The organism is Pseudomonas sp. LM13, from assembly GCF_041381355.1.
Classification (GTDB): domain Bacteria; phylum Pseudomonadota; class Gammaproteobacteria; order Pseudomonadales; family Pseudomonadaceae; genus Stutzerimonas; species Stutzerimonas frequens.
The window spans coordinates 113,670-168,749 of the sequence record NZ_JACBXH010000003.1; the positions used below are offsets into that span (position 1 = coordinate 113,670).

Genomic DNA, 55,080 nt, shown 5'->3' on the forward strand with positions numbered 1-55,080 from the left:
TTGCTGGCCGAGGTGATGAAGTCCCGCGAAGGCTGGCACCTGTTCCTCTACCCCTTCGCCGGGCGCCATGTGCACCTGGGTCTGGCCAGTCTGCTGGCCTGGCGCATGGGCCAGCGTCAACCGCTGACCTTCTCCATCGCGGTCAACGACTATGGCTTCGAACTGCTTTCGGCCACCGAGGTGGACTGGCTGCACTGGCTGACGCCGGAGCTTTTCAGCGAAAACGACCTGCTGCACGACGTGCTCGCCAGCCTCAATGCCAGTGAGCTGGCGCGCCGCCGTTTTCGCGAGATCGCGCGCATCGCCGGGCTGGTGTTCTCCGGCTACCCGGGTGCGAAGAAGAGCGCGCGTCAGCTGCAGGCCTCCAGCGGCCTGTTCTTCGATGTGTTCCGCCAGTACGATCCGGGCAATCTGCTGCTGACCCAGGCCGAGGAAGAGGTGCTGCGCCAGGAGCTGGAAGTCGAGCGCTTGCAGCAGACGTTGCAACGCCTGCAACAGCGCCGTCTGGACGTCCACCAGGTCAGGCGCGCGACCCCGCTGGCCTTTCCGCTGATGGTCGAGCGCTTTCGCGAAAGCATGACTTCGGAGAAGCTCGCCGACCGCATCCGTCGCATGGTGGCGGAGCTGGACAAGGCCGCCGGTCCCGGTGGCTACCAGCCCGAGCCACAATCGACGATCACCGTCGAGCGCGACGCCCCGCGCGCCAGCAAGCCGCGCGCACGCAAGGACGGCACGCCGCGCACGAGGAAGGCCAAACCCGCCTGATGAACCAAAGCACAGGACGAACCAACGGATCATGAACGCCTACCAGCCCATCGAACTGGCCGGCGCCACGCTCTGGCTGCTGGCGGAAAAGGCGATCTACTGGCCCGCACAGCAGGCCCTGTTGGTGGCCGACATCCATTTTGGCAAGGCCGCAGCCTATCGTCGCCTCGGCCAGCCTGTGCCGCATGGCACTACCGATGCCAACCTGCACCAGCTGGACGGCCTGCTGGCCCGATACTGCTGCCGCCAGCTGATCTTTCTCGGTGACTTCCTGCACGCCCCCGAATCCCACGCGCCGGCCACGCTTGCGCGCCTGGCCGAATGGCGCTCGCGCCATCCCCAGCTGGCCATCACACTGGTGCGCGGCAACCACGACCGCCGTGCAGGAGACCCGCCGGCCCAGCTCGGCATCGACGTAGTGAACGAGCCGCTGCTGCTCGGCCCGTACGCGCTGCAGCACGAACCGCAGCCGCACCCCAGCCACCACGTGCTGGCCGGCCACGTTCACCCTGCCTTCCCGCTACAGGGTCGCGGGCGCCAGCGCCTGCGCCTGCCCTGCTTCTGCATCGGCGAACGGCTCAGCCTGCTGCCAGCCTTCGGCAGCTTCACCGGCACGATGACGGTGGCAACCGAAGACAACTGGCGAATCTATGTGGTGGGAGATGGGGAGGTATGGCCGGTGGCGCGCCAGGTCCCGGTCAGGCCTGGGAGATACCGGTGATGGTGATGCCGTAGCGTTCGGCAAGGCGTGTGGCGGGGGTGTCCTCCAGATCAGGATCGTGTTCATGCTCGATCTCCTGATCCGGATAGAGCTCTTCCGCCTTGCGCGTCACCAGTTCGACCGCGTCGTCGATGTCCGGCTGGTGTTCGGAGTCGATCTTCAGCATCGAAGTGTTGCCGTCTTTGTTGTACGCAATGATCCAGGTCGTCATGGTATGCCCCTCGCCTTAAAGAAACCCGTGTGAACGTTATAACGCCCATTTTGGTTTTTGTAAGTTTTTAGACCCATCCGGCGTCGGCAGTTCGGTCCCTCACTTCAAAGTTAGCAGCTTTAATTGAAATGCCAGGAACAACCATGCGGACGCCCGGTCATCTGTATTCAAACACCAAGGAGTCGGGAACATGAACGCCTCGCCTCTGCGCGTTACCGAACCGTCCGAAGAGCATTTGGTGATGCTTGCTGCGCCAGCACGCCGAGCCGCTGCCCGCGCTGGATGATCCACGCTTCGCCGATAGCTTCGAACGCTTCGCCGACGCGCGGGTCGTGCTGATCGGTGAAGCCAGCCACGGCACCTCCGAGTTCTACCGCGCCCGCGCCGCGATCACCCAGCGCCTGATCGAGCGCCATGGTTTTTCCATCGTCGCGGTCGAGGCGGATTGGCCCGATGCCGCGCGAATCGACTGCTACTGTCGCCAGCGTGAATCGGTCGCCTGGACAGAGGATGCCTTCAAACGTTTCCCGACCTGGATGTGGCGCAACCGCGAAGTCGAGGCTTTTGTCCACTGGCTGCGCGAGCACAATGCGGCGCTGGATGCGTCACGGCGCGTCGAATTTCGCGGCCTGGATGTATACAGCCTCGGCAGCTCGATCCGCGAGGTACTGCGTTACCTCGACCATACCGACTCTGAAGCTGCGGCAGATGCACGCCAGCGCTATGGCTGCCTGAGCCCCTGGCAGGAAGACCCGGCCATCTATGGCCGCAACGTCATGCTCGGTCAGCCAACCTGCGAAAACGCGGTGATCGAGCAGTTGCAGGCCTTGCTCGCCCAGCGCCTCGAGTACATCGGCCAGGATGGCGAACGGTTCTTCAATGCCGAACGCAACGCACGGGTGGTACTGGCCGCGGAGAGCTACTACCGGGCCATGTACCGCGGCTCTACGGAATCCTGGAACCTGCGCGACCGGCATATGTTCGACACGCTGCGGGCCCTGCTCGACCATCGCGGGGCAAACGCGAAAGCGGTCATCTGGGCGCACAACTCGCATATTGGCAATGCAGCGGCGACGTCGATGGGCTGGGGTGGCGAGTTCAACATCGGCGAGCTTTGCCGCACCGCCTTCGGGCGCGATGCCGTGCTGATCGGCATGGCGACCGATCGCGGCGAGGTGGCCGCTGCGGACAACTGGGACGAGCCGATGCGGATCAAGCAGGTCATCCCGTCGCGGCCGGACAGCTGGGAGCAGCTCTTTCTGCGCGCCGGCGTGCCGGCCTCACTGACCGACTGGCGCGATGATCGCGACGAACTGCGCGAAGCGCTCAGCCACCCGCGGCTGGAGCGCGCGATCGGTGTCATCTACCGGCCGCTGACCGAGCGCCAGAGCCACTACTTCCGAGCCATTCTCGCCGAGCAGTTCGATGCGTTGATCTGGCTTGAACAGACGCAGGCGGTAACGCCCATCGGCCCGCAGGACATCGATGCGAGCGTCGTACCGGATACTTACCCGTTCGGCGAGTGAGACGTCGTCGCAGCGCCGGAGCGTTGCGACGACGTCACACAAGAAGGGGACAGTCGACCGGCTTATGCCACCGGCGCTGGCGGTGGCTGATCCGGCACGGTGGGTTCGCCGGGCTCGGACGGCTGGGTGGGAACGCCCGGCTCCTCCGGATCACCCGGAACACCGGCGGCGCGCCAGCCATCGGTTTCGGCGGCGTGGAAATAGCGATTCGATCGAGCGTCCATAACGTCCTCCACTGCATTAACCCGCAGCTGCGGGCTGGTCTGTAGTAGAGGTCGGGGCAGGCACTTTCTATCCGACCTTCCGTCGGGCCGCCGACCTGCCCCAGCGGGTTACCACATCAGGTCGTCAGGCACCTGATAAGCGGCGTAGGGATCGTCGGCATCCGGCTCTTCAGTGCGGATGTTGAGCTGCACCACGCGCTGCGGGTCGCGCTCCTGAATCTTCAGCGCCGCCTCGCGCGGAATGACCTCGTAGCCGCCGCCGTGGCGCACGATGGCCAGCGAGCCGCTGGCCAGCTTGTCACGCATTAGCTTGTTGACCGACAGGCGCTTGACCTTCTTGTCGTCGACGAAGTTGTAGTAATCCTCGGTGGTCAGCTTCGGCAGGCGGCTGGTCTCGATCAACTGCTTGATCTGCGCTGCACGGGCCTTCTGCTCGGCCTTCTGCTGCTGCTGGCGGTTGAGCTCCTGATCGCGGGCGAGCTTCTCGGCCTGGGCCTTCAGCGCCGCTTCGCGCTGCGAATCGTCCTTCTCGACCTGGCCCTTTTTCTCCAGGCGCTGCTGCTTCTGCTTCTGCTTGACGGCCTGCTTGGCCTGCTTTTCGTTGACCAGCCCGGCTTTGAGCAGCTGATCACGGAGGGAAAGACTCATGTTTCGGCTCGTCTCGTCGTGAATTCAAGTGGGACGCAGGTGGACGCGTCAGCCGTCCACCGAGCGGCATTGTGGTGGATGTGAAAATCCACATCCAGCCTGGAAAGTGCGGTTAGCCGCAGGACGGCGATCGTTCGGCCTTCTTCGCTTCACCCCAGAGCCCATCGAGCTCTTCGAGATCGCAGCTCTCGATGGGCCGTCCCGCTTCGCGCAAGGCCTGTTCGATGAAGCGGAAGCGCCGCTCGAACTTGCCGTTGGCCGCGCGCAGGGCGTTCTCCGGATCGACCTTGAGATGGCGGGCCAGGTTGACCACCACGAACAGCAAATCGCCCAGCTCCTCGGCGATGGCCTGCGGGTCGTTCTCGCTCATCGCCTCCAGCACTTCGCCGAGCTCCTCGCGCACCTTGTCCACCACCGGCAGTGCCTCGGGCCAGTCGAAACCAACCTGGGCGGCACGCTTCTGCAGCTTGGCGGCCCGACTGAGCGCCGGCAGCGCGCTCGGGACATCGTCAAGTAACGACAGCTGTTCAGGCGCGGCAGCTTTCTCGGCACGCTCCTCGGCCTTGATCTCCTCCCAGCGCTGCTTGATCGCCGCCTCATCGAGCCGCGGCAGTTCCGGCGAACCGTACAGGTCACCATCGGGGAAGACGTGCGGGTGACGGCGCACCAGCTTGCGGGTGATGGCGTCGACCACCGTGGCGAAGTCGAAGCGCCCCTCCTCCCGTGCCAGCTGGCTGTAGTAGACGACCTGAAACAGCAGATCACCCAACTCGCCTGGCAGATGGTCGAAGTCGCCACTCTGGATGGCGTCGGCAACCTCGTAAGCCTCTTCCAGCGTGTGCGGGACGATGCTCGCGTAGTTCTGCTGCAGATCCCAGGGGCAGCCATGCTGCGGATCGCGCAGCCGGGCCATCAGGTGCAGCAGATCGTTGAGTTGGTACATAGGATTCCTCAAGCCGGGCTATCGCAGCGGCGTTCCGGTGGATGTAAAAAGCGACATCCACCCTACGGATGTCAGGCCGATTGTAGGGTGGATCGGGGCGCGTAGCTGACGCTTCACCCATCCACCGTGGCGCGACCGGCAACACCGCCGGCCTCGCGCCTTACGTGGCCCGCTGGCGCTTGGCCTCGATGATGTTCGGCAGCTGCGAAATGCGGCTGAGCAGGCGACCCAGGGCGTTCAGCCCGGGAATCTCGATGGTCAGCGTCATCTGCGCGGTGCTGTCTTCCTTGTTCGAACGGGTGTTCATCGACAGCACGTTGATGCGCTCGTTGAGCAGCATCTGCGAGATGTCGCGCAACAGCCCGGCGCGGTCGTAGGCGCGGATCATGATCTCTACCGGATAGGTCTTCTCCGGCACCGGGCCCCAGCTGACCTGGATGATCCGTTCCGGCTCACGCCCGGCCAGCTGCAGCACCGATGGGCAGTCCTGGCGATGGATGCTGACGCCGCGACCCTGGGTGATGTAACCGACAATCGGGTCGCCCGGCAGCGGCTGGCAGCAGCCGGCCATCTGCGTCAGCAGGTTGCCGACGCCCTGGATCTGCACATCGCCGCGCTTGCCTGGCTTGTGCGGTGCGGAACGCCGCGGGATCAGTTCCAGCTGGTCGTAACCGCGCTCCGGCTCGACCAGTTGCTGCGCCATGTTGATCAGATGGGCCAGGCGCAGGTCGCCGGCGCCCAGCGCGGCGAACATGTCCTCGGCGTTCTTCAGGTTGGCCTTCTCGGCCAGCTTGTCGAAATCCACCGGGGGCAGATCCAGCCGTCCCAGTTCACGCTCCAGCAGCGCCTTGCCGGCCGCGACGTTCTGGTCGCGTGCCTGCAGCTTGAACCAGTGAACGATCTTCGCCCGCGAGCGCGAGGTGGTGATGTAGCCCAGGTTGGGGTTCAGCCAGTCGCGGCTCGGCGAGCCGTGCTTGCTGGTGATGATTTCCACCTGCTCGCCGGTCTGCAGACTGTAGTTGAGCGGCACGATGCGCCCGTTGACCTTCGCCCCGCGGCAGTTGTGGCCGATCTCGGTGTGCACGCGGTAGGCGAAGTCCAGTGGCGTGGCGCCCTTGGGCAGGTCGATGGCATGGCCATCCGGGGTGAATACATAGACGCGGTCGGGCTCGATGTCGACGCGCAGCTGGTCGGCCAGCCCGCCGATGTCGCCCAGTTCTTCGTGCCATTCGAGCACCTGACGCAGCCAGGCGATCTTCTCCTCGTAGTGGTCCGAACCGGAATTGACGTCTGTGCCCTTGTAGCGCCAGTGCGCGCAAACCCCCAGCTCGGCCTCCTCGTGCATGGCGTGGGTGCGAATCTGCACCTCCAGCACCTTGCCCTCGGGGCCGATCACCGCGGTATGCAGCGAGCGGTAGCCGTTCTCCTTCGGGTTGGCGATGTAGTCGTCGAATTCCTTCGGAATGTGTCGCCACAGGGTGTGCACGATACCCAGCGCGGTGTAGCAGTCGCGCACTTCCGGAACCAGCACGCGAACGGCGCGAACGTCGTAAATCTGGCTGAACTGCAGGCCCTTCTTCTGCATTTTTCGCCAGATGGAATAGATGTGCTTGGCGCGCCCGTCGATTTCCGGCTGGATGCCGGCCGCGGTCAGTTCGTCCTTGAGCTGCTGGACGACGTTGGTGATGTACTGCTCGCGATCGAGCCGACGCTCGTGCAGCAGCTGGGCGATCTGCTTGTACTGCTCGGGCTCGAGGTAGCGGAAGGACAGGTCCTCCAGCTCCCACTTGATGTGGCCGATGCCCAGACGATGGGCCAGCGGCGCATAGATGTCGAAGACCTCGCGGGCGACGCGCTGGCGCTTCTCGTCGTCAGCCAGCTTGACCGCGCGGATGGCGCAGGTGCGTTCGGCCAGCTTGATCAGCGCGACGCGAACGTCGTCGACCATGGCCACCAGCATCTTGCGCAGGTTCTCCACCTGCGCCTGGGAGCCCAGCACCAGCGATTCGCGGGGATTGAGACTGGCGCTGATCGCTGCCATGCGCAGCACGCCTTCGATGAGCTTGGCCACCACCGGGCCGAAGCGCTGATGCACGTCGGCCAGCTTGATCTTGCCTTCGCGCACGCCACGGTAGATCACCGCGGCCACCAGGCTGTCCTGGTCGAGCTTCAGATCGGCGAGAATCTCGGCGATCTCGAGGCCGATCTGGTAACTGGAGGTCCCCTCGCTCCAGAGATTCTGCGCCGCGTTGGCCTGTTGTTCCGCCTCGCGAGCGAACTCGCAGGCTTCCTTCAGGGCCGCGCGGTCGAGTGCCGGGTCCATGCCCAGCACATGATCGAGCCAGCCATCCAGGTTGATACTACCGTCCGTATTGATCGGCTGAAGCGCTCTGACCTGTACCATCTAAACCTTCCCTTCTGCGCACCTACTGCGCCATGAACGCCGGCATTCTGCGTGCCGGTCGATTGAACCACAGGCCTGTTGCCTGCCAAGAATGCATCACCGCGGTGCGTCGGGCCCCTCGAACAGTGCCATGGCCTCGACGTGGGCCGTCTGCGGGAACATGTCCAGCACACCTGCACGCTTGAGTCGGTAGCCCTGGCTGGCCAGCTCACGTGCGTCGCGCGCCAGGGTGGCAGGATTGCATGAAACATAGACCACGCGCTGCGCCCTCAGCATCGACATTTGTCGAACGATTTCCAGCGCGCCATCGCGCGGTGGATCGAGCAGCACCGCAGCGAAACCGCCGTCCGCCCAGGGGGCATCGGCAAGCGGCTTCGACAAGTCGGCACGATAAAAGTGCGCCGTCTCGATGCCGTTGTACCGGGCGTTTTCCCGCGCACGCGCGACCATCGCCTCGACACCTTCGACGCCCACCACCCGAGCGCCGATGCGCGCCAACGGCAGGCTGAAGTTGCCCAGCCCACAGAACAGATCCAGCACTGCTTCGTCCTTGCCAGCGCCCAGCCATTCCAGCGCCTGAGCCACCATCGCATCGTTGACCGACACGTTGACCTGGACGAAATCCCCCGGCCGCCAGGCCAGTTCCAGATCCCAGGCATCCAGCCGGTAACCCAGCTTCGCCGCGGGATCATCCGGCTCCGGCTCACCTTCGCCCTGCCACCAGAGCTGCGCTGCGTTGGCACTAGCGAAGCTGCGCAGACGTGCCACGTCTGCTTCGGGCAGGTCGGCGGTGTGACGAATCAGCACCGCCTCGGCCGTACCACTGAAGAGTTCGACATGACCGATCGCCTGCGGCTTACCCAGATCACGTAGCGCTGCCAGCAATGCCGGCAGCAGCGACTGCAAGGGCTGTACCAGAACAGGGCATTCACGGATGGAGATGACGTCCTGGCTGGCGCTGGCGCGGAAACCGATATCGAGCTGCTTGCTCTTGACGTTCCAGCGCACCGCCAGCCGCGCCCGGCGACGATACCCGAAGGCTGGGCCCACCAGCGGCTCGGCCCATGCTTCTGGCTGCAAGTCGGCCAACCGCGTGAGCTGCTCGGCAAGCGTGCGCTGCTTCAGGGCAAGCTGATCGGTAAAGGGCGAATGCTGCAGGTTGCAACCGCCACACAGACGGGCATGTGGACAGGGCTCGACCTGACGCTGCGCACTGGCCTGAAGCACACGCTCGCAGCGCGCCTCGACGATCTGACTGCGCGCAGCCAGCACGCGCGCCTCGACCTCTTCGCCGGGCAACGCGCCCTCGACGAACCAGGTGCGTCCCTCGATGAAGGCGATACCGCGTCCGTCATTGGCCAGCCGCTCGATACTCAGCCGTTGCTTCTTGCCGACCGGTACCTGAGGCCTGCGCTCGCCGCCACTGGGTTGAAAGCGCAGAGCGCCGCTACGTTTGGCCATCAGTTGGAACCTGCACTACGGGAAGGCCGGCCGGCCAGCCGATCAATTCGGTGCGTCATATACGCCGGTCGACAGATAGCGGTCGCCGCGGTCACAGACGATCGCCACGATCACCGCGTTCTCCAGTTCCTGCGAAAGCCTCAGCGCTGCCGCTACGGAACCGCCGGACGATACGCCACAGAAGATGCCCTCTTCGCGGGCCAGGCGGCGCATGACCTGCTCGGCCTCGGCTTGGGACATGTCGATGACGCGGTCGACCCGTTCGGCCTGATAGATCTTCGGCAGATACTCCTGCGGCCAGCGGCGGATACCGGGGATGGCTGCGCCCTCCATCGGCTGCAGGCCGACGATCTGCACTGCCGGATTCTGTTCCTTGAGGTAGCGCGACACGCCCATGATGGTGCCTGTGGTGCCCATGGAGCTGACGAAGTGCGTGATGCTGCCCTGGGTCTGCTGCCAGATCTCGGGGCCGGTGCTGGTGTAGTGGGCCTCGGGATTGTCGCCATTGGCGAACTGGTCGAGCACCTTGCCGTGGCCTTCGGCCTGCATTTGCAGCGCCAGGTCGCGAGCACCTTCCATGCCCTGCTCCTTGGACACCAGAATCAGCTCGGCACCGTAGGCGGTCATCGCCGCCTTGCGCTCGGCGCTGGAGTTGTCCGGCATGATCAGGATCATCCGATAGCCCTTGATCGCGGCCGCCATGGCGAGCGCGATACCGGTGTTGCCGGAGGTCGCCTCGATCAGCGTATCGCCCGGCTGGATATCACCGCGCAGCTCCGCGCGGTTGATCATCGACAGTGCCGGGCGGTCCTTGACCGAGCCGGCCGGGTTGTTGCCCTCGAGCTTGACCAGGATGGTGTTGCTGGTCTTACCCGGCATCCGCTGCAGGCGAACCAGCGGGGTGTTGCCGATGCAGTCGGCAATGGTCGGATAGTGTGTAGTCATGGCGTCGCACGGCATCTGAGAAGGTCGACATGATACCGGCATCGTTCGACGACGGGCAGCCGTGATTGTCTGCGCCAAATTGCGAAAGGCCGCGGAACGCGGCTAGGGGCGAGCGAGAATCTTCGGCGCCGCCTCGACGATCTGTCGCGAAAGATGCTCCATTCGCGGCGATTGCACCTTCCAGGTATGCCAGTACAGGGCGATTTCCAAGGGCTCGTCGGCCGCCAGATCGACCACCTCGCCGGATTGCAGCGCATCATGCAGCAACAGTTCGGGCACCATGCCGTAGCCCAGGCCGTAGCGAATCGCGCTGAAATGCGGCTCCGCGCCAGGTACGTAATGGCAGGGATAGGCGCCCTCGGGGAGGCCGAAGCGGCGCAGCAGAAAGGAAGACTGCAGGGTGTCCTTGCGCGTGTAGGCGACCACCGGCGCCTTGCGCGCGGCGTTGCGGTTGAGTCCGTTGGCGAAGTGCTTCTGCCGGAATTCGCTCGACGCCACCAGTCGGTAGCGCATGCGGCCCAGCGCGCTGGCCGTGCAGCCTCGCATCGGCTTGGGCTCGGTACTGATGCAGCCGATCGCCAGGCCAGTCTCCAGCAGGCTGTAGGTGTGGTCCTGGTCCTCGACAGTGAGATCGAGCAGCACCCGCTCGCGGATCAGCACCTCGGCCAGCGCCGGAAAGAACCAGGTACCCAGGCTGTCGGCATTGAGCGCCGCGACCACCACCAGCGGTGCATCGCTGCGCTCGGCCAGATCGGCCAGCAGATCCGCCTCCAGCAGCGTGGCGCGCTTGAGGTATTGCAGCAGGCGCTGTCCGGTTTCGGTGGGACGGCAGGGCCGACTGCGTACCACCAGGGCGCTGCCCAGCGCACTCTCCAGCGCACGCACGCGCTGCGAAATGGCCGGTGGCGTCAGGTGCAGACGCTGCGCAGCCTGCTCGAAGCTGCCGGTGCGAATGACGGCACGGAAGGCTTCGGTCTGCTTCGGATCGAGATTCATGACGGCACCGATAAAGAAAATGTTTGCATGGCCTAAAAATACTTAGCAAAGAAAATTAAAGCGACGCTTGCCCCATAATCGCGCACCTCGAGCTGCAGCGCGCGTTGGCGGTGCAGCGAGTCTGTCCGGAGTATGCCGTGGAACTGCTGCACACCATCTATCTGATCGCGATCACCGCCGAAGCCATGTCCGGGGCCATCATGGGCATGCGCCGCGGTATGGACCTGTTCGGCATCTGCCTGCTCGGCACCGTGACCGCGCTCGGGGGCGGCACGGCACGTGACGTGCTGCTCGGCCATTACCCGGTTGGCTGGATCGCCCACCCCGAGTACCTCACGTTCACCATCGGTGCAGCGATCGTTACCGGCTTTATCGCCCGTCACCTGCATCACCTGCGCATGGTCTTCCTGCTGGTGGACGGCCTGGGGCTGGTGGCATTCACCGTGATCGGCTGCGACGTCGCGATGGGCATGGGCGCACACCCGTCCATCGTCGTGCTGGCTGGCGTCATCACCGGCATCTTCGGCGGGCTGATGCGCGACGTGCTGTGCAACCAGGTGCCGATGGTCCTGCAGCGCGAGCTTTACGCCACAGTGGCACTGTTCACCGGCGTCTTCTACGTCGGCATGCTCTGGCTGGAGATCAACACCACCCTGGCCACCCTGGCGGCGCTGGGCAGCGGCTTCCTGTTCCGTGTGTTGGCGATGACCTTCCACTGGAAGCTGCCGGACTTCAATGGCAAGGAAATTCGCGGCCTGGACTGACCACCCGCTGCCACGCGACATCAGGGCTTGATGTCGCGTGCAGATTCCACCGGTCCGAGCCGCTACACTAGCGCGCTGGCAAACCGGGATCGGTGAACGGACTGTGCTGAAAGACCTTGGAATTCGTGGCCGCGTACTGATGCTGACGCTGCTGCCCAGCACCCTGCTGGCGGTGGTGCTCGGCGCCTACTTCACCTGGATGCAGCTGTCGGAGATGCGCCACCAGCTCGATGAGCGCGGCCAGCTGATCGCCGAGCAACTGGCCCCCCTGGCCGCACCGGCCATGAACCTTGGTTATGACAAACGCCTGCAGCGCATCCTGACCCAGGTGTTGGACCAGGCCGATGTCCGCGCGGTTACCATTCTCGATCCGGAGCGTACCCAGCGCGTGCATGCCGGGCCGCGAATGCTGACCCCCCCTCCCCCAGGCGATCCAGAAGGCCTCACCCGCGTCAGCAGCATGGATCACACGCGCATCCTCATGCCGATCCTCAGCCGCCACCTGAACCTTGCCGACGAAGCCCGCGGCCCGGACGAGAAACTCATCGGCTGGCTCGAGCTGGAACTGTCGCACCACAACACCCTGCTGCGCGGCTATCGCAGCCTGCTGACCAGCCTGTTTCTGGTCGGCGCGGGGCTGATCATCACCGCACTGCTGGCATTGCGCATGAGTCGCGCCATCAGCCTGCCGTTGCAACGGGTCAAGGCCGCCGTCGCCCAGCTCAAGGACGGCCACCTGGAAACGCGCCTGCCACCCCTGGGCAGCCATGAAATGGACGAGCTGGCGTCCGGCATCAACCGCATGGCCGAGGCCCTGCTCAGCGCCCGCGAGGAACTGCAGCAGAGCATCGACCAGGCCACCGAAGACGTGCAGCAGAACCTGGAGACCATCGAGATCCAGAACATCGAGCTGGATCTGGCGCGCAAGGAGGCACTGGAGGCCAGCCGTATCAAGTCCGAATTCCTCGCCAACATGAGCCATGAGATCCGCACCCCGCTCAACGGCATCCTCGGCTTCACCCAGCTGTTGCAGAAGAGCGACCTGACGCCGCGCCAGCAGGACTACCTGGGCACCATCGAGAAGTCCGCCGACAGCCTGCTCGGGATCATCAACGAGATCCTCGACTTCTCGAAGATCGAGGCCGGCAAGCTGGTGCTCGACAGCATCCCCTTCAACCTGCGCGACCTGATCGAGGACACCCTGACCATCCTCGCCCCGTCTGCGCACACCAAGCAGCTCGAGCTGGTCAGCCTGGTTTACCGGGACACCCCACTGTCGCTGATCGGCGATCCGCTGCGCCTCAAGCAGGTGCTGACCAACCTGATCAGCAATGCGATCAAGTTCACCAACGACGGCACCATCGCCGTGCGCGCCATGGTCGAGGATGACAATGCCGAGCGGGCGCAGCTGCGTATCAGCGTGCAGGACACCGGTATCGGCCTGACCGACCAGGATCTGCGCGCGCTGTTCCAGGCGTTCAGCCAGGCGGACAATTCCATTTCTCGCCAGCCCGGCGGTACCGGCCTGGGCCTGGTGATCTCCAAACGCCTGATCGAACAGATGGGTGGCGAGATCGGCGTCGACAGCATCCCCGATGAAGGCTCTGAGTTCTGGATAAGCCTCAGCCTGCCGAAGGCGCGCGACGATGTCGAAGACCTGCCTCATCCTGCCCTGCAGGGGCGCCGGGTCGCGCTGCTGGAGCAACACCCGCTGGCCCGCCAGGCATTGCAGCACCAGTTGGAAAGCCTCGGCCTGGAGGTGCATGCCTTCGATACGCTGGACCAGATGCAGGAAGCCATCGCCGCTCAGCGTCAGGGTAGTCAGCTGATCGATCTGGCAGTGCTGGGTGTCACCGCTCGGGAAATCCGGCCCGAGGTCCTCGGTCGCCGACTGGCAGAGATCGAGACGCTCGGTTGCAAGTGCGTAGTGCTGTGCCCGACCACCGAGCAGTCCGTGTTCCACGACGCCCTGCCCGAAGCTCACAGCTACACCCAGCTGCAGGGCAAGCCGACCTGCACGCGTAAATTGCAGCGCGTGCTCGTCGAGCTGGTACGTCCGCACCAGGCATATGCCGAACCCAGCGCCCCGGCGGTCGGCCGCCCGGCACGTGTGCTGTGCGTGGACGACAATCCCGCCAACCTGCTGCTGGTGAAAACCCTGCTCGGCGACATGGGGGCCGACGTGGTCGCCGTGGACAACGGCCTCGCCGCTCTGGAGTCGGTCAAGCAAAGCGCCTTCGATCTGGTGCTGATGGACGTTCAGATGCCGGGCATGGATGGCCGCCAGACCACCGAGGCCATACGCCACTGGGAGCACACCAGTGGCAACACGCCGTTGCCGATCATCGCCCTCACCGCTCACGCCCTGGCGAACGAAAAACGTTCCCTGTTGCAGAGTGGCCTCGATGACTACCTGACCAAGCCCATCAGCGACCGCCAGCTCGCGCAGGTGGTGCTCAAGTGGACCGGCCTGGCGCTGCGCAGCCAGCCGCAGCGCCAGGCTGAACCGTCGACGCAGCCACAGCCGGAACCGCTGCCGGAGCCGCCGCCGGCCCTCAAGGTTCTCGACGAAGAAGAAGGCCTGCGCCTGGCGGCCGGCAAGGCCGACCTCGCCGCGGACATGCTCGGCATGCTGCTGCAGTCGCTGGAGTCCGATCGGCGCACCATCCGTGAAGCGCGCCAGGCCGGTGATCGCCAGGCGCTGATCGAGCGCGTGCACCGCCTGCATGGCGCGACTCGCTATTGTGGCGTACCGCAACTGCGCAACGCCTGCCAGCAGAGCGAAACGCTGCTCAAGCAGAACCATCCGGACAGCGAAGCCGCGCTGGATGAACTGGACGCGGCCATCGCCCGACTCGAGCAGGAAGCAGAAGCTGCCAGTTGACCCGAACGGGCCGGGCCGCTGCCCCGCCCCTGTTTATCAGGAATCTAAATGACCGACCGTCCCGTCACCGATGTTTTCACCCACGCCGAACTCGACTGGGACGAAAATGGCTTGCCGCAGTCACGCCTGTACGGCGATGTGTATTTCTCGCGAGCCAGCGGGCTTGCCGAAACCGAACACGTGTTTCTTGTACAGAACGATCTTGCACGACGCTTCGCCGCGCTGCAGGCCGGCGAGCGTCTGGTGGTCGGCGAGACAGGCTTCGGCACCGGCCTCAATTTCCTTTGCGCCTGGCAGCTGTTCGAACGCACCGCCGATCCACAGGCGCGCCTGCACTTCGTCAGTGTCGAAAAACACCCGCTAACCTGTGATGACATGCAGCGCGCCCTGTCGCTCTGGCCGGAGCTGCGGGCACAGACCGAACAGCTGCTGTCGCAGTACGTCGCGTTGCACCCCGGGTATCAGCGCCTGGTCCTGGCCGGCGGCCGGGTCATACTGACCCTGCTCATCGGCGATGTCGCCGACTGCCTGCCGAACCTCGATGCCCGAGTGGATGCCTGGTTCCTCGACGGTTTCGCACCGGCGAAGAATCCGCAGATGTGGCAGCCAGCCTTGTTTGCCGAGCTGGCCAGGCTATCGGCACCCGGGGCGACCCTGGGTACCTTCACCAGCGCCGGTTTCGTTCGCCGCGGGCTGATGGAGGCCGGCTTCGACATGCAGCGCGTGCCCGGCCATGGGCACAAGCGCGAGATCTTGCGCGGGCGCTTCCTCGCCACCAACACGCCGGCAACCGACAAGCCCTGGTTCGCCCGGCCCGGATTCGCCTCGAGCGAGCGCCGGGCGGTGGTTGTCGGTGCCGGGCTGGCCGGCTGCGCCACGGCCGCATCGCTGGCCGCGCGCGGCTGGCAGGTCAGCGTGCTCGAACGCCATGCCGATGCTGCGCAGGAAGGCTCCGGCAATCCACAGGGCGTCCTGTACCTCAAGCTGTCCGCCCATGGCACGGCCCTGTCGCGGCTGGTGGTCAGCGGTTTCGGCTATACCCGTCGGTTGCTGGAGAACCTGCACGGAGGCCACGACTGGCAGCCTTGCGGCGTGCTGCAGCTGGTCTACGACGAAAAGGAACGTGAGCGCCAGGCCGAACTGACGCAGGCCTTTCCGGCCGATCTAGTCCGCGCACTGTCAAAGGCCGAAGCCGAGGCGCTGGCCGGTGTCGAGCTGCCCGAAGGGGGACTGTTCTATCCGCAGGCGGGCTGGGCCAATCCGCCTGCGCTGTGCCACTGGTTGCTGCAACGGCCCGGCATCGAGTTGCTGCGCCACCATGAAGTTCTGGATCTGCGGCGCGTTGGTCGATCCTGGCAGGCCTGGAGTGGGGAAACGTTGCTTGCCGAGGCGCCGGTAATGGTGCTCGCAGGTGCGGCCGAGGTTGCGCGCTTCGGCCAGAGCGCCTGGTTGCCGCTCAAGCGCATACGCGGCCAGATATCCTGCCTGCCGGCGACCTCACAGAGCGAGGCGCTACGCACCGTGCTCTGCGCCAAGGGCTACGTCGCACCGCCACGTGACGGCATGCACACCCTGGGCGCCAGCTTCAACTTCCAGGAGACCGACGCTGCGCCCAGTGTTGCCGAACACCAGGCGAACCTGGAAATGCTCGAACAGATCTCGGCCGACCTCTACACACGCCTGGAGGCCGATCCACAACGCACCGAATCGCTGCAGGGGCGCGTCGGGTTCCGTTGCACCAGCCCCGATTATCTGCCGATCATCGGTCCAATGGCCGACTCGCAAGCCTTTGCCGAAGCCTATGCAGGACTGGCCAGAAATGCACGGGCGAATCAGAACGCGCCCTGCCCCTGGCTGGACGGTCTCTATGTCAATACCGCCCACGGCTCGCGAGGAATGATCAGCGCGCCAGTCTCTGGCGAATTGCTGGCCGCCTGGCTGGATGACGAGCCGCTGCCGTTACCACGGGCTGTGACGGAAGCCTGCCATCCCAACCGCTTCCTGTTGCGCAAGCTGATTCGCGGCACCTGACCTCACCTGGCAGCGCAAGCCGTCATCCGAGCGGGTGACGGCTTGCATCGAAGCGCGCACCGAAAGATACTCCCCCCACTATACAAAGCAACCGGCGTAGGTCCCATGAAAACCCTGTCTCTGCTCGCTCTCGGCTTGTTTTCCCTCAGCGCTCAAGCGGCCCCTGCGGCCGATCCGGAGCAACTGCGCGTCGAGGCCGTCGGCCTGATCGCCCCGTTCCAGCAACAGCTGCTCGGCACCGTCAAACAGGCGATGGCCGATGGGGGTCCGGCGCAGGCGGTCGAAGCCTGTCAGTCCCTCGCGCCGAGCATTGCCGCCCAGCACAGCCAGGCGCCCTGGACCGTCGGCCGCACCGCCCTCAAATTGCGCAATCCGGACAACGCACCGGATGCCTGGGAGCGCCGCGTGCTGGAGCAGTTCGCCCAGCGCGCCGCTGCCGGTGAACCCGTTCAACAGCTCAGCCATGGCGAAGTGATTGCCGGCGAGTATCGCTACATGCAGGCAATCGGCACCGCCGAGGCCTGCCTGGGTTGCCATGGCGAGAACATCAAGCCGGAACTGTTGCAGCTGCTCGATAAGCACTACCCGCAGGACCAGGCGCGCGGCTTCCGCGAAGGCGACCTGCGTGGCGCATTCACCCTGAGCCGTGCCCTGGCGCCCTGATAGGCTTTACACTCCACGGCGGTCGCGCACCGCCAGCGCCCGCCGTTCATTGTGGGGAACGCTCGTCAAAGCGGACGTACCAACGATGACAATGGACGCTCACGATGGAGTATTCATGCAGCCAGATACGGCCCCCCACATGTCCCCGCCCCCGAGCACTTGCGCCTGATGGACGTACTGCTGCTCGAAGCGCTGGGCATCGGCCTGGTACTCGGGCTGCTGCTTGGCCTTACCGGAGCCGGCGGATCGCTCGTCGCCCTGCCACTGCTGCTCAGTCTGCACCTGCCGCTACGCGATGCCATCGGCGTCAGCCTCGGTGCCGTGGCCATGTCGGCGCTCATCGGCGCGATCCCCCGGGCGCGGCTCGGTCAGGTCGCCTGGCGCCCGGTGGTGTTGCTGGCGGCCTGCGGCTTGCCGGGCAATGCCGCCGGCCAGTGGCTGGGGCAGTTCATTCCCGAACGTGCCCTGATCATCGGCTTCTGCCTCCTGGTGCTCTGGTCGGCCTGGCGGATGTGGCGCGGCGCCAGCCTGCCGGCCAAGGAAAACGTCGAGAATCGCTATTCGGCGCTGCTCGGCATTGGCCTGGGAGTTGGCCTGTTGTCGGGGCTGATGGGTGTCGGTGGAGGCTTTCTCATCGTCCCGGCATTGCTCTGGTTCACCTCGTTGTCACTGCTCAGCGCCATGGCCACGTCGATGGCGGTGATCGCGCTGGTCAGCGGTGGCGGCTTCCTGCTCTATCTCACCGACGCCGAACCTCCGCTGGCACTGCTTGGCGGCCTGGCACTCGGTGGTGCCTGCGGCGTGCTGTTCGGCAACCGCCTGGCGCAATACCTCAACAGCAGCCTGCTGCAACGCCTGTTCGCCCTGATGTTGGTACTCGTCAGCCTCTCCCTGGGGATTCAAAAGCTGGTGCTGGGTCACTGACGCTCGGCGTCATCCCAGAACGGCCGGCTCGCTTCCCATTCGATGTCGGCACGGCTGCGGCCGATGTCCTTGAGCATCTCGTCGCTCAGACTGGCCAGCTGCCTCCGCTGCCGTGCCAGCTCGCGCCAACGGCGTGTCTTCGACCAGGCCCGCGCGAGAACCGCGGTCAGGGAAGTCTCCGGCAGCTGAAGCCTGTACGAAACGATCTTCTGCATGTTCATCACGACGCCCTCCGGTTTGGATTGGCGCCAGTCTCGCGCGGCGATTATGATCAATCCAACGAATGCTTCTGATGCCTTGCATCTTGGGGATTGATGAATGGCGAGCTACCCGAACATCGACACCGAACTGCTGCGCAGCTTCGTCGCCATCGCCGATCACGGCGGTTTCACTCGCGCCGCCGCAGCGGTCAACCGCACTCAGTCGGCGGTCAGCATGCAGATGAAGCGTCTGGAGGAGGACGTCCTGGAGCGTCCGCTGTTCGAACGCAGCGGCCGTCAGGTCAGGCTCACAGCCGAGGGTCAGATACTGCTGGGCTACGCCCGGCGCATCCTCAAGCTGCATGGCGAGGTGATGACCACGCTGCGCCAGCCGCACATGGTTGGTGCCGTTCGCATCGGCACGCCGGACGACTACGTCATGCGCTTCCTGCCGGGCATCCTGGCGCGCTTTGCCCAGGCCTTTCCCCTGGTCCAGGTAGAGGTGCACTGCGAGCCGTCGAGCCAGCTGCTGCAGCGCCGCGACCTGGACCTGAGCATCGTCACCCGTGAGCCAGGCACCGAAATCGGCCAACTGTTGCGTCAGGAGCACGTGGTCTGGGCGGCCGCACCAGGCTTCAATCTCGAAGACCACAGTCCACTGCCGCTTGCGACTTTCAACTCCGACTGCTTTTGCCGGGCCTGGGTCTGCAATGCGCTGGATGCCCGCGAAATCGACTACCGGATCGCCTACAGCAGCCCCAGTCTCGCCGCGATCATGGCCATCGTCGGCGCCGGGCTGGCACTGACAGCGCAGCTGCAGAGTCTGATCCCGGCTGAGCTGAATATCCTTGGCGAGGCGGACGGGCTGCCCGGCTTGCCGCAAACCAGCATCGTCCTGTTACGCAATCCGCAACGGCATTCACCGGTCAGCGAGACCCTGGCCGGCTATATCGTCGACGGTTTCCGACTGTAGTTGCGACGACTTAAACGCCGGCGGCCAGCTGGTCGAACACCTCCGGTACCAGAGCAGCCTCGCCCTTTTCCGCCAGGCGTTGGCGCCGGTCCTGCTCAGCAGGCGAGTCGAGAATCGCCAGCAGGCGCGAGCCACGCTCGGTGAGAACGAAATTCTCACCGTTCCCGCCCTGCTCTTCGGGGCGACTGGCGATGAACCCTCCCTCGAACAACAGGCTCTCGTAGTCGGCCGCCTCGGCACGCAGGCTGTCCAGATTGGGCATGGACTTGCCTTCGCTCTCCAGCTGCGCGGCATGCTCCTCGGCATAGCGACGTGGTTTGAATGTATCGTTCGCGCTGTCCTGCACTTCATGCAGCAAGCGCTGGATCAGGTCCCATTTGTAGCTCATGGCCATTCTCCCGTAGCAGGTATTCCGCCCCGTAGACAGGGCGCCTGTACATACCGACCGCTTTCGCTGGCCGCCGGTTCGCGCTGAACTAAAGCGGCTGGGCGGCAATCCACCTTTAGGAACGACTGAGCGAGGACACAGCCATGAAACTGCTGACGATTACGTTGACCGCCGCCCTGCTGGCCGCACCGACCGCCCATGCGGCCTGCACGCCGGACGAGGTCAATGCCAAGGCGGAACAGCTGGCCGAACGGGTCAATCAGCTCACCAAGAGCAACCCGGCCCGGGCAGAAGAGATCAACGAGGAGATTCGACAGATGGACGCCAAGCGCAGCGCCGATCAGCTTGGCAACGAGTGCGAAGCCTATGACAAACGCCTGCAGCAGATCGAGCAAGCGGAGCGCGAGGCCGACATTCCGCCGGCCGACGCGCAACGCTAGGGCGAATCAGCCGAGTGTCACTCGGCCGTCGGCTTCTTGCGCTTGAGCGGTGCCATGCCGTCCTGGCTGACTACAGGCGACGGCGTCTCCCGCTTGGCGCCGTTCGGGCGCTTGCCGGCAGGCTTGGACTTCTTCTCTACGCCCTTTTTCTTGTCGATCTTTTTCTTCTTGCTGCCAGCGGCCTTGCCCGAAGCCTTGAGGTTCTTCGGCCCCTGATAGGTGCCTTTCAGCCCCTTGATCACCCGCTTCTCGAAGCGTTGTTTGAGGTAGCGCTCGATGCTGGACATCAGGTTCCAGTCATTGTGGCAGATCAGCGAGATCGCCAGGCCCTCGGCGCCGGCACGTCCGGTACGGCCGATGCGGTGCACGTACTCGTCACCCGAACGCGGCATGTCGAAGTTGATCACCAGGTCCATGCCCTCGATATCCAGGCCGCGCGCAGCCACATCGGTGGCTACCAGCACCTTCACACCGCCCTGCTTGAGGCGCTCGATGGCGAGCTTGCGCTCCTTCTGGTCCTTGTCCCCGTGCAGCACGAAGACCTTGATGTCGCCTGCCACCAGATGACCGTACAGACGATCGGCCTGGGCGCGGGTGTTGGTGAAGATGACCGCCTTCTGATAGGTCTCGTTGGCCAGCAGCCAGTGCACCAGCTTTTCCTTATGTGCCACATCGTCGGCGGTGATGATCTGCTGCCGGGTCGCCTCGTTCAGCTCGCTGACGCGGTTGAGCTGAAGGTGCAGCGGATCACTCAGCACCTTGGCGACCATCTCGCGCAGCCCGGCGCCCCCACTGGTGGCAGAGAACAGCAGCGTCTGCTGACGCTTTTCGCATTCTCCTACCAGACGCTGCATGTCTTCGGCAAAACCCATGTCGAGCATGCGATCGGCCTCGTCGATCACCAGAACCTCTACATCCTTGAGGATCAGGTTGCCCGCGTTCAGATGCTCGATCAGCCGGCCCGGCGTGCCGATCAGCACGTCCGGCACCTTGCGCAGCATCGCGGCCTGGACCTTGAAGTCCTCACCACCGGTAATCAGACCGGACTTGATGAATGTGAACTGCGAGAAGCGCTCGACTTCCTTGAGGGTCTGCTGGGCCAGTTCGCGGGTCGGCAACAGGATCAGCGCGCGCACGTCGACCCGCGGCTGGGCATCGCCGATCAGACGGTTGAGCATCGGCAGCACGAACGCAGCCGTCTTGCCACTGCCGGTCTGGGCCGTTACACGCAGATCGCGCCCTTCCAGCGCCGGCGGAATCGCCGCCACCTGCACCGGGGTCGGCTCGACGAATTTGAGTTCGGCGACGGCCTTGAGCAGGCGTTCGTGCAGGGCGAATTGGTCAAACAAGGGAGCTACCTCGGAGGTCGAAAAGAACGATGGCATAGGTTACCCGGTCTGCCCGGCAAAGGCGCGTTCTGTAACAGCCGGCATGTTTTCTCTGGCAAACACAGGCTAAGCTGACAAAGCGAAGCGGCTTAATGCCCAGGAGGTTCGCATGAACTCGATGAAGCGGATCGCGCTGCTGGCCGGCGCGCTTTCACTGGCACTCTCCACGGTGACGGCGGCGCAGCCGAACAACGATCACCCCGGCAACAGTAAGTACAAGGCTCAGCGCGGCCAGGGGCAGGCGCCGGCGCAGCAATATCATCACCAGGGGCCGTCCGTGGATATCGGCGCGGTTCGCATCACGCTGCGCAACCACCGCGAGCTGCTCATGCCGCCATCGTCCCTGCCCCCTGGCATCCAGAAGAACCTGTCGCGCGGCAAACCACTACCGCCGGGCATCGCCAAGAACCTGGACAATCGCCTGCTCGGCCATCTGCCACGCTACGAAGGCTATGAATGGAAGCAGCTGGGGCGTGACGTGATCCTGGTGGCCATCGCCACGGGCATCGTTTACGAAATCCTGGAGAACGTACTGGATTGATCCCGTACGGCTGGCGCCTTGGCGGCCGAGCTACTTCGGTTCGCAGGTCAGTTTGATGCGCAACCGGATCACGTCGCGCTTGAACTTCGACGTCAGCGCCTTGCGCTCACCGGGTTGCAGCTCCGTGCGCCGGGTACGCGGTGCCTCCGGACCGTTCCGGAACACGGCAGTGCAAACGGCTGCCATCTCCCCGTAGTTGTGCAGCAGAAGGCCGGCGAGATCGCGATCGATGACCTGCGGCGTCACGGTGACTTCGGCGCCGTTGAGCTGCTGGTCGATGTCCACGGGATAGGAGGCGGCGCTGGCCGCAAAAGGCAGCAGGGCAAAGAGCAGGTAACCGATTGTTTTCATTTGACTGAGCTCCTCGACAGAAGGGCCAGCGTAACAGACCTTGCTAAAGGAACCGAAGGAATGAAAGTGCCCCGTGTGACCCTCGATCAGTGGCGCACCCTGCAGGCGGTCATCGACCACGGCGGCTTCGCCCAGGCGGCCGAAGCCCTGCATCGCTCGCAGTCTTCGGTCAGCTATACCGTGGCGCGCATGCAGGAGCAGCTCGGCGTACCGCTGCTGCGCATCGACGGCCGCAAGGCGGTGCTGACCGAAGCGGGTGAGGTGCTGCTGCGTCGCTCACGGCAACTGGTCACCCAGGCCAGCCAGCTGGAAGAGCTGGCGCACCACATGGAGCAGGGTTGGGAAGCCGAGGTGCGGCTGGTGGTCGACGCCGCCTACCCCAGCGCCAAGCTGATCCGCGCCCTCAGCGACTTCATCCCCAAGAGCCGTGGCTGCCGGGTTCGGCTGCGCGAGGAGGTATTGTCCGGCGTGGAAGAAGTGCTCAAGGACGGCACGGCGGATCTGGCCATCAGCGGCCTGGACATCACTGGCTATCTGGGCAGCGAACTCAGCACTGTCGAGTTCGTCGCCGTCGCCCATGCCGACCACGCCCTGCATCAACTGGGACGCAAGCTCAGCGTGCAGGACCTGCAGAGCCAGATGCAGATCGTGGTGCGCGACACCGGCCTGCGTCAGCCGCGCGACGCCGGCTGGCTGGGCGCCGAACAGCGCTGGACGGTGGGCAGTCTGGCTACCTCAGTGGCCTTCGTCAGCAGCGGGTTGGGCTTCGCCTGGCTGCCGCGCCACCTGATCGGCCGCGAGCTGGCTGAAGGCATACTCAAGCCGCTGCCACTGGTCCAAGGCAGCATTCGCCGGCCGCTGTTCTATCTCTACACTAACCACGACAAACCGCTCGGGCCGGCTACCCGGATTCTCATCGAGCTGATCAAGACGTACGATGCCGGACAGGCCAACTCGCTGGCCGGCTGACCGCTTTCCCCAACATCAGGAAACCATCATGTTGAAACGCATCGCCCTCGCCGCCTGTTCCGTACTACTGGCCGGCAACCTGCTCGCTGCCGAAAACCCTCGCGTGCTGCTGACCACCAGCCTGGGTGAGATCGAACTGGAGCTCGAGGCGGAAAAGGCGCCGGTCAGCGTCGAGAACTTCCTCGGCTACGTCGATAGCGGTTTCTATGACGGCACCGTGTTCCACCGCGTCATCCCTGGCTTCATGATCCAGGGTGGCGGCTTCGGCGAAGGGCTGAACCAGAAGCCCACCAAGGCGCCGATCAAGAACGAGGCCGACAACGGCCTGCACAACGTGCGCGGCACCGTGGCCATGGCCCGTACGCAGAACGTCAACTCAGCGACCAGCCAGTTCTTCATCAACCACCGAGACAACGACTTCCTCGACCACGGCAGCCGCGATTTCGGTTACGCGGTGTTCGGCAAGGTGGTGCGCGGCATGGAGGTCGTCGACCAGATCGCCCAGGTCCCCACCGGCAACCGCGCCATGATGCAGAACGTGCCGCTGACTCCGGTGAAGATCATCACCGCGAAGAAACTCTGATCCCCGAAGGGCCGGTTCACCGGCCCTTCGCATTTACGGCGGCGCGTACCCCGCTGCCGCCATCGTGCGAAACCCTCAACCGACAGGAGATCGCGATATGACTACCCCGCAAAGCCCGCTGAACACACCGGAAGGCGAAGCCCAGCTGCTGCAGGACCTGCTCAGCGCCGAACGTGCGGGCGCCAAGGTTGCCGGCGAATCGCTGCAACAGGCCACGGACCCGGAACAGCGGCAGCTGCTCGAGCAGATTCGCCAAGGCGAGATCGAGAGCTGCAAGCTGCTGCTGAACTGCCTGCAGCATCTGGGCGTGGAGCCCAACAAGGACACCGGCGCCTTCTACGGCAAGGCTATGGCGATCGAGTCGCTGGACGAGCGTCTGCCGTTCGTCGACAAGGGGCAGCAATGGGTAATCCGCAAGCTGCGCGAGTATCTGCCGGGCTGCCAGGACCCCCTGCTGCGCAGCGAATTGCAGCGCATGCTGGATATCCACGAGGAAAACAGCGCCGCGTCCCACGCCTGACGCAAGTGCTAGCTGCCGGCCTGCCGGTACGGCAGCGCCTGGCGCGCCGCCTCGGCGTAAGCCAGCACACCGACGCGCTCCTGCTGCAGAAAATCCGTCACCGCGGCGCGCAAACCGGGGTGCTGCAGGTAATGCCAGGAGCGCGTGATCACCGGCTCGAAGCCCCGAATCAGCTTGTGCTCGCCCTGCGCACCGGCATCGAAGCGCTGCAGGCCGTCCGCGATGGCCTGGTCGATCCCCTGGTAGAAACAGGTCTCGAAGTGCAGACGGTCGAACTCTGCCAGGCAGCCCCAGTAACGGCCGTATAGCCCGCTGTCGTCACGAAGGCTGAAGGCCATCGCCACCGGCCTCGAGCCCTGTAACGCCAGCACCACGCGAATCGCCTGCGGCATGCGCTCGGCCAGCAGGCTGAAGAATTGCCGAGTCAGATAGGGCGTCTGACCGCGGACCTGATAGGTGTTGGCGTAGCAGGCATAGACAAAATCCCATTCCGCTTCGCTGAGCTCGTGCCCATCGCGCCACTCGAAGCTGATGCCCTGCCCCGCCACCTGTTCGCGCTCCTTGCGCAACTGCTTGCGCTTGCGTGAGGTCAGTGCATCGAGAAAGTCCTGAAAGTCGCGGTAGCCACGGTTGTGCCAATGAAATTGGCAGCCGATGCGCTCCAGCCAGCCCTCCCGCCCCGCCAGCAGCTGATCGGCCAGCGGCTCGGTGAAATTCACATGCAACCCCGACAGCTCCTGCCTTTCAAGCCCAGCGGTGAGTACATCGAGCAGCTCGGCGGCAGCCTGCATGTCGCCCAGCAGGCGACCGCCAGCGACCGGAGTGAAAGGTACCGCGCAAAGCAGCTTGGGGTAGTAGGCGATGCCAGCCCGCTGGCAGGCATCCGCCCAGGCCCAGTCGAACACGTACTCGCCGTACGAATGAAACTTGCGATACAGCGGCAAGGCTGCCTGCAACGCGCCCTGCGGGTCGCGCAGCAGGAGATGGGCAGGTTGCCAGCCGCTACGCCCACCCACGCTGCCGCTGTCTTCCAGCGCGCAGAGGAAGGCGTGACGAAGGAAGGGCTGATCATCGCTCAGCAGCGCATCCCATTCGGCGGGAGGCAGTTCGGCGAGGCGGTACAGGGTCTGGATAGGCATGCGCGCAGTCTGGCCTGTCCCGCAGGCGAAAAAAAGCCCCGCCAGGGCGGGGCTCAATGGAGCATCACGGATGAGGTGATGTTTTAGAACACGTACTGGGCGCGCAGGCTGATGGCGTCGCCGTCGTCGTCGCCATTGGCGTTTACCACGTCGTCCACGCTGGTCTTCAGGTAGTTGGCCGAGAGCTTCACCGACTCGTTGGCGTACCAGTTGAGACCGATGGTGTGGGTCTTCGCACCAGCTTCTGCGCTGTCCAGCGCCCCGACATAACCGCTCGGTGCAACACCGGTTTCATCGACGGTGATGTCGTCGAAGCGGTAGAACACTTCCCAGGCACCGATCTGCTTGTTCTCCGGCTTGATCTTGTCGAACTTGCCGCCATCGAGCTTGTAGGAACGCGACTCGCCGGTCAGGGTGTAGGCCAGCTGGACGTTGTAGCCGGTGGCTTCGAGGTCTTCGAAACCTTCCATGGCGTCGACGGTGCGGGTCAGGTATTCGCCCTGAACCGAGAACGGGCCGATCATGTAAGCCGCTTCCAGACCCCAGGCCTGATCGCTGCCGTCGGTGCGAGTGCCGCCGAAGGTGGCGCGGTTGCCGTTGGCACTGTCTTCGGTGGTGCCACGCACGGACAGGCGCGGACGGATGCGTTCCAGGTAACCTTCTTCCACGTCACGCTGACCGAAGCTCGCGCCCAAGTGCAGCACCTGGTCCTTCTCGACGATCGGGGCGATCACGCCACGCAGCACGAAGCTGGTGTTGTTGGCGCCATCTTCGTCCTCGAGCATGTCGACGCCGTCGCCACCATCCTGACGATAGGCACCGGCCTCGCCGTGGAACATGCCGACAGTGGTACGCACGCGGATGCCTTCGCCGTCTTCGTGGTCGTTCAGCCAGGGCGCCAGGTCATAGATCGCCGAGCGCTCGATGGCGGTGATCCACTTGGAGCTGACCGCTTCTTCCAGGCCAAAGGTCGGTTTGATACGGCCAATCGAAACCTGGACCGGCTTCCAGCCGTTGTAGTGGATGGCCAGTTCGTTCCAGTTGCTGGAATCGTTGGTGAAGTTCCGGTAGAAGGTGTAGCCCCAATCGGTGAAGGCAACACCGGAAATCTCCAGACGCGCACGACGGAAATAGGTCTCGTCTGCGCGCTCGCCGTTCTGGGTGTAGAAACCATCGAAGCTGTCGGCATCAGCCTGCAGGCGGCCATTGATCTTGAACGAGAACTCCTTGTCGGTGGTTCCGACCTCCAGGCCGCCCTTGGTCTTGATAACGAGATCGGCGCCGTCGGTGGTGACGGTACCGGCGAAAGCCTGGGCGGAAACGGCCAGAGCGAGGGCGCTGGCAGCGAAACCGGCGAAGTGCTTACGGATCATCAAAATTCCCCTTTATGTTTAGCGTCGGAAACACACGAGATGGGCTCTTTGTGTTGGGGGCAATCTTGGCGACGGCGTATGTCAGCCAAATGACTGATATGTAAATCTTTTGTGACAGCGGAACTTTCCGGGGAGCCGCATCGCAGAGCGGCTGCGGCACGTTTTCATCAGCTGCGGGCGTTGCGCTCGCTAGGCCGCCGGGCTCCGGCGACCAGTTTGTCGACCGCCTTCGCGGCGGCGACCATGCCGAAGGTGGCGGTGACCATGGTCACCGCGCCGAAGCCACCGGCGCAGTCGAGCTTGACGCCCTCGCCGACGAAGCTCTTGCTCTGGCACACGCCGCCGTCCGGCTTCGGGTAGCGCAACTGTTCGGTGGAGAACACACAGGGCACGCTGTAGGTGCGCCCCGGCGTGCGCGAGAAGTTGTATTCGCGACGCAGCAGCGAGCGCACCTTGGCCGCCAACGGGTCGTTGAAGGTCTTGTTCAGGTCGGCGACCTGGATCTGCGTCGGGTCCACCTGCCCGCCCGCGCCGCCGGTGGTGATGATCTGGATCTTGCGGCGCTTGCACCAGGCGATCAGCGCCGCCTTGACCGGCACGCTGTCGATGCAGTCGATGACGCAGTCCATGTCTTCGGTGATGTACTCGGCCATGGTTTCGCGGGTGACGAAATCCGCCACTGCATGAACCTGGCAGGCCGGGTTGATGGCGCGAATACGTGCGGCCATCTCGTCGACCTTGGCTTTGCCCACTGCGCCATCGAGGGCGTGAATCTGCCGGTTGGTATTGGTGATGCACACATCGTCCAGGTCGAACAGGCTGATCTCGCCTACCCCGCTGCGCGCCAGCGCCTCGGCCGCCCACGAGCCGACGCCACCGATGCCGACCACCGCCACATGCGCAGCCGTCAGCCGCTCGAGGCCGACGCGGCCATACAGGCGGGCAATACCGCCGAAACGCTGATCATCGATAGACATGCCGACTCCCCGGAAAAAACCTGGCGATTATAAGACCTCATGACGCCACGACCACTGCATCCAGCCGTCACCGCAACCGCGCCTTTGCTTTAATATGGCGCCCTTTCCCCGCCGCACCGGAGCCCTGATGACCGCGCCTGCCCTCTCCCCGACGCTCGAACTCGCCTGCGAGCTGATCAATCGCCCATCGGTGACGCCGCTGGATGAAGGCTGCCAGCAGCTGATGAGCCAGCGCCTGGCGGCCTGCGGCTTCACCATCGAGCCGATGCATATCGAGGACGTGGAAAACTTCTGGGCCATTCGCGGCAACGAAGGCCCGGTGCTGTGCTTCGCCGGCCATACCGACGTGGTTCCCACCGGCCCGCTGCAGGCCTGGCAGAACCCGCCGTTCAGTGCGCGCATCGACGAGCAGGGCATGCTCCACGGTCGCGGCGCGGCAGACATGAAAGGCAGCCTGGCCGCCATGGTCGTCGCAGTGGAACGCTTCACCGCCGACCATCCGGACCACAAGGGACAGATCGCCTTTCTGATCACCAGCGATGAGGAAGGCCCGGCGCACCACGGTACCAAGGCGGTGGTTGAACGCCTGCGCGAGCGCGGCCAGCGCCTGGACTGGTGCATCGTCGGCGAACCCTCGAGCACCAGTCTGGTGGGCGACGTGGTGAAGAACGGTCGCCGCGGCTCGCTGGGCGGCACGCTCACCGTTCGCGGTCAGCAGGGCCATGTGGCCTACCCTCATCTGGCGAAGAACCCGATCCACCTGGCTGCGCCGGCACTGGCCGAGCTGGCTGCCGAACATTGGGACGATGGCAATGCGTTCTTCCCGCCGACCAGCTTCCAGATCTCCAACCTGAACGCCGGCACCGGCGCCACCAACGTCATCCCCGGCACGCTGGAAGCGGTATTCAACTTCCGCTTCTCCACCGAGTCGACCGTCGAAGGCTTGCAGCAACGCACCGCGGCGATCCTCGACAAGCACGGTCTGGACTGGAACGTGGACTGGGCACTGTCCGGCCTGCCGTTCCTCACCGAACCGGGCGCGCTGCTCGACGGAGTGGCCAAGGCGATCCGCAGCGTCACCGGCCGTGAAACCACACCATCCACCAGCGGCGGCACCTCGGACGGACGCTTTATCGCCACCCTGGGTACCCAGGTGGTCGAGCTCGGCCCGGTCAATGCCACCATCCACCAGGTCGACGAGCACATCCTGGCCAGCGATCTCGATGTGCTGACCGACATCTACTACCAGACCCTGGTGAACCTGCTGGCATGCTGATCTGCCCGATCTGCCAGACGCCGCTCAGCGCGGTGGAAAACGGCGTGGCCTGCCCGACCAACCACCGTTTCGACCGCGCGCGCCAGGGCTACCTGAACCTGCTGCCCGTGCAGCACAAGAACAGCCGTGATCCAGGCGACAACCAGGCGATGGTCGAGGCGCGCCGGCGCTTTCTCGATGGCGGTCACTATGCGCCGCTGGCTCGACGCCTCGCCGAGCTGGCCGCCGAGCGCGCGCCGCAACGCTGGCTGGACATCGGCTGTGGCGAGGGCTACTACACAGCCCAACTGGCCGCCGCGCTGCCGGATGCAGAAGGCTATGCACTGGACATCTCCCGCGAGGCGATCAAGCGCGCCTGCAAACGCGCGCCGCAACTCGAGTGGCTGGTCGCGAGCATGGCCCGCGTGCCGCTGGCCGAGGCCAGCTGCGACCTGCTGGCCAGCGTGTTCAGTCCGCTGGACTGGCAGGAAGCGCGACGCCTGCTCTCGCCCGGCGGCGGACTGCTGCGCATGGGGCCGACCCGCGAGCACCTGTGGGAGCTGCGCGCGCGGCTCTACGACGAGGTACGCGACTACGACGACGAGAAACACCTGTCGCTCATTCCGGACGGCATGCGCCTGACCCACAGCGAAACCCTCAGCTATGAACTGCAGCTGGACAACGCCCAGGCCCGCGCCGATCTCCTGGCGATGACCCCGCACGGCTGGCGCGCCAGCGCCGAGCGGCGCGCCGCCGTCATCGACACGCCGCTGACGGTGCGGGTTGCGATACGCTACGACTGGATCGAACGAATTTCCTAAGGCAAACGCCTCGACAGCATACGAGGCAGGCCAAGGCACAACACAGAAGGCAGTCGCCCATGCGTCAACCCGATATCGAGATCTACCTCAGGGATGCCAGCCAGGAAGCCGTCGGCGAGTGGCTGGCCGAGGCCATCGGCCCCTGCTCCGCCTGGCAGCAGAAAGGCCAGACCTTCAAGTGCAACGCCGCCGGGATTCCAGTGACCTGGCTGCCCAAGGCGGTCGGCAAATGGCACTGCCTGCTCCTGGAAAGCGACGCCACGCCCTGGGCCGATGACCTGGCCTGTGCGCGCGCGGCACATCAGGCCCTGGGTGTGGAAATCCGCTGCGCACCGGGTGGCTGGCAGGAAGAGGAAGCCGAGGAAGAGGCCGACCGCTGGATTCGCGTCAGTGCCGACGGCGAGGAAGAAATAGTCTGGCGCACGGGTTGATCGCACCCGGGTTGTGAAACACCCACCAGGAAACAGCAGATTGGCCCTTGGTGGTCTGCAGCGGAGCGTCGCCAGCTCAAAAAACAAAGCCCGTCATCAGGACGGGCTTCGTTCTTCTGCGACCGGAGTCAGAGGCCGGCGACGTCCTCGGCCTGCAGGCCTTTCTGGCCCTGGATCACCGAGAATTCCACCTGCTGCCCCTCGGCCAGCGAGCGATGGCCTTCGCCACGAATGGCGCGGTAATGCACGAACACGTCGGCGCCATTACCCCGCTGAATGAATCCATAGCCTTTTGCATCGTTGAACCACTTGACGGTCCCGGTTTCGCGCTCAGCCATTACCACTTCTCCAACTCGCTTTTTGTTATTCCTCGGAAGAGGGTTTGCACAGCCTGGCCCTCGTGCATTCGTCAGCTTGCAAATGCGACTCGAAAGCAGCCGTCGCCGGAGTATAAGCCAAGGATTTCTGCTGTCAGCCCCTTTCCGTCTCGCATTGTCCGTCTGCACGACGGCCGTGGCCGCCGTGCCGGCCAGCGTCAGGCACTACGGCGGCGGCGCCACAGCCACAGCGCGAGCACGCCCAGCGTCAGTACCAGCGGGACCAACGCGATATTGGCGAACTTCAGCGTACGTCCCAGCGCCTCGATATCGGCGTTGAGCTGGTAGCGCACCTCGCGCAGCTCTTTGCGGATGCGCACCTTCTCTTGCAGGAACTGGCGCAACGCTTGTTCCTGCTCGCCGGTGAGCTCCAGTGCCTGTTCGGGGTCCGGGCTCTGCAGCTCGGCCAACTTTTGCTCGGTATCGGCCAGACGCTGCTGCAGCACCTCCTCCTTCTCGCGGAAACGATCCTCGGCCTGGCGCTGCAAGGTTTCCACTACCGTGAACGGACGGGTGAAGCGACCGCGCGAACGCACGCTGATCAGCGCATCGGTGCCGGAGAGATTATCCAGCGCGTTGATCACGAAGGCGCCGTTGTCCGCCCAGGGCTGCGGAACGCGCTGACCGAAGAAGTCCTGCACCTGCACCCACATGCGGTCGGCCAGCATATCGGTGTCGGCTACCGCGATGACGTTGATGTTCTGGCTCTCCTGGATGCCCTTCTCACGCCCTTCGATGCCATTCGGGAACGCGGTTTGCGCCGGACCCTGAATCCGCGCCGCCAGGGTATAGCGCTCGCCGGTGGGCTCGAAGTCGAGCAACAGGGTCTCGGGGTTGTCCAGCGTGGCGAAGCGTCCGGCATCCACCGGCATGGCGTATTCGGAGCTGCGCATCAGCGGGGTGAAGCGCGTGGTCGCCCCTTCCAGCGGCTCGAGAATGCCGGCACTGCCGAGCGTGATGTTCTCCAGCGCGGCGACACTCACGTCATCCTGGTCCAGCGCGGCACGCGGCAGGCTCAGCCAACCGGCATGCCGCACCGGCCGACGCTCAGCGCCCATGCCCACCGACATGCCGTAAGCGGCATCAGCGAGCGCCTTCTTCGGCACCATACGCACGCCCCAGGCCTTGAACAGCGGTTCCAGGTCAGAGACCCGCTCCTCGCCGAACTCGCCCGGGCCGATGCCCATGCCCGGATCGATCTCGCTGTGCGGATCAAGGAACACCAGGAGCTTGCCACCGCGCAGGACGAACTGGTCGATAGCGAACAGCGTCTGCTCGGGCAGATCCTTCGGATGGATCAGCAGCAGCACCGATACATTGGTGGGGATCAGATCGACATCGCGCTGCAGGCTCTCGATATGGAACAGCTGGCGGACCTCCTCCAGCACCATCCACGGCGGCGTCGCCTGCTGCGTGCGCATGTCGAAGCCCCCGGTCAGCTGCAGGCCGGAAAGCACACCCACCACCGGCAGCTCGGCAGTCGCCAGGCTCTGCACCAGGCGGCTGACCTCGTACTCGAGAAACTCCTCCTGATCCAGCGGGAAGAACGGGATGATCTGCGTATTGCCCTCGGCATTGGTGCCGGCCAGCCCGAAGTAGACCTTGTCACCGCCCTGGTTGAGCGGCACCGCCTGCAGGCCGAACTCGGCGGCGCGGTCTTCTTCCTCGGAGAACGGCTGCGGATCGATCACGTGCAGCTTGAGCTTGCCGCCAGAGGCGCGCTGATAGGCACGCAGCATCTCCTCGACCCGACGCGCGTAGTTGCGCAGCGCGACCAGGTCCTTGGCGGTCTCGTCCGAATAGAAGAAATGCAGCTCGATGGGTGACTGCAGCCCCTCGAGGATGCGCTCGGTACCCTCGGAAATGGTGTAGAGCTTCTGCTCGGTCAGGTCCAGCCGGGCATTGGTCAGCAGCGTGCCGGTCAGCCCATTGAACAGCAGGAATGCCAGCGCGATCAGCAGCAGCCCGGCACCGGAATAGATGACTCGTTTCATGGTGACTCCTCAGGCGGCTTTCTTCAGGTCGACGACCACGGCGGTGGCCGCCAGCCAGGCGACGATCAGCGTGACGAAATACAGCAGGTCACGCAGGTCGATCACGCCCTTGCTGATGGAGTCGAAACGGATCAGGAAGCTCAGCGAAGCCACTGCATCGATCAGCCACTGCGGCGCCCAGGCGAGGGCGTCGAGCACCATCGGCAGACCGCTGACGATGAACAGGAAGCACACCGCCACCGAGAGGATGAAGGCGATCACCTGGTTTTTCGCCAGCGCCGACATGCACGAGCCAATGGCCAGGAAGGCGCCGGCCAGCAGCCAGCTGCCGAGATAGCCGGCGACGATCACGCCATTGTCCGGCTCACCCAGGTAATTGACGGTGATGACCATCGGGAACGTCAGCAGCAGCGCGATCCCGGCAAAAACCCAGGCGGCGAGGAACTTGCCGGCGACCGCCTCGAAACGGGTGATCGGCAACGTCATCAAGAGCTCGATGGAACCGGACTTGCGCTCCTCGGCCCACAGGCGCATGGCGATAGCGGGTACCAGGAACAGGTAGAGCCAGGTATGAAAGCTGAAGAAGGGCGTCAGGTCGGCCTGGCCGCGCTCGTAGAAACCGCCCAGGTAGAAGGTGAATACCCCGGACAAGACCAGGAAGATCAAGATGAACACATAGGCGAGCGGTGTGGCGAAATAGCTGCCCAGCTCGCGCTTGAAGATGACCGGCAACTGGCTCATAGCGCTTCCCCTCGCGTCAGGTTACGGAACACCTCATCCAGCCGGCCGCGCTCCACGTCCAGCTCCGTGACGGCCCAGCCCTGCTGGGCGATCAGCGCGTTGACCTGCGGGAAGATCACGTGCCCGGGCTGCGCCAGTACGGTCAGGCTGTGCTCGCGCTCGTTGCGCTCGACACCGGCGACACCCGGCAAGGCCGCCAGGGCGACTTCGTCCAGCGGCGCATCACTGACCAGCGTGACCGCCTGGTGATGCTTCGAGCGGCTTTCCAGCTCCAGCGGCGTGCCATCGGCCACCAGCCGGCCATTGGCGATCACCACCGCGCGGGTGCAGACCGCACTCACCTCCTCGAGAATATGGGTGGAAATGATGACGATCTTGTCCTGCGCCAGCCCCTGAATCAGCTGGCGCACCTGATGCTTCTGGTTCGGATCGAGCCCGTCGGTGGGCTCGTCGAGGATCAGCACGTCAGGGTCGTGCAGGATCGCCTGGGCCAGACCGACACGCCGCTTGAAGCCCTTGGACAGCGTCTCGATGCTCTGCCCCAGCACCTTCGGCAATTCCACCTGGGCGACAGCTGCATCGACCCGCTGACGCTTGTCCGCACCGCGAAAACCGCGCACTTCGGCGATGAACTCGAGAAAGCCACGCACCGTCATGTCGCCATAGCAAGGTGCGCCTTCGGGCAGATAGCCGATCAGCCGCTGGGCCTGGAGGGTCTGGGTGCGGATGTCGTGACCGAGGATGCGGGCAGTGCCGGATGTCGGCGCGAGAAAGCCGGTCAGCATCTTCATCGTGGTGGACTTGCCGGCCCCATTGGGGCCGAGGAACCCCAGCACCTCTCCGCGCTGGACCTGGAACGACAGGTCGTCGACCGCGGTGTGCTGGGCAAAACGCTTGGTCAGGTTGCTTATTTCGATCATGGGCTCTCACCAGTGCGCACAAGGCCTGGCGTGCCGCCGCGCGACCCGAGCCAGGCCCTGCAAAAATGCCGGCGGAACTATAAGAACAGCTACTGGACGAATGCAACCACGCGGCTTGGCGGCAACGTTTGCCGGACGTTGCCGCCAAGCCTCCAAGCGATGCAATGGACCCCGCACAGCGCTTGAAGTACGTTCTCGAATCCATGGAAAGCGGCGATCGATCTGCCTGATCACGCCGCCTCTCAAGGTGGTTACCGACACATGTCCCTACGCTTCGGAGAAATTCCTGCCTCACTGGCGCCAATGGAGCTGTTGCTGTTCGCCGATCCTTCGCCGAGCAAGGTGCGCTCGTATCTGGCGGACTCGACGTGCTTCGCCGCATCGCTCGACGGAACGGTCGTCGGCATCGGTGTCGTGCGGCCGATCGGCGAAGGCGCGCATGAGCTGATGAATATCGCGGTACGACCCACCCGGCAGAAAGCGGGCTACGGCACGGCACTGCTGGAATGGATCATCGAGCACTACCGCAGGCTCGGCGCCGGCCGGCTCGAAGTGGGCACGGGGTCGTTCGGCTATCAACTGGCGTTCTATCAACGCCAGGGCTTTCGCGTAACGCGAATAGAACGAGACTTCTTCGTCGACCACTACCCCGAGCCGATCATCGAGGTCGGGATCCGCCACCTGGACATGCTGCGCCTAACGCTCAGCTATTCAGGTGATTCCGGTTAGCCGCGGCCAAGTCGCCGCCCTTGCTGCAAACGGAGCTGCGAGCAACAGCCTCCTCCTTTGATCCGAGAGCACTGCAATGCCGAACCCGATCGAATTCGAAACCGAACGCCTGTTCATGCGGCAATGGCGCCCGAGCGACCGGGCGCCCTTTGCCGAACTGAACGCAGACCCGCGGGTCATGGAGTATTTCCCTGCCCCGCTCGAGCGCGACGAGAGCGATGCGCTGGCCGATCGCTGCCAGGCGCTGATCGAGCAGCGAGGATGGGGCTTCTGGGCCGTGGAGCTGAAGGCATCCGCCGAGTTCATCGGCTTCCTCGGCCTGCATGTACCGATCGCCGAGCTGCCCTTTTCGCCCTGCGTGGAGATCGGCTGGCGCCTGGCCTTCCAGCACTGGCACAGAGGTTTGGCAACGGAGGCCGCGCGCGGTGCGCTCGCGGTGGCCTTCGACAGGCTGGATTTGGCGGAAATCGTCTCTTTCACCACGGTCGGCAATCAGCGTTCGCGCGCGGTCATGCAACGAATCGGCATGCGCGAGGCGAGCCGCTTCGAGCATCCGAGCATACCCATCGGTCATCCACTTCGCGCACACTGCCTGTACCGTCTTTCGCAGGTGGACTATCGGGCGCAGCAGATTGCAGGTGACTGAGCCCCGTCCGAACACGCTCCCACCTACAACCTGGTCCTGGTCATGCCCGTCCTGTTGCTCTCCCTGTTGCTGCTCGCTGCTCCCGGCTTCGCCCATGCGGAGGACGGGGCAATTGCCCGTCTGTTCGAACGCGCGGGGGTCGAGGGGACACTGGTGATCGAGTCCGTCGCCACGGGCCAGCGCTTCGTCCACAACGATGAACGCGCCGGCACGGCTTTTCCCGCAGCGTCCACGTTCAAGGTGCTGAACACCCTGATCGCACTGGAGGAAGGTGCCATCGCCGGGGCGGACGAGATCATCCCCTGGGACGGCACCCGTTACGAGATCGAGGACTGGAACCGCGACCAGACCTTGAAGAGCGCATTCAGGGTCAGCTGCGTCTGGTGCTACCAGAGGCTGGCCCGGCGGGTGGGCACGGCGGCCTATCTGCGCCACATCCGCCAGGCGCATTACGGGCAGCTGCACGAACCTGTCATCGTCACCGAGTTCTGGCTCGATGGCTCGCTGCGGGTCAGCGCCGAACAACAGGTGGGCCTGCTGCGCCAGGTGGTCGCGCGCAGCCTGCCGTACCGGGCGAAGAGCTACGACACCCTCAGGACCATCATGCGCGTCGACAGCACGCCGGCTTATAGCCTGTATGCCAAGACCGGTTGGGCGGCTCGCGACAATCCTGGCATCGGCTGGTACATCGGCTATGTTGAAGCCGGCGCCGGCACTTGGCTGTTCGCGCTGAATCTGGACACCGGCGATGCGACCGATCTGCCCCTGCGCCAGCGGATCGCGCTAGATGCGCTGCGGGCCAAGGGCATCCTGCCTGCCGAATGAATCCTCCGGCGAGTTCCGCGGTAGCCGGCGAAGCCACGATCTGCACCACCCCACATGGAGCCGCCATGCGCAGCGACGAGATCAAAGCGGTATTCGATCAACAGGCCTCCAGCTATGACGAGCGCTGGGCCAGAACCGCGCCCATTCGCAATGCCCTGCATTTTCTTCTGGAGGCGGTGTTCGCACCGCTGCCGGCCGAGGCGCGGGTACTGTGCATCGGCGCCGGCACCGGCGAGGAAATTCTGCACCTGGCCCAGTGCCGACCCGGTTGGACCTTCACCGCGGTGGAGCCATCGGGCGCGATGCTGCACGTCCTTCGCGACAAGGCAATCCGAGCCGGAATCGAACAGCGCTGCCAGTTCCATGAGGGCTACCTGGAGACACTGCCTGAGCAGGCCCCCTTCGACGCGGCAACCTCCCTGCTGGTATCCCAGTTCATTCTCGAGCGCGACGTACGCATCGGCTTCTTTCGTGACATAGCCGCCCGACTCGGCCCGGGAGCGCTATTGGCCAGCTCTGACCTGGCAGCGGACGTCACCACGCCAGCGTATGCGGCGCTGCTGGAAACCTGGCTGAACATGATGACCCTCGCCGGCATTCCCGCGGCAGGCCTAGAGCAGATGCGTGCCGCCTATGACCGTGACGTGGCGATACTGCCCCCGGAGCAGGTCGCGTCCATCATCGAGGCCGGCGGCTTTGCCTGCCCCGTGCCGTTCTACCAGGCCGGGCTGATCCATGCGTGATACGCGCGGCGAGCCGATGCGCCCTAGCGCCCGGCCGGTCGTGCAGGCGCTGCTGATCGCCTCTCTCGCCGGCGCTTTCATCTGGGCATTGTCGCCCTGGGCCAGTGGTCAGGCCGAACCCTGGGACGGCGACGGCCTGTACTACAGTGGTGCGCTGTTTACCGCCGGCGTGCTGTCCGGTTTTATCGTGCCGCGACCGCTCTGGGCACAGTACCTGGGGGGCGTCGTCGGTCAGGTGCTGTACCTGCTCCTGTTCCTGCCCCTCAGTCCGTTGCTCGCCGTGGGCCTCGCGTTTCTGCTGCTCTGGTCGCTGCTGTTTCTCGCCGGGGCCTATGCCGGCGCGCGTCTTCGTAGCCGTTGACGCGCTTCGAAACGGCTGCCTAGCGAGCCATCGCAGGTCACGAGCCGGGCAGATGCCGGTCCGATCGGGCCCCAACCGAGCAGCGCAGGTTTTGCCCGCCCACCTCGCTTGGGGCACACTTGCCGCCTTCGAGGGCCCGCCCCTTCCACAGTCGAATCCGCCGTATGACCCGCTCCCCCGTTCGCCGTCTGATCTTCTCCCTGCTGCGCCGTGTGCTGTACACCTGGGTGCGCTCGGAGACCATCAACCAGTCCGCCTTTACCCTCAAGCTGGATCGCAGCAAACCGGTGTTCTATGTGCTGCAGCAACCCTCGCTGAGTGATCTCGCCGTGCTCGATGCCGAGTGCAGCAAGGCCGGGCTGCCGCGCCCGGTGGCCGACGTGGCGGTGGGCGAACTGGTGGAACCGGCCGCTTTCTTCTTCCTCAATCCGGCACCCAGCTGGTTCGGCCGACGCACCCGACTGGTCGCGCCACAGGCGCTGGTGCGGCTGGTCGGCGCGCTGGAACACAACGCGGTGGAGAACGCGCAGATCGTTCCGGTCAGCGTGTTCTGGGGACAGTCGCCGAATCGCGAGACCAGCGCCTGGAAGTTGCTGTTCGCCGACAGCTGGGCGGTCACCGGGCGCCTGCGCAAGCTGCTCAGCATCCTGGTGCTGGGGCGCAAGACCCGCGTGCAGTTCTCCGCGCCGATCCAGCTCAACGAGCTGGTGGCGCAGAACAAGGGGCACGAGCGCACGCTGCGCATGGTCCATCGCATGCTGCGGGTGCACTTCCGCAACCAGAAGACTGCGGTGATCGGGCCGGACCTGTCGCACCGGCGCAATCTGGTGAAGGGTCTGGTGCACGCACCGCAGGTCCGCCAGGCGATTCGCGAGGAAGCCGAACGCGAGAAGATCACCATCGAGAAGGCCGAGGCCAAGGCGCTGCGCTATGGCAACGAGATCGCTTCGGACTACGCCTACACGGCGGTGCGCTTTCTCGAGGTGGTGCTTTCCTGGTTCTGGAACAAGATCTACGACGGCATCCGCGTCAACCATATCGAGCCGCTGCAGGACGCCGTGCGCGGCTACGAAGTGATTTACGTGCCCTGCCACCGCAGCCATATCGATTACCTGCTGCTCTCTTACCTGCTGTTCCGCAACGGCCTGACGCCGCCGCACATCGCCGCTGGCATTAACCTCAACATGCCGGTGATCGGCAGCCTGCTGCGCCGCGGCGGCGCCTTCTTCATGCGCCGCTCGTTCAAGGGCAACCCGCTGTACACCTCGGTGTTCAACGAATACCTGCACAACCTGTTCACCCGCGGCTTCCCCGTCGAGTACTTCGTGGAAGGCGGGCGTTCGCGTACCGGCCGCATGCTGCAACCCAAGACAGGCATGCTGGCCCTGACCCTGCGCAGCTACCTGCGCTCGTCGCGCCTGCCGATCCTCTTCGTGCCGGTCTACATCGGCTACGAGCGGGTGCTGGAGGGCCGCACCTACCTCGGCGAGCTGCGCGGCGCGGCGAAGAAGAAGGAGTCGATCTTCGACATCTTCAAGGTCATCGGCGCGCTCAAGCAGCGCTTCGGTCAGGTCTGGGTCAACTTCGGCGAGCCACTCAAGCTCAACGAATTCCTCGAGCAGGAACAACCCGGCTGGCGTCAGCAGACCTACGCGCCGGATTACCGTCCCGAATGGCTGAACGACACCACCAATCGCCTGGCCGAGCGCATCGCCCAGCGCCTCAACGAGGCGGCGGCCGTCAACCCGGTCAACCTGGTGGCGCTGGCGATGCTCTCCACCAGCCGTCAGGCGCTAGACCAGCAATCCCTGGCACGCATCCTCGATCTCTACCAGGCGCTGTTGCGCGCGGTGCCCTACTCGCCGCACACCACCCTGCCGGAGGGCGACGGCAACGCGCTGATCGCCTACGTGAAGAGCCTCGACCTGCTCGCCGAGCAGAAGGACGCGTTGGGCAACATCCTCTATCTAGACGAGCAGAATGCCGTCCTGATGACCTACTACCGCAACAACGTGATGCACATCTTCGCGTTGCCGGCGCTGTTGGCGAGCTTCTTCCAGAGCAGCTCGCGCATCAGCCGCGAGCAGATCCAGCGCTTCACCGAGGCGCTGTACCCCTATCTGCGTGCCGAGCTGTTCATGCGCTGGGAGGTCGAGGAACTGGAAGCCGTGGTCGACCAGTGGCTGGCGGCATTCGTCGAGCGCGACCTGCTCAAGGTGGACGGCAACCACTACGTGCGCCCGGCGCCGAGTTCGCGGCAGTTCGTGCTGCTCACGCTGCTGGCGCGGGTGCTAGTGCAGACCCTGCAGCGTTTCTACATGGCCACCTCGCTGCTGCTCAACAGCGGCCAGCACAGCCTGAGCGCCGAGGAACTGGAGAACCTCTGCACGGTCATGGCCCAACGCCTGTCGATTCTCCACGGGCTCAACGCGCCGGAGTTCTTCGACAAGGCGCTGTTCCGCCATTTCATCCAGAGCATGCAGGAACAAGGCGTGGTCAGCCCCGACGAAAACGGCCGACTCGGCTATCACGAAAAGCTCGCGGAACTGGCCGAGGGCGCGGCCAAGCGCGTGCTACCGGCGGAGATTCGCCTGTCGATCCGTCAGGTCGCGCTGGAGCGTCATCACGACGAAAGCGATTCACCGCCGCCTGCAACCGACGCCTGACGCTGCCAGGTCATCACCCGCTCCGGGTGGCCGGTGTGCGCGTCCAGCTGCTCGCCTGCGATCTGGAAACCGTGGCGACGGTAGAAGGCGATACTGGCGCTGTTGGCGGCATAAACGGTCAGGCTCAGCCGCTCGCGCAGGCCCTTGGCGTGCTCGAGCAGCGCCGAGCCGATGCCATGGCCCTGCTCCGTTGGCGCCACGAAGATAGCGGCCAGGACGTCATCGAGCAGCGACACGAAGCCGACCACCGTGCCATCCCGCTCGTAGACCCAGGTCTGCGCAGCGGGCAGATAGAGGTTGCGCATGTCATCCAGCCGCGCCTCCCAGAAGCCGCGCTCGACAAAATCATGGGCACGGCTGGATGCCTCGAGCCAGATGCCCAGCAGCGTTTCCAGATCATCGGGGCGGTTAGGGCGGATCATGTACGGCTCTCCAAAACGGCGAAGGGCAGGACGGTAGCGCATCGTCGCCGGGATGTCGCGCCGCCGGTAATCCACTAGCATCAATGCAAGAACCCAGCGGCGTTAAGACGCCAGACACACTCCACCTGCCAGCAAGGTAATCACCATGTATCGCATCACCACTCTCGTCGCCGGCCTAGCCCTCTCCGCCAGTGCCTTCGCCCTGTCGCTCGCCGACCTGACCCAACGCGATGCCAGCGCCGGCCTCAAGGATGCCCTGAGCCAGGGCGCCAAGGTCGCCGTACAGCAGCTCGGCCGCCCTGGTGGCTTCAGCAGCGATCCGGACGTGCGCATCGAGCTGCCGGGCAACATCGGCAAGGCTTCGCGGATGCTGAAAATGCTCGGCATGGGCGCGCAGGTCGAGCAGCTGGAGAACAGCATGAACCTCGCCGCCGAGAAGGCCGTGCCCGAGGCCCAGCAACTGCTGCTCGATGCCGTGCGCAAGATGACCGTGCAGGACGCCAAGGCGATTCTCGCCGGCGGTGACGATTCGGCTACCCAGTACCTGAACAAGTCCAGCCGCGAGCAGATCCGCGCCAGGTTCCTGCCCATCGTCAAGCAGGCCACCGACCAGGTCGGCCTGGCGCAGCAGTACAACGCGGTGGCGGCCAAGGTGCCGGCGGGGCTGAACGGCAACTACGCCAATATCGAAAGCTATGTGACCGAACAGGCGCTCAACGGCCTGTTCACGGTGATTGCCGAGCAGGAGGCGAGCATTCGCAAGAATCCCGCCGCGGCGGCCACCAGCCTGGCGAAAAAGGTATTCGGCGCGCTTTGATGCGTACTAGCGAGTCGCCTACCGGGTGGATGGCTTCAACCATCCACCCGGTGTCTATTGCCCCGCCGCAGGGTGGAAAACGTGCGCAGCGCTTTTCCACGCATCCCTAGCGCCGCGTCAGCGCGGCCCCATGATGGTATCCAGCGCATCGGGCCGCGGTGCGCCCTGGTGCTGCTGCAGACGGTCGTTGTCGTCGAGATAGAAGATCGCCGGAGTCGCCTGGGCACCCAGTTCGCTCATCAGCATCAGGTTGTTGGTGAGCTGTTCTTCCAGTTCTGCCGGGATCTTATCCAGCGCCTTGAGCTTGCTCGCCTTGCCGGCCGCCTCGTGCTCGTTGAGCGCTGCCTGAGGATCCTTGGCGCTGAGCAGCGCGGCGGATTTGCCGGCGCTGTCGGCGCGCAGCATGCCGACCATGATGTGCCGCAACTGCACCTTGCCGGACTCGACCCAGGGCCGGGCCTGCTTCCAGAACATGTTGCAGTACGGACAGTTAGGGTCGCTGAACATGTAGATGATGCGCGGTGCGTCGGCCTTGCCGTCGGCGATCCAGGTGCTGTTCTCCATGCGCGTCCACATTTCCTTGCCCAGCGGTTCGTAGACCAGCTTCTCCAGGTGCGCGCGGGTCAGGTCCTCGCCTTTTGCATCGAGCAGGCTACCGATCAGCACGTGCTCGCCATCCGGGGTGAGATACAGCGCCATGCCCTGCCCGTTGTAACGCGCGGCATAGCCCTTGAGCCCGCCGGGTGCCTCGAAACGGCCGACGACCTCGCCGCCACGCGCCTCGACGGCCTTGATCGCCTCCGGCAATTCCTCGGCCTGCGCCATGGGCAGGGCCAGCAGGCTGACGCCGGCCAGCAGGTAGGGTAACGGCTTGAATCGAATCACTGCGCAGCTTCCTCTTTCAGTTTTTCCAGCGCGCGCGCCAGGCTGGCGTGCGAGAGTTCACCAAGATGGCTGCTGACCTGGCGGCCATCGGCGTTGTAGAACAGCGTGGTCGGCAGCGCCGTGGAGCCCACGTGCTGACCGAGGCGCCCGCCACTGTCGAGCAGGACGTTATCGAGACTCAGCCCTGCGGTTTCCAGGAAGCGGTTGATCTCCCCCTCCCCCTCGCCCTGATTGACGAACAGAAACAGGGTGTCGCTTTCCCGTGCCTGGGCGTCGGCGAGTACCGGCATCTCGCGCCGGCACGGCGGGCACCAGGTCGCCCAGAGATTGATGACCAGTGGCTGACCTGAATAATCCTCCAGCGCCACCGGACGCCCCTGGTTGTCGCGCAGGGCCATTTCCGGCAGCCGCGTGCCCTGCTCGAAGGAATGCCAGGCCAGGTTACTGAAGCCCCAGCTGAGGATTCCCACCGTCAGCGCGATACCCAGCGGCTTGCGCAGTTCGCGGTCGCGCCAGCCCCACCAGATGCCCAACGCCAGCGCAGCGACCAGCCCGGGCCAGGCGATGAAGCCACCGTCACGGATATCGATGACGCTTAGCCAGTCATCCCGGTAGTACGCCCAGTACAGCGTGACAAAGGCCAGGCGAGCCACGAACAGCGCCACCAGCAGCAGGCGAAACAGCTGCCGCTCCGGGTTGCGCTCGCTGCGGCGGCCGACCCACCAGCCGGTCAGGGTCGCCAGCAGCAGGCTGCCCAGCAGCAATACATGGGGCACCGCCAGGGCCAGCGGCCCGATATTCACAGTCAGCATCAACCTCGCTCCCGGGTCTGGTTCCAGTTCTGCAGAAAGTCCCCGGCACCGACCTCACCGGTGATACGGCGTTCGCGGCGCTCGACGCCATCCGGGCCGATCCACAGCAGCGTCGGCGGGCCGAGCACCTGGTAACGGTCCAGCAATTCGCGGCTGGCGGCGTCGCTGCGGGTCACGTCGGGGCGCAGCACGCGCACGCCGTCCAGGCTCGCCTGCACCTCGGCATTGCCGAAGACCTCCTTCTCCATGACCTTACAGGAGACGCACCAGTCGGCGTAGTAATCGATCAGCACCCACTGGCCCTGCGCCTTGGCTGCCGCCAGCTCGCGATCCAACACCGCTGGATCGCTGAAACCGAGCGCGTGGGACTCGACCGCCGCACCCGTCGCCACGCCGCCGGCATAGATCGCCAGTGGCCGACGCGGATCATCCGCTCCGCCGGCGGCACCCAGCAGCATCGCCGCGCCCCACAGCCCCAGCAGCACGCCGCTGGCCTGACAGAGCACGCGCTGGCGTTGCACTGCCTGCGCCACATGCAGCAAGGCGGTGGCGAGCACCACCAGCAGCGCGCCCCACAGGCCCAGCCACAGCCAGTCGGCCAGCAACGGACGCGCAACGAACAGCGCTGCCGCGAGGAAGAGAAAGCCGAACACCACCTTGACCCGATCCATCCAGGCGCCCGGCTTGGGCAGAAAGCGCTGGCCGACCGTCACCAGCAACAGCAACGGCGTGCCGATGCCGAGGCCCAGCGCGAACAGCACCAGGCCACCCTGCAGCGCACTGCCGCTCTGTGCGATGAACAGCAGCGCGGCGGCCAGTGGCGCGGTCATGCAGGGGCCGACCAGCAGGCCGGAGAGCACTCCCAGCGCGCCGGCACCGGCCAGGCTGCCACCGCGTTGCTGGCGCCAGGCACGCTCCAGGCGATCACGCAGCGCCACCGGCAATTGCAGCTCGAACAAACCGAACATCGGCAGCGCCAGCAACACGAACAGCACGGCGAAACTGGTCAGCAGCCAGGGCTGCTGCAGCGCCGCCTGCAGGTTGGCGCCGAGCAGCGCCGCCAGTACACCGAGCCCGGCGTAGACCAGCGCCATGCTGACCACGTAGGTCGCCGCCAGGGCAAAACCACGGCGCAAGGTGGCACCGCTGCCGACCACGATGCCCGCCAGGATCGGCAGCATCGGCAGCGAACAGGGGGTGAAGGCCAGCAACAGACCGAGACCAAAGAACACCAGCAGGCTCCAGCCCAGTGCCTGATTTTCGAGGCCGCTGGCCAGCGCCTGATCTTCGGCCTGCCCGGAGGCTGCCGAGGCGATGCCGTCACCGCTCAGCGATACCTCGCGGGTCTGCGGCGGATAGCAGAGCCCGGCATCGGCGCAGCCCTGCCAGCCGAGGCGCACACTGTTCTCGGCGCCTGGCGGGACCAGCAGTTCGAGGCTGTCGCGGTAGATCTGCGAATCGCCGAAGAACTCGTCGCTGTAGGGCTCGCCCTCGGGCAGTGGCGGCTGGCGCTCCGGCGGCAGGCCGTCGAACTGCAGACGCTGCTGATAGAGGTAATAGCCCGGTGCGATCCGCCAGTGCAGCAGCGTCGCGCCGTTCTCCTGCGGGCTGACCGTCAGCGCGAACGCCTCGTCCACCGGCAGAAAATCACCCTGCGAGCCGCCGCCGAACAGCCCACCGGCCGGCAGCGCCAATCCGGGCGCCAACAGAAACAGCAGAAGAACCAATGTGCGCATGAGAGTCCTGGCCGAGAAATGACTGCCGCGCAGCATGCCGGGGCGGGATTAACGCGCCATTAACGCAACCACACGGGCTGCGTAACGCTGCCTTAATCGCTAAGGTCCACCCTCGAGCTTTTTCTGCGGACCCTCCCCATGCACGTGCTGCTTGCCGAAGACGACGCGCTGATCGCCAGCGGTATCGTCGCCGGGCTCAACGCCCAGGGCCTGATCGTCGACCATGCCGCGACCGCGGCGGCTGCCGAAGCCCTGCTGCGCGCGGCGCACTTCGATGTGCTGATCCTCGACCTCGGCCTGCCCGACGAAGACGGCCTCGCCCTGTTGCGACGCCTGCGCCAGCAGGGCCTGGAGCTGCCGGTGCTGGTGCTCACCGCGCGCGATGCGGTCAGCGACCGGGTCACCGGCCTGCAGGCGGGGGCCGACGATTACCTGCTCAAGCCCTTCGACCTGCGCGAGCTGGCCGCGCGCCTGCACACGCTGATGCGGCGCATGTCCGGCCGCAGCGTCAACCTCATCGAGCATGGCCGGTTGAGCTACGACCCGAGCCGCTGCGAAGCACGCCTGGACGGCCGCCTCGTCGACCTGTCACGCCGCGAACAGGCACTGCTGCAGGCACTGCTCAACAATCAGGGCCGGGTGCTCAGCAGCGAGCAGCTCAAGGACGCGGTCTATGGTTTTGCCGACGACGTCGAGAGCAACGCGCTGAACGTGCATATCCACCATCTGCGGCGCAAGCTCGGCAGCGGCATCGTCGAAACCGTGCGAGGCCTCGGCTACCGCCTCGGCCTCGCAGGCGACGAGGACGCGCCATGAGCCTGCGTCTGCGCCTGACCCTGATGCTCGGCTCGGCCTTCGTGCTGCTCTGGGCATTGGCTGCGACCTGGATGCTGGTCGATCTGCGCAGCCAGATGATGCTCTCGCTCGACCAGCGCCTGGCGGCCTCGGCGCGCATGGTCGCCGGTCTGCTGGTGCAGTTGCCGCAGCCGGTGCCCGGCGACGGCCCGCCGCAGCGTCTGAGCGCCGAGCAACTGGGCATCCCCAACGGCCTGGCCTGCCAGGTCAGCTCGCTGCGTGGCGAGGTGCTGGCGCGTAGCCACAGTGCGCCCGACCAGCAGCTGGACGCCGAGCAGAACGGCTTTCGCGACCAGTTGATCGACGGCGTGCCCTGGCGCAGCTTCACCCTGGTGCAAGGCGAGCTGCGCATCACCACGGCCGACCGTCTGGATGAGCGTGCCGCGCTTAAACGCTCGGTGTTGCTGGCGGCGGCGTTGCCGGTGGCGGTCGCCCTGCTCGGCAGCCTGGGTCTGCTCTGGCTTGGCCTGGGCCGTGGGCTGGCGCCCCTGCGCAGGATTCGCGAGGCACTGACCCGACGCAGCGCCGACTCCCTCGAACCCTTGCCGGTCGAAGGCCTGCCGCCGGAGCTGCTGCCGCTGGTGCAGACGCAGAACCAGCTGTTCCAGCGCATCGCCCAGGCCATCGAACGCGAACGCCGGCTGACAGGCGACGCCGCCCACGAACTGCGCAGCCCGCTGACGGCGATCAAGACCCACCTGCAGGTAGCACGCATGACCGAAGGCGCCGCCGCCGAACAGGCGCTGGCGAACGCCGAGGCCGGCGCCGACCGCCTGCAGCGCACACTGGAACAGCTGTTGTTGCTGGCCCGGGTGGAAGGCAGTCTGGATTTCGACGATGGCCTGCAGTGCACCGCCGCCGAGGTCGCGCGACTGGCGATTCAGGACGCCAGTGGCGGTGACGGCGCGCCAATCCTGTTGCAGGTCCCGGCGGAATTGCCCGACACGCCGCTGGCCATGCCGCCGGTGCTGGCCATCGCCGCGCTGCGCAACCTGCTGGAAAATGCCCAGCGCCACACCGCGCCGGGCAGCGCCGTCAGGCTGACCCTGCTGCCTGAAGCGGGGCGAGTACGCTTCGAAGTACGCGATCAGGGCCCGGGCATCGCCGCCGAGCATCTCGAGCACCTGACCCGGCGCTTCTGGCGACACGCCGCCAGCAGTGGCAGCGGCCTGGGCCTGGCCATCGTCCAGGCGATCGCGCAACGCTGCGACTGCACCCTCACCTTCGACAGCCACGCCGACGGCCTGCGCGTTTCGCTGACGGTGCCGTTGCAGCGCTGATCAGTTCGGGAATTCCAGCACGAAAGACGTCAGCCCCTGCGCGGAACTGCACTGGATACGACCGCGATGGGCCTGAACGATCGAACGGGTGATCGCCAGGCCCAGCCCGGCATTGCTCGGGCTGCCTTCGCGCCGCGCCGGGTCGCCCCGATAGAAGCGGTCGAACAGTCGCTCCAGATGCTCGGGCGCGATGCTCGCGCCGGGATTGCTCACCTCAAGCGTCACCTGATCAGCGCCGCGCTCGATGGCCACGCGAATGCGCTCCCCGTCGGGGGTGTAGCGCAGCGCATTGGACATCAGGTTCGACAGCGCCCGGCGCAGCATCAACAGATCGCCCTGAATGGTGCCGGCACCGACAAGCTCGAAACGCACCCCGCGCTCGTCCGCCGAGAGCTGGTAATAGTCCAGCAGCTGCGCGCACAACGCATCCAGCGCGATGGGCTTGGCGTCCGGCACGATCAGCCCGTTATCTGCCTTGGCGAGGAACAGCATGTCGTCGATCATCCGCGACATGCGCTGCAACTCCTCCAGATTCGAATGCAGGTTGTCCTGGTACTGATCCAGCGTGCGCGCGCGGGTCAGCGCCACCTCGGTGTGAGTCATCAGGTTGCTCAGCGGCGTGCGCAGCTCGTGGGCGATGTCGGCGGAGAAGTTCGACAACCGCACGAAGGCGTCTTCCAGCCGCGCCAGCATGGCGTTGAAGGCCTGCACCAGCTGCTGCAGCTCGGCCGGTGTCGACTCGTCAGGGATGCGCTCGCGCAGCGACTTGGCCGAGACGGAGGCGGCCACCTGGGTCACCTCGCGCAACGGTCGCAAGCCGCTGCGCACCAGCAGCCAGCCGAGCAGCCCGCTGAGCAAGGCGCAGAGCACCAGCGCCGACCATAGCCAGCCGCTGAACGTATGGAAGAATGCCTTGTGCGCGGTGACATCGAGCAGGATCAGCAAGGTCAGCCGCTGCGCGCCGATCGCGACATGCCCGGCCTCGCCACGCCAGACGTGGCCGTCCAGTGTCAGCTCTCCCGCCTCCCGGCCGATCAGCTCGAGTAACGGCGGTTCCGCTTCATCAACGCCCGGCTGAGGAAACAGCTGTGCACCGCGTTCATCGAAAATGAAACCGCGCATCTCGCTGTGCCCGCCGAGCAGCGCCTGCAGCTGTGGGCGAACGCGCTCGAAGTTCTGCAGGTCGTCCAGCTCCCCTAGCAGGCGTCGGCTTGCCTCGAGCTTTTCGTGCAGCGTATGGCGGTCCAGTTCGTCGAAGTGATGTTCGCTGAGCTGGCTGAAGAAGTAACCGGCCGCCGCCAGCACGCCGGTCACCGCCAGCATGAACATCAGGCTCAGCTGCGCGGTCAGCGACAGCCGCTTCATGGCGCGTCCGGCTCGTCGAGCATGTAACCCATGCCCCGTGCGGTGTGGATCAGCTTGGGCTCGAAGCCATCGTCGATCTTCACACGCAAGCGACGGATCGCCACCTCGATGACGTTGGTGTCACTGTCGAAATTCATGTCCCACACCTGGGAAGCGATCAGCGACTTGGGCAGCACCTCGCCGCGCCGACGCAGCAGCAGTTCCAGCAGGGCGAATTCCTTGGCAGTCAGGTCGATATGCTGGCCGGCCCGCACCGCGCGGCGCTTGAGCAGATCGACCTCCAGATCGGCGATCTTCAACTGGAGCTGCAAGGCCGCCGCGGTGCCTCGTCGCAGCAGAGTGCGCACGCGCGCCAGCAGTTCGGAGAAAGCGAACGGCTTGACCAGATAATCGTCGGCGCCCAGCTCCAGCCCCTTGACGCGATCCTCGACGCGATCGCGCGCGGTCAGAAACAGCACCGGCACCTCGTTGCCCGACGCCCGCACCAGGCGCAACACATCCCAGCCATCCAGGCCCGGCATCATCACGTCGAGAATCAGCAGGTCATAGGGCGTACTCAGCGCATGCTGCAACGCGTCGATGCCGCTGGTGACACGGTCGACCGTAAAGCCGGCCTCGCTCAGTCCCTGTTGCAGGTACATGCCGGTTTTCGGTTCGTCTTCAGCGACCAGCAATTTCATGGCGGCGAGTTCCTTCGGTGGCGACGCCGCAAGTGTGGCAGTGCCCGCAGCTGGGACGCCACGAAGCTGACAAAAAAGTAATCTTCCGATCAGCCTCTTGTCAGGCCGCTGGGGTTAGCGTGGCACTAAGAAAAATGAGGCTTGACCTTACCATCACGTCAAGGTTGAGCATCAAGCCAGTACTACCAGACTGGCTAACCGAGGACCATCCCATGACCAGCATTCAAATCAAGGTATCCGGCATGACCTGCGGCGCGTGCGTCCGGCATGTAACCGCGGCACTACAGCCCTTGGCGGGTGTCGAGCGCATCGAGGTCGATCTGGCCGCCGGGCTCGCCCGGATAGACGGCACGGCCGATAGCGCGGAGCTGATCGCCGCACTCGACGAAGCCGGTTACCCTGCCGAGGTCACCACCGACTCGCCTGCCCCGACGCCCCGCAAAACCGGATGCGGTTGCGGCTGCAACTGAACATCGCTCTGGAGAAGCCCATGAAACTCTACCTCACCGCACTCGCCGCTCTGCTGATGTCCGGCATGGCCCACGCCGCGGACGTCATCGATGTGCATCGCGATGCCAACTGCGGCTGCTGCAAGGACTGGATCAAGTACCTGGAGGCCAACGGTTTCGAGGTGCGCGATCACGTCGAAAGCAACATGTCGGCGGTCAAGCAGAAGCTGGGTGTCGCGCCTCGCCTGGGCTCATGCCACACCGGTGTGATTGACGGCAAGTTCGTCGAAGGCCACGTTCCGGTTGCGGCGATTCATGAGCTGAAGAAGCGCGACGATCTCGCCGGTGTTGCCGTACCGGGCATGCCGGCGGGCTCGCCGGGCATGGATTATGGCCAGCCGCACCAGCAGTACCAGGTGATCGGCCTGACCACCAAGGGCCGCGATCTGGTGCTCGGCGACTACCTCGGCGCGCAACCGGTTCGCTAAGCCGCGCTGCCATCAGGACAGGCGATGCCGTTCGGCATCTCCGGCAGGGCCAGCCCGATTGGGGCTGGCCACGCTGCCAGCTGACAAAATCGTAATTTTCGCTTCAGGTCGCTGACAGATGCACCGCGCTATGGTGCTTGTCACAAGCGTTGCAACGTCGCGCCTGCGCGGCGGCAAACCAACAATTCGATCGACCGAACAGGACCCGCATGCAATTGGCCAGTTCTCGGCGCACCTTCGTCAAAAGCCTGGCTGCCGGCGGCGCCGTCGCTGGCCTCGGGCTGTGGCAACAGCCCGTCTGGGCGCTGACCAGCCCAGGTCAGCCGACGGTGCTCAGCGGCACCGAGTTCGACCTCACCATTGATTCCATGAGCGTGGACTTCACCGGCAAGCGCCGCACTGCCATGGCCATCAACGGCAGCATCCCCGGCCCATTGTTGCGCTGGCGCGAGGGCGACACCGTGACCCTGCGCGTGCGCAGCCGGCTACCCCACGACACTTCCATCCATTGGCACGGCATCCTGCTGCCGGCCAACATGGACGGCTTACCGGCTTCAGCTTCGCCGGCATCGCGCCGGATGGCATGTACGAATACCGCTTCAAGGTCGTCCAGAGCGGCACCTACTGGTACCACAGCCACTCCGGTTTTCAGGAACAGCTGGGCGTCTATGGCGCGCTGATCATCGATCCCAAGGAGCCGGAGCCTTTCAGCTACGATCGCGACTATGTGGTGTTCCTTTCCGACTGGACCGACGAAAGCCCGGCACGGGTGCTGGCCAAGCTGAAGAAGCGCTCGGACTACTACAACCGGGGCCGCCGCACGCTTGGCGATTTCATCAATGACGTCGCCGACAACGGCTGGAGTGACACCGTCAGCGAGCGCTGGGCCTGGGCGAAGATGAACATGTCGCCGACCGATCTGGCCGATATCAGCGGTGCCACCTACACCTACCTGCTCAACGGCCAGGCGCCGGACGGCAACTGGACCGGCCTGTTTCAGCCAGGCGAGCGCATCCGCCTGCGCCTGATCAACGGCTCGGCGATGAGTTATTTCGACTTCCGCATCCCCGGTCTCAAGCTCACCGTGGTCGCCGCCGACGGGCAGAACGTCGAACCGGTGCAGGTGGACGAAGTGCGCCTGGCCGTGGCGGAAACCCTCGACGTGATCGTCGAGCCGGACGGCAGCCAGGACGCCTACACCCTGTTCGCCCAAGCCATGGACAGCAGCGGCTATGCCCGCGGCACCCTGGCCGTGCGCGATGGCCTGCAGGCGCCGGTGCCCAAGCCGGACCCGCGCCCAGAACTGAGCATGGAGGATATGGGCCACGGTGATCATGCCGCCCACGGCCAGGCTGCTGCGCCTGCGCCGAGCGACGATCCTCACGCCGGGCATGGCGACATGAATCACGGCGCGATGAATCAGAATGAGATGAATGGCCAGATGGACCACGCGACCATGGGCCACGGCTCGTCCGGCGGCGGCATGCAGACGCATCCGGCCAGCGAAACCGACAACCCGCTGGTGGACATGCAGACCATGATGCCGGTGCCCAAGCTGGACGATCCCGGCATCGGCCTGCGCGATAACGGCCGGCGCGTGCTGACCTATGCCGACCTGCACAGCACCTTCGCCGATCCGGACGGCCGTGAGCCGACGCGCACCATCGAACTGCACCTGACCGGCCATATGGAACGCTTCGCCTGGTCATTCGACGGCATTCCCTTCGCCGACGCCGGGCCAATCCGCCTCAAGTACGGCGAGCGGGTGCGCTTCGTCCTGGTCAACGACACCATGATGCACCACCCCATCCACCTGCACGGGCTGTGGAGCGATCTGGAGGACGAACACGGCAATTTCCAGGTGCGCAAGCACACCATCGACATGCCACCGGGTTCGAAACGCAGCTATCGCGTAACCGCCGACGCCCTCGGGCGCTGGGCCTATCACTGCCACATGCTGATGCACATGGACCTCGGGATGTTCCGCGAAGTCCGCGTAGAAGAATGACGGAGAAAACCATGAAGACAATCAAGCGCACCGCCCTGCTCGCCTTCGGCCTGGCTGCGACGTTCGGCCTCACCACTGTCTACGCTCAGAGTGAGCACGATGGTCATCATCCCGCCAACGCGCCAGCCGAACAGGCCGCGCCGCAGGCCAGCCAGCCCAAGCCCGGACAAAAGCAGGGCGACATGATGCAGGGCATGGGCCACGACAAGATGCAGGACATGCACGACCAGCACATGGGTTCCGACCACATGGACCACGGCAGCATGGGCAACGGAAAGATGCAGAAGGACCTGCCAAAGGGCGCCGAACAAGGCAAGCCGCATGATCATTAAGACACTGCCGGTCGCCATCGCCCTCGCACTGGCTGCGACGGCGAGCCAGGCGCAGCAGGCCATGGATCATTCCGGACACGCCGGGCACGCTGCGCCAGCGGACCACAGCCAGATGGATCCTGGGCAGATGGATCACAGCCAGATGAACCATGAGCCCATGAACCAAGGCGGCATGGATCATCGCGATCACAGCAGCATGGATCACAGTTCAATGGCTCACCCGCCGGTCACCGGCGTTGGCACCGGACAGGAGCCGCGCACGCCAATTCCTACGATCAGCGATGCTGACCGCGCCGCGGCATTTCCCGACCTGCCGCCTCATTCTATGCACCAGGGCGGCAGCAATTTTCTGTTCCTCGCCGATCAGCTGGAATGGCAGGACGCCGACGAAGGCAGCACGCTGGCCTGGGACATTTCCGGCTGGTATGGCGGCGATATCGACCGCCTCGCCTTCCGTTCCGAGGGTGAGCGCACCAATGGCCACACCGAGGAGGCCGAGCTGCAGCTGCTCTGGAGCCACGCCATCGGCCCCTGGTGGGAGACCGTCACCGGCGTGCGTCAGGACTTCAAGCCCGGTTCGCCACAAACCTGGGCAGCCTTTGGCGTGCAGGGCATGCCGCTGTTCGGTCTGGAAACCGAAGCCACCGCGTTTCTCGGCGAGGGTGTGGCCAGACTGCGCTGCGCCTGGAGGCCGAATACGACATCCTGCTGAGCCAGCGCTGGGTACTGCAACCCACCGCGGAGTTGAACCTGCACGGGCGCAACGACGAGGCGCGCGGCGTCGGCTCCGGTCTCAGCGACGCCAGTGTCGGACTGCGCCTGCGTTACGAGATCAGCCGTCAGTTCGCGCCTTATGTCGGCGTCAGCTGGGGCCGAGCCTACGGCAATACCGCTGACCTGCTGCGTGCCGATGACGAAGACGTCAGCGAGGCGAAGCTGGTGGCGGGTATTCGTTTCTGGTTCTGAGACCCGACCTATGAAGACTGTCCTGGCGACACTGGCACTGAGCACCCTGTTGATCGCAATCGGCGGCGCGCTGGTGGCGTATTCCGGCATCATCGACGTCGGCGCGGACGCCCCGCACAGCGCGCCGCTGCACACCCTGCTGGAGACCACCCGGGAACGCGCCGTGGCTGTACGCGCCGGTGACATCGAGGTACCTCCGCTGGGATCGGCGGAGCAGATGCGCTCGGGCGCGGGCAACTATGCGGCCATGTGCGTCGGTTGCCACCTGGCGCCGGGAGTCGAGCCGACCGAACTGAGCCAGGGTCTCTACCCCGCCCCGCCGCCACTTGCCGAGGACTCCCGCGACAACGACCCGGCCGCAACATTCTGGGTCATCAAGCATGGGCTCAAATCCACCGGTATGCCGGCGTGGGGCAAGTTCATGGAAGACCGCTACATCTGGTCGCTGGTCGCCTTCGTCGAACAGCTGCCGTCACTCACCCCAATGGAATACCAGACGCTGGTGGACGCCAGTGACGGCCACCAGCACGGTGGCGGTGAAACGGACATGCACGATCACAGCGGCCAGCATCCGACTCCTGCCGCCGATCAGCAGCCTGCAGGCAAAGCCCATCATCAGGGCGCACACGACGAGCAGGCACCGGCGCATTCGGAAGCAGTACCGGAAGCCGATGTACACCATCACCCGGATGGCAGCCGCCACGTGCATTGATGGGCTGCGCCATGGCCGGCGCAATCGTCCCTCAGGCAATTCGCCTCAGCGCTTCGCCTCGATCTGTCCGACGCGCTCCAGCCACACGGACTCCAGGCGTGGCTGGTCGATATCCATGTTCCGCGCCTCCATTGCCTCGCGGTGACGGTCGATCTCGGCGACCGAATCGCTGAGCCCGGTGAGGTTGCCGTCGAGCTGGTGCATCTGCGTCAGCCCCAGGTGATAGAAGCGCAGCAGTTTCATCGCATCCGGATCGTCCGCACTTACGCCTGCCTTGACCTGGTGCATCATGTTGGTCACGCGCATCAGGCTGCGCTTGAGCTGCCAGCCGTACACCGCCGCCGCCATCCACGGCTGCTGCCAGTACAGCCACCTAACGATTCCGATCGTCAGCGCCAGTCCGGCTACCACGCCGCCGATGTTCAGCCGCAGGTTGTCGCCACCGGGCTCACCGAACAGCGCCACGGCCAGGGTCGACAAGCCCATGGCGAGGACGGCAAAGGTCACGGCGACGATCAGGGTGCTGCGCCGGGTCTGCTGGCGATAGGTTTCGGGGCTGAGCGGAACGATCTCGAATAGCACCACGGGGCGATGTCCTTGGCTGAGGCAAAAGATGTGCGGCGGCCATTATCACCTCAATCGCCGTGCGGTAACTGATACAGCGCAGTATCTTCCGCGCTCCGGCTATGCTGGGCCCGCCCCAACTGGAGATAACAATGCGCCGCCTTGCCACGCCCGCCGATCAGCAGCGGGTCTACGACATCTACATGCACCCGGACGTGGAGCGGTACCTGGGCTTCGACCCCATGCCT

Annotated in this window: 56 protein-coding genes and 3 pseudogenes (2 of these 59 running past the window's edge); 33 read left to right on the plus strand and 26 right to left on the minus strand. The window is 65.1% G+C overall.

The window, feature by feature from the left end; translation table 11 throughout:
- Window positions 1-765, plus strand: the end of a protein-coding gene (locus HZR81_RS04370; RefSeq protein ID WP_500127421.1) for a ligase-associated DNA damage response DEXH box helicase. 1,821 nt of this gene lie to the left of the window's left edge; 765 of the gene's 2,586 nt are visible here — the last part of the coding sequence; its start codon lies beyond the left edge, outside the window; it ends in the stop codon at window positions 763-765.
- A 31-nt stretch (window positions 766-796) separates the two neighbouring features.
- Window positions 797-1,486 carry a ligase-associated DNA damage response endonuclease PdeM gene (gene pdeM / locus HZR81_RS04375; protein WP_500127422.1) on the plus strand — a complete coding sequence of 230 codons (690 nt, stop codon included), beginning with the start codon at window positions 797-799 and terminating at the stop codon, window positions 1,484-1,486.
- Here pdeM and HZR81_RS04380 read toward each other — a convergent pair.
- Window positions 1,464-1,697, minus strand: coding sequence for a hypothetical protein (locus tag HZR81_RS04380; RefSeq protein WP_063539920.1), 234 nt, complete (start codon window positions 1,695-1,697; stop codon window positions 1,464-1,466). The two genes, pdeM and HZR81_RS04380, sit on opposite strands and share 23 nt — an antisense overlap.
- 190 nt (window positions 1,698-1,887) lie before the next feature.
- On the opposite strand from HZR81_RS04380, the pseudogene HZR81_RS04385 reads away from it, so the two are divergent.
- Window positions 1,888-3,223 (plus strand): annotated as a pseudogene (locus tag HZR81_RS04385) (erythromycin esterase family protein).
- A 62-nt stretch (window positions 3,224-3,285) separates the two neighbouring features.
- Here HZR81_RS04385 and HZR81_RS04390 read toward each other — a convergent pair.
- The 7 genes from HZR81_RS04390 to HZR81_RS04420 form a co-directional block, all read right to left on the minus strand.
- Window positions 3,286-3,447: a hypothetical protein gene (locus HZR81_RS04390; protein WP_196762400.1), complete on the minus strand. Its 162-nt coding sequence runs from the start codon at window positions 3,445-3,447 to the stop codon at window positions 3,286-3,288.
- A 108-nt stretch (window positions 3,448-3,555) separates the two neighbouring features.
- A complete protein-coding gene (locus tag HZR81_RS04395; protein ID WP_063539922.1) occupies window positions 3,556-4,095 on the minus strand; it encodes a DUF2058 domain-containing protein in 540 nt (179 codons plus the stop codon).
- Between the two features lie 112 nt (window positions 4,096-4,207).
- Window positions 4,208-5,038, minus strand: a complete 831-nt coding sequence (gene mazG / locus HZR81_RS04400; protein ID WP_444816248.1) for a nucleoside triphosphate pyrophosphohydrolase — start codon at window positions 5,036-5,038, stop codon at window positions 4,208-4,210.
- 160 nt (window positions 5,039-5,198) lie between these two features.
- Window positions 5,199-7,442: a GTP diphosphokinase gene (gene relA, locus HZR81_RS04405; protein WP_102840141.1), complete on the minus strand. Its 2,244-nt coding sequence runs from the start codon at window positions 7,440-7,442 to the stop codon at window positions 5,199-5,201.
- Between the two features lie 96 nt (window positions 7,443-7,538).
- Complete coding sequence (rlmD, locus tag HZR81_RS04410; RefSeq protein WP_500127423.1) at window positions 7,539-8,903, minus strand: 23S rRNA (uracil(1939)-C(5))-methyltransferase RlmD; 1,365 nt, start codon at window positions 8,901-8,903, stop codon at window positions 7,539-7,541.
- Between the two features lie 42 nt (window positions 8,904-8,945).
- Window positions 8,946-9,848 (minus strand): cysteine synthase CysM, encoded by a 903-nt coding sequence (gene cysM, locus HZR81_RS04415; protein WP_500127424.1) that lies wholly within the window; start codon window positions 9,846-9,848, stop codon window positions 8,946-8,948.
- Window positions 9,849-9,950: 102 nt separating this feature from the next.
- Entirely contained in the window at window positions 9,951-10,844 is an 894-nt protein-coding gene (locus HZR81_RS04420) for an HTH-type transcriptional regulator ArgP (protein ID WP_063539926.1), read from the minus strand.
- A 137-nt stretch (window positions 10,845-10,981) separates the two neighbouring features.
- On the opposite strand from HZR81_RS04420, the gene HZR81_RS04425 reads away from it, so the two are divergent.
- From HZR81_RS04425 to HZR81_RS04445, 5 genes are all read left to right on the plus strand, one after another.
- Window positions 10,982-11,608, plus strand: coding sequence for a trimeric intracellular cation channel family protein (locus HZR81_RS04425; protein ID WP_003283735.1), 627 nt, complete (start codon window positions 10,982-10,984; stop codon window positions 11,606-11,608).
- A gap of 103 nt (window positions 11,609-11,711) precedes the next feature.
- Window positions 11,712-14,492 (plus strand): response regulator, encoded by a 2,781-nt coding sequence (locus HZR81_RS04430; protein WP_500127425.1) that lies wholly within the window; start codon window positions 11,712-11,714, stop codon window positions 14,490-14,492.
- 48 nt (window positions 14,493-14,540) lie between these two features.
- Complete coding sequence (mnmC, locus tag HZR81_RS04435) at window positions 14,541-16,523, plus strand: bifunctional tRNA (5-methylaminomethyl-2-thiouridine)(34)-methyltransferase MnmC2/FAD-dependent 5-carboxymethylaminomethyl-2-thiouridine(34) oxidoreductase MnmC1 (protein WP_500127426.1); 1,983 nt, start codon at window positions 14,541-14,543, stop codon at window positions 16,521-16,523.
- Window positions 16,524-16,628: 105 nt separating this feature from the next.
- Window positions 16,629-17,186: a Tll0287-like domain-containing protein gene (locus HZR81_RS04440; protein ID WP_500127427.1), complete on the plus strand. Its 558-nt coding sequence runs from the start codon at window positions 16,629-16,631 to the stop codon at window positions 17,184-17,186.
- Between the two features lie 168 nt (window positions 17,187-17,354).
- Window positions 17,355-18,110, plus strand: a complete 756-nt coding sequence (locus HZR81_RS04445) for a sulfite exporter TauE/SafE family protein (RefSeq protein WP_285531637.1) — start codon at window positions 17,355-17,357, stop codon at window positions 18,108-18,110.
- On the opposite strand, the gene HZR81_RS04450 is transcribed toward HZR81_RS04445, so the two are convergent.
- Entirely contained in the window at window positions 18,104-18,331 is a 228-nt protein-coding gene (locus HZR81_RS04450) for a DUF1127 domain-containing protein (RefSeq protein WP_110776462.1), read from the minus strand. The two genes, HZR81_RS04445 and HZR81_RS04450, sit on opposite strands and share 7 nt — an antisense overlap.
- A gap of 97 nt (window positions 18,332-18,428) precedes the next feature.
- Between HZR81_RS04450 and HZR81_RS04455 the strand changes: the two genes are divergently transcribed.
- Complete coding sequence (locus tag HZR81_RS04455; protein WP_394374694.1) at window positions 18,429-19,283, plus strand: LysR substrate-binding domain-containing protein; 855 nt, start codon at window positions 18,429-18,431, stop codon at window positions 19,281-19,283.
- Between the two features lie 10 nt (window positions 19,284-19,293).
- On the opposite strand, the gene HZR81_RS04460 is transcribed toward HZR81_RS04455, so the two are convergent.
- Window positions 19,294-19,671: a hypothetical protein gene (locus HZR81_RS04460; RefSeq protein WP_014597133.1), complete on the minus strand. Its 378-nt coding sequence runs from the start codon at window positions 19,669-19,671 to the stop codon at window positions 19,294-19,296.
- Between the two features lie 143 nt (window positions 19,672-19,814).
- On the opposite strand from HZR81_RS04460, the gene HZR81_RS04465 reads away from it, so the two are divergent.
- On the plus strand, window positions 19,815-20,111 hold the full coding sequence (locus HZR81_RS04465) for a hypothetical protein (protein WP_014597134.1): 297 nt from the start codon (window positions 19,815-19,817) through the stop codon (window positions 20,109-20,111).
- 17 nt (window positions 20,112-20,128) lie between these two features.
- On the opposite strand, the gene HZR81_RS04470 is transcribed toward HZR81_RS04465, so the two are convergent.
- On the minus strand, window positions 20,129-21,460 hold the full coding sequence (locus tag HZR81_RS04470; RefSeq protein WP_500127428.1) for a DEAD/DEAH box helicase: 1,332 nt from the start codon (window positions 21,458-21,460) through the stop codon (window positions 20,129-20,131).
- A gap of 148 nt (window positions 21,461-21,608) precedes the next feature.
- On the opposite strand from HZR81_RS04470, the gene HZR81_RS04475 reads away from it, so the two are divergent.
- Entirely contained in the window at window positions 21,609-22,040 is a 432-nt protein-coding gene (locus tag HZR81_RS04475) for an anti-virulence regulator CigR family protein (protein ID WP_045632514.1), read from the plus strand.
- A gap of 30 nt (window positions 22,041-22,070) precedes the next feature.
- On the opposite strand, the gene HZR81_RS04480 is transcribed toward HZR81_RS04475, so the two are convergent.
- Entirely contained in the window at window positions 22,071-22,391 is a 321-nt protein-coding gene (locus tag HZR81_RS04480) for a hypothetical protein (RefSeq protein ID WP_014597137.1), read from the minus strand.
- 60 nt (window positions 22,392-22,451) lie between these two features.
- On the opposite strand from HZR81_RS04480, the gene HZR81_RS04485 reads away from it, so the two are divergent.
- The 3 genes from HZR81_RS04485 (at window position 22,452) to HZR81_RS04495 (ending at window position 24,463) form a co-directional block, all read left to right on the plus strand.
- Window positions 22,452-23,360 carry a LysR family transcriptional regulator gene (locus HZR81_RS04485; protein WP_200599449.1) on the plus strand — a complete coding sequence of 303 codons (909 nt, stop codon included), beginning with the start codon at window positions 22,452-22,454 and terminating at the stop codon, window positions 23,358-23,360.
- A gap of 28 nt (window positions 23,361-23,388) precedes the next feature.
- The gene (locus tag HZR81_RS04490) at window positions 23,389-23,943 is read left to right on the plus strand and encodes a peptidylprolyl isomerase (RefSeq protein ID WP_045632515.1); all 555 of its coding nucleotides are present in this window, start codon (window positions 23,389-23,391) and stop codon (window positions 23,941-23,943) included.
- 97 nt (window positions 23,944-24,040) lie between these two features.
- A complete protein-coding gene (locus HZR81_RS04495) occupies window positions 24,041-24,463 on the plus strand; it encodes a DUF6306 domain-containing protein (RefSeq protein WP_156243715.1) in 423 nt (140 codons plus the stop codon).
- Window positions 24,464-24,471: 8 nt separating this feature from the next.
- Here HZR81_RS04495 and HZR81_RS04500 read toward each other — a convergent pair whose 3' ends face one another.
- From HZR81_RS04500 to tcdA, 3 genes are all read right to left on the minus strand, one after another.
- A complete protein-coding gene (locus tag HZR81_RS04500; RefSeq protein ID WP_500127429.1) occupies window positions 24,472-25,602 on the minus strand; it encodes a GNAT family N-acetyltransferase in 1,131 nt (376 codons plus the stop codon).
- An 83-nt stretch (window positions 25,603-25,685) separates the two neighbouring features.
- Complete coding sequence (locus tag HZR81_RS04505; protein WP_042928005.1) at window positions 25,686-26,975, minus strand: OprO/OprP family phosphate-selective porin; 1,290 nt, start codon at window positions 26,973-26,975, stop codon at window positions 25,686-25,688.
- Window positions 26,976-27,142: 167 nt separating this feature from the next.
- On the minus strand, window positions 27,143-27,952 hold the full coding sequence (gene tcdA / locus HZR81_RS04510) for a tRNA cyclic N6-threonylcarbamoyladenosine(37) synthase TcdA (protein WP_500127430.1): 810 nt from the start codon (window positions 27,950-27,952) through the stop codon (window positions 27,143-27,145).
- 127 nt (window positions 27,953-28,079) lie between these two features.
- Here tcdA and dapE point away from each other — a divergent pair, with 127 nt between their 5' ends.
- The 3 genes from dapE to HZR81_RS04525 are packed head-to-tail and all read left to right on the plus strand — an operon-like array spanning window position 28,080 to window position 30,459.
- The gene (dapE, locus tag HZR81_RS04515; RefSeq protein WP_500127431.1) at window positions 28,080-29,228 is read left to right on the plus strand and encodes a succinyl-diaminopimelate desuccinylase; all 1,149 of its coding nucleotides are present in this window, start codon (window positions 28,080-28,082) and stop codon (window positions 29,226-29,228) included.
- On the plus strand, window positions 29,222-30,028 hold the full coding sequence (locus HZR81_RS04520) for a putative RNA methyltransferase (protein ID WP_500127432.1): 807 nt from the start codon (window positions 29,222-29,224) through the stop codon (window positions 30,026-30,028). The genes dapE and HZR81_RS04520 overlap by 7 nt, the downstream gene beginning before the upstream one ends.
- A 59-nt stretch (window positions 30,029-30,087) precedes the next feature.
- Window positions 30,088-30,459: a hypothetical protein gene (locus tag HZR81_RS04525; protein ID WP_013983309.1), complete on the plus strand. Its 372-nt coding sequence runs from the start codon at window positions 30,088-30,090 to the stop codon at window positions 30,457-30,459.
- Between the two features lie 128 nt (window positions 30,460-30,587).
- Here the strand turns inward: HZR81_RS04525 and HZR81_RS04530 are convergent, their stop codons facing one another.
- The 4 genes from HZR81_RS04530 to HZR81_RS04545 form a co-directional block, all read right to left on the minus strand.
- A complete protein-coding gene (locus HZR81_RS04530; protein WP_003293422.1) occupies window positions 30,588-30,797 on the minus strand; it encodes a cold-shock protein in 210 nt (69 codons plus the stop codon).
- 197 nt (window positions 30,798-30,994) lie between these two features.
- Window positions 30,995-32,830 carry a Gldg family protein gene (locus HZR81_RS04535; RefSeq protein ID WP_230726362.1) on the minus strand — a complete coding sequence of 612 codons (1,836 nt, stop codon included), beginning with the start codon at window positions 32,828-32,830 and terminating at the stop codon, window positions 30,995-30,997.
- A gap of 9 nt (window positions 32,831-32,839) precedes the next feature.
- On the minus strand, window positions 32,840-33,571 hold the full coding sequence (locus HZR81_RS04540; RefSeq protein ID WP_500127433.1) for an ABC transporter permease subunit: 732 nt from the start codon (window positions 33,569-33,571) through the stop codon (window positions 32,840-32,842).
- Window positions 33,568-34,491: an ABC transporter ATP-binding protein gene (locus HZR81_RS04545; RefSeq protein WP_500127434.1), complete on the minus strand. Its 924-nt coding sequence runs from the start codon at window positions 34,489-34,491 to the stop codon at window positions 33,568-33,570. Before HZR81_RS04545 ends, HZR81_RS04540 begins: the two co-directional genes overlap by 4 nt.
- 261 nt (window positions 34,492-34,752) lie before the next feature.
- Between HZR81_RS04545 and HZR81_RS04550 the strand changes: the two genes are divergently transcribed.
- The 6 genes from HZR81_RS04550 (at window position 34,753) to plsB (ending at window position 40,461) form a co-directional block, all read left to right on the plus strand.
- The gene (locus HZR81_RS04550; protein WP_500127435.1) at window positions 34,753-35,220 is read left to right on the plus strand and encodes a GNAT family N-acetyltransferase; all 468 of its coding nucleotides are present in this window, start codon (window positions 34,753-34,755) and stop codon (window positions 35,218-35,220) included.
- Window positions 35,221-35,296: 76 nt separating this feature from the next.
- Complete coding sequence (locus tag HZR81_RS04555; protein ID WP_500127436.1) at window positions 35,297-35,866, plus strand: GNAT family N-acetyltransferase; 570 nt, start codon at window positions 35,297-35,299, stop codon at window positions 35,864-35,866.
- 54 nt (window positions 35,867-35,920) lie between these two features.
- Window positions 35,921-36,691: a class D beta-lactamase gene (gene blaOXA / locus HZR81_RS04560; RefSeq protein ID WP_500127467.1), complete on the plus strand. Its 771-nt coding sequence runs from the start codon at window positions 35,921-35,923 to the stop codon at window positions 36,689-36,691.
- Between the two features lie 65 nt (window positions 36,692-36,756).
- Window positions 36,757-37,434: a class I SAM-dependent methyltransferase gene (locus HZR81_RS04565; protein WP_152481496.1), complete on the plus strand. Its 678-nt coding sequence runs from the start codon at window positions 36,757-36,759 to the stop codon at window positions 37,432-37,434.
- On the plus strand, window positions 37,427-37,795 hold the full coding sequence (locus HZR81_RS04570) for a hypothetical protein (RefSeq protein WP_152481497.1): 369 nt from the start codon (window positions 37,427-37,429) through the stop codon (window positions 37,793-37,795). Before HZR81_RS04565 ends, HZR81_RS04570 begins: the two co-directional genes overlap by 8 nt.
- A gap of 164 nt (window positions 37,796-37,959) precedes the next feature.
- Window positions 37,960-40,461: a glycerol-3-phosphate 1-O-acyltransferase PlsB gene (gene plsB, locus HZR81_RS04575; RefSeq protein ID WP_500127437.1), complete on the plus strand. Its 2,502-nt coding sequence runs from the start codon at window positions 37,960-37,962 to the stop codon at window positions 40,459-40,461.
- Here the strand turns inward: plsB and HZR81_RS04580 are convergent.
- The gene (locus HZR81_RS04580; RefSeq protein WP_151320589.1) at window positions 40,419-40,883 is read right to left on the minus strand and encodes an N-acetyltransferase; all 465 of its coding nucleotides are present in this window, start codon (window positions 40,881-40,883) and stop codon (window positions 40,419-40,421) included. The two genes, plsB and HZR81_RS04580, sit on opposite strands and share 43 nt — an antisense overlap.
- Window positions 40,884-41,028: 145 nt before the next feature.
- On the opposite strand from HZR81_RS04580, the gene HZR81_RS04585 reads away from it, so the two are divergent.
- Window positions 41,029-41,700 (plus strand): DUF4197 domain-containing protein, encoded by a 672-nt coding sequence (locus tag HZR81_RS04585; protein ID WP_068506292.1) that lies wholly within the window; start codon window positions 41,029-41,031, stop codon window positions 41,698-41,700.
- Between the two features lie 117 nt (window positions 41,701-41,817).
- Here HZR81_RS04585 and dsbG read toward each other — a convergent pair whose 3' ends face one another.
- The 3 genes from dsbG to dsbD are packed head-to-tail and all read right to left on the minus strand — an operon-like array spanning window position 41,818 to window position 45,133.
- Window positions 41,818-42,585 (minus strand): thiol:disulfide interchange protein DsbG, encoded by a 768-nt coding sequence (dsbG, locus tag HZR81_RS04590; protein ID WP_500127438.1) that lies wholly within the window; start codon window positions 42,583-42,585, stop codon window positions 41,818-41,820.
- Window positions 42,582-43,397, minus strand: a complete 816-nt coding sequence (locus tag HZR81_RS04595) for a TlpA disulfide reductase family protein (protein ID WP_046618681.1) — start codon at window positions 43,395-43,397, stop codon at window positions 42,582-42,584. Before HZR81_RS04595 ends, dsbG begins: the two co-directional genes overlap by 4 nt.
- Window positions 43,397-45,133 carry a protein-disulfide reductase DsbD gene (dsbD, locus tag HZR81_RS04600; RefSeq protein WP_500127439.1) on the minus strand — a complete coding sequence of 579 codons (1,737 nt, stop codon included), beginning with the start codon at window positions 45,131-45,133 and terminating at the stop codon, window positions 43,397-43,399. The genes HZR81_RS04595 and dsbD overlap by 1 nt, the downstream gene beginning before the upstream one ends.
- Before the next feature lie 138 nt (window positions 45,134-45,271).
- Here dsbD and HZR81_RS04605 point away from each other — a divergent pair, with 138 nt between their 5' ends.
- Both HZR81_RS04605 and HZR81_RS04610 read left to right on the plus strand, forming a co-directional pair.
- Window positions 45,272-45,949, plus strand: coding sequence for a response regulator (locus HZR81_RS04605; RefSeq protein WP_011913816.1), 678 nt, complete (start codon window positions 45,272-45,274; stop codon window positions 45,947-45,949).
- Entirely contained in the window at window positions 45,946-47,268 is a 1,323-nt protein-coding gene (locus tag HZR81_RS04610; protein WP_500127440.1) for a sensor histidine kinase, read from the plus strand. Before HZR81_RS04605 ends, HZR81_RS04610 begins: the two co-directional genes overlap by 4 nt.
- Here the strand turns inward: HZR81_RS04610 and HZR81_RS04615 are convergent, their stop codons facing one another.
- Together HZR81_RS04615 and HZR81_RS04620 are read right to left on the minus strand one after the other, a co-directional pair.
- Complete coding sequence (locus tag HZR81_RS04615) at window positions 47,269-48,633, minus strand: heavy metal sensor histidine kinase (RefSeq protein ID WP_500127441.1); 1,365 nt, start codon at window positions 48,631-48,633, stop codon at window positions 47,269-47,271.
- A complete protein-coding gene (locus tag HZR81_RS04620; RefSeq protein ID WP_500127442.1) occupies window positions 48,630-49,313 on the minus strand; it encodes a heavy metal response regulator transcription factor in 684 nt (227 codons plus the stop codon). Before HZR81_RS04620 ends, HZR81_RS04615 begins: the two co-directional genes overlap by 4 nt.
- Window positions 49,314-49,525: 212 nt before the next feature.
- Between HZR81_RS04620 and HZR81_RS04625 the strand changes: the two genes are divergently transcribed.
- The 6 genes and pseudogenes from HZR81_RS04625 to HZR81_RS04650 all read left to right on the plus strand — a co-directional run bounded on the left by HZR81_RS04625 (window position 49,526) and on the right by HZR81_RS04650 (window position 54,268).
- Window positions 49,526-49,783, plus strand: coding sequence for a heavy-metal-associated domain-containing protein (locus HZR81_RS04625; RefSeq protein ID WP_063539955.1), 258 nt, complete (start codon window positions 49,526-49,528; stop codon window positions 49,781-49,783).
- A 20-nt stretch (window positions 49,784-49,803) separates the two neighbouring features.
- Window positions 49,804-50,250, plus strand: a complete 447-nt coding sequence (locus HZR81_RS04630; RefSeq protein WP_044315681.1) for a DUF411 domain-containing protein — start codon at window positions 49,804-49,806, stop codon at window positions 50,248-50,250.
- A gap of 209 nt (window positions 50,251-50,459) precedes the next feature.
- Window positions 50,460-52,258: pseudogene (locus HZR81_RS04635) on the plus strand (copper resistance system multicopper oxidase).
- An 11-nt stretch (window positions 52,259-52,269) separates the two neighbouring features.
- Window positions 52,270-52,590, plus strand: a complete 321-nt coding sequence (locus tag HZR81_RS04640) for a hypothetical protein (RefSeq protein WP_063539956.1) — start codon at window positions 52,270-52,272, stop codon at window positions 52,588-52,590.
- Window positions 52,580-53,556: pseudogene (locus tag HZR81_RS04645) on the plus strand (copper resistance protein B). Before HZR81_RS04640 ends, HZR81_RS04645 begins: the two are co-directional and overlap by 11 nt.
- 10 nt (window positions 53,557-53,566) lie before the next feature.
- Entirely contained in the window at window positions 53,567-54,268 is a 702-nt protein-coding gene (locus HZR81_RS04650) for a c-type cytochrome (RefSeq protein WP_161611586.1), read from the plus strand.
- Between the two features lie 45 nt (window positions 54,269-54,313).
- Here HZR81_RS04650 and HZR81_RS04655 read toward each other — a convergent pair whose 3' ends face one another.
- Window positions 54,314-54,853 carry a DUF3087 domain-containing protein gene (locus HZR81_RS04655; protein ID WP_152481507.1) on the minus strand — a complete coding sequence of 180 codons (540 nt, stop codon included), beginning with the start codon at window positions 54,851-54,853 and terminating at the stop codon, window positions 54,314-54,316.
- 131 nt (window positions 54,854-54,984) lie between these two features.
- On the opposite strand from HZR81_RS04655, the gene HZR81_RS04660 reads away from it, so the two are divergent.
- Window positions 54,985-55,080 carry the 5' end (the start) of a GNAT family N-acetyltransferase gene (locus HZR81_RS04660; protein WP_133456613.1) on the plus strand. The gene runs 405 nt beyond the window's last position, so the window shows 96 of its 501 coding nt (coding positions 1-96); the start codon lies at window positions 54,985-54,987; its stop codon lies beyond the right edge, outside the window.

Coding starts and splice junctions, on each gene's coding strand:
- HZR81_RS04530 (WP_003293422.1), bottom strand. CDS start 30,797: ATGGCTGAGCGCGAAACCGGGACCGTCAAGTGGTTCAACGATGCAAAA.
- relA (WP_102840141.1), bottom strand. CDS start 7,442: ATGGTACAGGTCAGAGCGCTTCAGCCGATCAATACGGACGGTAGTATC.
- dapE (WP_500127431.1), top strand. CDS start 28,080: ATGACCGCGCCTGCCCTCTCCCCGACGCTCGAACTCGCCTGCGAGCTG.
- cysM (WP_500127424.1), bottom strand. CDS start 9,848: ATGACTACACACTATCCGACCATTGCCGACTGCATCGGCAACACCCCG.
- HZR81_RS04455 (WP_394374694.1), top strand. CDS start 18,429: ATGGCGAGCTACCCGAACATCGACACCGAACTGCTGCGCAGCTTCGTC.
- HZR81_RS04450 (WP_110776462.1), bottom strand. CDS start 18,331: ATGAACATGCAGAAGATCGTTTCGTACAGGCTTCAGCTGCCGGAGACT.
- HZR81_RS04495 (WP_156243715.1), top strand. CDS start 24,041: ATGACTACCCCGCAAAGCCCGCTGAACACACCGGAAGGCGAAGCCCAG.
- HZR81_RS04605 (WP_011913816.1), top strand. CDS start 45,272: ATGCACGTGCTGCTTGCCGAAGACGACGCGCTGATCGCCAGCGGTATC.
- HZR81_RS04525 (WP_013983309.1), top strand. CDS start 30,088: ATGCGTCAACCCGATATCGAGATCTACCTCAGGGATGCCAGCCAGGAA.
- tcdA (WP_500127430.1), bottom strand. CDS start 27,952: ATGTCTATCGATGATCAGCGTTTCGGCGGTATTGCCCGCCTGTATGGC.
- HZR81_RS04420 (WP_063539926.1), bottom strand. CDS start 10,844: ATGAATCTCGATCCGAAGCAGACCGAAGCCTTCCGTGCCGTCATTCGC.
- plsB (WP_500127437.1), top strand. CDS start 37,960: ATGACCCGCTCCCCCGTTCGCCGTCTGATCTTCTCCCTGCTGCGCCGT.
- HZR81_RS04640 (WP_063539956.1), top strand. CDS start 52,270: ATGAAGACAATCAAGCGCACCGCCCTGCTCGCCTTCGGCCTGGCTGCG.
- HZR81_RS04500 (WP_500127429.1), bottom strand. CDS start 25,602: ATGCCTATCCAGACCCTGTACCGCCTCGCCGAACTGCCTCCCGCCGAA.
- HZR81_RS04625 (WP_063539955.1), top strand. CDS start 49,526: ATGACCAGCATTCAAATCAAGGTATCCGGCATGACCTGCGGCGCGTGC.
- HZR81_RS04610 (WP_500127440.1), top strand. CDS start 45,946: ATGAGCCTGCGTCTGCGCCTGACCCTGATGCTCGGCTCGGCCTTCGTG.
- mazG (WP_444816248.1), bottom strand. CDS start 5,038: ATGTACCAACTCAACGATCTGCTGCACCTGATGGCCCGGCTGCGCGAT.
- HZR81_RS04595 (WP_046618681.1), bottom strand. CDS start 43,397: ATGCTGACTGTGAATATCGGGCCGCTGGCCCTGGCGGTGCCCCATGTA.
- HZR81_RS04580 (WP_151320589.1), bottom strand. CDS start 40,883: ATGATCCGCCCTAACCGCCCCGATGATCTGGAAACGCTGCTGGGCATC.
- HZR81_RS04505 (WP_042928005.1), bottom strand. CDS start 26,975: ATGATCCGTAAGCACTTCGCCGGTTTCGCTGCCAGCGCCCTCGCTCTG.
- HZR81_RS04565 (WP_152481496.1), top strand. CDS start 36,757: ATGCGCAGCGACGAGATCAAAGCGGTATTCGATCAACAGGCCTCCAGC.
- dsbD (WP_500127439.1), bottom strand. CDS start 45,133: ATGCGCACATTGGTTCTTCTGCTGTTTCTGTTGGCGCCCGGATTGGCG.
- HZR81_RS04465 (WP_014597134.1), top strand. CDS start 19,815: ATGAAACTGCTGACGATTACGTTGACCGCCGCCCTGCTGGCCGCACCG.
- HZR81_RS04615 (WP_500127441.1), bottom strand. CDS start 48,633: ATGAAGCGGCTGTCGCTGACCGCGCAGCTGAGCCTGATGTTCATGCTG.
- HZR81_RS04570 (WP_152481497.1), top strand. CDS start 37,427: ATGCGTGATACGCGCGGCGAGCCGATGCGCCCTAGCGCCCGGCCGGTC.
- HZR81_RS04395 (WP_063539922.1), bottom strand. CDS start 4,095: ATGAGTCTTTCCCTCCGTGATCAGCTGCTCAAAGCCGGGCTGGTCAAC.
- HZR81_RS04440 (WP_500127427.1), top strand. CDS start 16,629: ATGAAAACCCTGTCTCTGCTCGCTCTCGGCTTGTTTTCCCTCAGCGCT.
- HZR81_RS04555 (WP_500127436.1), top strand. CDS start 35,297: ATGCCGAACCCGATCGAATTCGAAACCGAACGCCTGTTCATGCGGCAA.
- HZR81_RS04620 (WP_500127442.1), bottom strand. CDS start 49,313: ATGAAATTGCTGGTCGCTGAAGACGAACCGAAAACCGGCATGTACCTG.
- HZR81_RS04460 (WP_014597133.1), bottom strand. CDS start 19,671: ATGAGCTACAAATGGGACCTGATCCAGCGCTTGCTGCATGAAGTGCAG.
- pdeM (WP_500127422.1), top strand. CDS start 797: ATGAACGCCTACCAGCCCATCGAACTGGCCGGCGCCACGCTCTGGCTG.
- HZR81_RS04480 (WP_014597137.1), bottom strand. CDS start 22,391: ATGAAAACAATCGGTTACCTGCTCTTTGCCCTGCTGCCTTTTGCGGCC.
- HZR81_RS04585 (WP_068506292.1), top strand. CDS start 41,029: ATGTATCGCATCACCACTCTCGTCGCCGGCCTAGCCCTCTCCGCCAGT.
- HZR81_RS04490 (WP_045632515.1), top strand. CDS start 23,389: ATGTTGAAACGCATCGCCCTCGCCGCCTGTTCCGTACTACTGGCCGGC.
- HZR81_RS04630 (WP_044315681.1), top strand. CDS start 49,804: ATGAAACTCTACCTCACCGCACTCGCCGCTCTGCTGATGTCCGGCATG.
- HZR81_RS04535 (WP_230726362.1), bottom strand. CDS start 32,830: ATGAAACGAGTCATCTATTCCGGTGCCGGGCTGCTGCTGATCGCGCTG.
- HZR81_RS04650 (WP_161611586.1), top strand. CDS start 53,567: ATGAAGACTGTCCTGGCGACACTGGCACTGAGCACCCTGTTGATCGCA.
- HZR81_RS04485 (WP_200599449.1), top strand. CDS start 22,452: ATGAAAGTGCCCCGTGTGACCCTCGATCAGTGGCGCACCCTGCAGGCG.
- mnmC (WP_500127426.1), top strand. CDS start 14,541: ATGACCGACCGTCCCGTCACCGATGTTTTCACCCACGCCGAACTCGAC.
- HZR81_RS04390 (WP_196762400.1), bottom strand. CDS start 3,447: ATGGACGCTCGATCGAATCGCTATTTCCACGCCGCCGAAACCGATGGC.
- rlmD (WP_500127423.1), bottom strand. CDS start 8,903: ATGGCCAAACGTAGCGGCGCTCTGCGCTTTCAACCCAGTGGCGGCGAG.
- HZR81_RS04380 (WP_063539920.1), bottom strand. CDS start 1,697: ATGACGACCTGGATCATTGCGTACAACAAAGACGGCAACACTTCGATG.
- HZR81_RS04540 (WP_500127433.1), bottom strand. CDS start 33,571: ATGAGCCAGTTGCCGGTCATCTTCAAGCGCGAGCTGGGCAGCTATTTC.
- HZR81_RS04475 (WP_045632514.1), top strand. CDS start 21,609: ATGAACTCGATGAAGCGGATCGCGCTGCTGGCCGGCGCGCTTTCACTG.
- HZR81_RS04520 (WP_500127432.1), top strand. CDS start 29,222: ATGCTGATCTGCCCGATCTGCCAGACGCCGCTCAGCGCGGTGGAAAAC.
- HZR81_RS04550 (WP_500127435.1), top strand. CDS start 34,753: ATGTCCCTACGCTTCGGAGAAATTCCTGCCTCACTGGCGCCAATGGAG.
- HZR81_RS04445 (WP_285531637.1), top strand. CDS start 17,355: ATGGACGTACTGCTGCTCGAAGCGCTGGGCATCGGCCTGGTACTCGGG.
- HZR81_RS04545 (WP_500127434.1), bottom strand. CDS start 34,491: ATGATCGAAATAAGCAACCTGACCAAGCGTTTTGCCCAGCACACCGCG.